The organism is uncultured Granulicatella sp., from assembly GCF_963545075.1.
Classification (GTDB): Bacteria; Bacillota; Bacilli; order Lactobacillales; family Aerococcaceae; genus Granulicatella.
This window is the reverse complement of record NZ_CAUUHX010000006.1, coordinates 1-50,002: the sequence shown is the minus strand read 5'-3', so window position 1 is coordinate 50,002 and position 50,002 is coordinate 1. Positions and strand designations below refer to the sequence as shown.

The following is a 50,002-nucleotide window of genomic DNA, read 5'->3' as shown; positions in this document are numbered from 1 at the left end:
TAGTTTTCAAAGGTCAACGTCGCTTATCGCGACAACTCCTATATATTATCATAGGCGTTTTTCTCTGTCAACAACTTTTTTAAAATTATTTTTAAAATTTACTTTTCGTAATCGCTTCAAACGCGAACGTTCGTTAACAGTGCTTATAATTTACCATAGCTTTTTATTCTTTGCAAGTCTTTTTTAAAACTTTTTTTATATTTTTTGAGTTTTTTCTATCCTTTCTATTAAAACCTTATTTCTACGCTGTTTTTCCAGTTTACTTCTTCTTTTAAGAGGAGTATACTATATTCATCAGCCGAAATAGCTCAGTTGGTAGAGCAACGCACTCGTAACGCGTAGGTCACAGGTTCGATCCCTGCTTTCGGCATATTTTATGTTTTTTGTTATTTTTAACATTTTAAAATGTTGTTAAATCAACGTTTTACTTTTCTTCTATTTTCCGAATTTTAGTTTTACGGAACAATTTAGGAACAAATGAATCATGTATTTATAAAGCCCTCAGACTTTCACATCTGAGGGCTATTTTTTATTTCACTACATTTTGAATAATGGTTAATACAACTTCTTTTGCTTTTTCCATACTTTCTAATGTGACAAATTCATATTGCCCATGTAAATTTTCTGCACCGGTAAACAAGTTTGGTGTTGGAATTCCTTTAAAGGTAATAATACAACCATCTGTTCCACCTCTAAACGGTTGGACATCTGGTTCAATCCCACATTGGCGATATGCTTCTTTTGCTACTTCTACTGAAGTCATATCTTCTTTTAACACTTCATGCATATTAAAGTATTCATCATAAATATGACATTCAATTCTTGGAACATCATAAGTTGCATTTTGTTCTTCTACGATTTTAGCGAAAGTTTCTTTACGCTCTTGGAATTTCTCCATCGAATGATCTCGAATAATATATTCTGCTTCTACCATTCCAATATTTCCAGATTGTTTAGCAAGCATATAGAAGCCTTCATAGCCACTTGTTCTTTCAGGCACTTCTTGTTCTGGTAATTTTGCGAATAGTTTAGCAGCTTCAGCTAGTGCATTTACCATGACGTCTTTTGCTTGTCCTGGGTGTACACTTGTCCCATTAATTTTTACAACAGCTCTTGCTGCATTAAAGGTTTCATATTCCAATTTACCGACTACACCACTATCTAATGTATAGGCAAATTTTGCTGGCATTCTTTCTGCTTTAAAGCGATGTGCACCTTTTCCAATTTCCTCATCTGGTCCAAAGGCTACCCATATATCTCCATGTGGGATTTCTGGATTTTCTAACAAATCAATGGCAGCTTCTAATATTGAAACTAATCCTGCTTTGTCATCTGCACCTAATAAAGTTGTCCCATCTGTTGTAATTAAAGTTTGTCCGATATAATTTTTCAAATTCGGGAACTCTTCTACTCGCATCATCAATCCTAATTCAGAATTCAGTAATACATCATTCCCATCATAGTCATAATGAACTTGTGGTTGAATATTTTCCGCATTAAAATCTGCAGTATCGACATGTGCTACAAATCCAATGGTTGGTGCTGCTTTACCTTCTGGCAAATTGCTTGGAATACAAGCTACTAAATAAGCATCTTCTAAATCTAAAGAAATATTTGAAAAGCCTAATTCTCTTAATTCACTTTCCAACATTTGTAGAAAATCTAACTGACTCTTCGTCGTTGGAACTGCTGAAGAGTTTAAATCACTTCTTGTATTAATCTTTGCATATCGTACAAAACGATCTAACATGCTTTCTCGCATTAGTAAGAGTCATCTTCTTTCACTTGGTAGAATTCTAATTCTGCAACAGTTTCACGACCAAACATTTCAATCGTTACTTTAACTTTTTGTTTTTCGTCATCGATTTCTGTCACTTTACCACTCATACCATCAAAGGCACCTTCAGTAATAATCACATAATCTCCAACTTTAGCATGTAAATCTACTGGTGCGTGAGTTGGCACTCCTAAGCGTCCTAATAATGTATCCACTTCTTCTGGTAATAATGGTGAAGGTTTAGAACCTGCTCCGTGAGAACCAACAAACCCTGTTACACCTGGAGTGTTACGTACAACATACCATGCTTGATCAGACATAATCATTTCAACCAATACATACCCTGGGAAAGTTTTATTAACGGTAACTTTTTCTTTTCCATCTTTTACTTCTACTTCTTCTTCCTCTGGAACAATTACTCTAAAAATATTTTCTTCCATCCCCATTGAACTAATACGTAATTCAATATTTGATTTTACTTTGTTTTCATATCCTGAATAAGTATGTAATACATACCATTCTTTTGCTGCATTACTCATTGTAATTCCTCCTATTATTTGTTCATACAAAAAAACCTTCTAACTTGAAGGTTTTTGCTTGCTTTTATTATACCACTATTTTATAACTCTTGCGAATTATTTAATAATTAATTTAAATGCACTTGCAATCGCAAAATCCACTACTGTGAAAAATCCTAACGCAAGTAATACTGCCATTACAACTGTTAATGTATATTTGTTTACTTCTTTACCAGTTGGCCATGTTACTCTTTTCATTTCTTTAACAACATTTACTAAAAAACGCATGCGAAACTGCTCCTCTCGATTATTTAGTTTCTCGATGTAGTGTTTGTTTATTGCAAAACTTACAGAATTTTTTTAACTCTAAACGTTCGACACGCTTATTTTGTCCTAAAGTCAGTGTATAGTTTCTTGAACCACATACACTACATGCCAACGCTGCTTTCTTTTGTGCCATATTTTCACTACTCTCTTTCTTCTACTGTATCATATCTATTCAATCATAAAATTCTCAGTGCCAATTGTCAAGCATTAGCGAAAAAATATCACACTAATGACTAATAATACCATTTGCACGACATGAATCATTAACATATTTTTAATCGCTAATGCAAATGTTGTACGTTTCTCTTGTTTTTGAATAAAGAGTTGAATATTTTTATATACTGGTACTCCAACAACTAAAGTTCCTAACATTAAAATCGGTGCAATTCTAAATACAACTGCTAACACCATCGCTACAAAACTAATAAGATAGAGTCCTTGATACAATTTTAACGCCATTTGTTTTCCAATATAGTACACCAAAGTATAACGATGATTCGTAATATCCGTTTCTAAGTCACACAAATTATTACTTAACATAATATTCGCAATCGTACATACTAACGGCAATGAGAGCAATGCTACTTTGATATGATCGAACAATGCTAATCGGACAATCAACATTCCTTGGTCTAATCCCATCCAAGCGAAACTGGCTTCTGGCGAATTCAGAAAAATCACTATCCAAAAAATTCCAAATCCCATGGTAACTCCAGATAACACTTCCCCTAAAGGCATTCTTGAAATTGGAATTGGACCAAATGTATAAAAAATTCCAATTACAAAACAAAGTGTACCAACAAATAATAAAATGATATTCGTTCTCACCACTAAAAGGATTCCAATAATGGTTGCAACACCAACTAAACTTCCGAAAATCATCGTAGCTTGTTTAACCGTTAAAGACGAAGTTCCAATAATATTTTCTTCTTGACGATACGTTTCATTTTTCGCTTTGACATAATCCATTAAATTATTCATAACGGTCGTAGCCATATCAAAACATACCATTCCAATAAAGAACAACACCATATTAACTGCATTAAAATTTCCAAACGACCAAAACGAATACAGTAATCCAACCACAAAAGGAATAACACTCGCAATTTTCGTTCTTAATTCCACTAATTCAATGATATCTTTCATACTAATGCGACCCTTCCCATGTATATTGATCATTCGTTAGTTTAAACGCATTTTTAATCGAATTAGAAACATAGATTTTTTTATCTCTTGTCATGAAAACTGCATCCACATCATCTTTTTGATTGACATACTTCAATCCTGCTTCTACACCAATTGAGAACATAGAAGTCGACAATGCATCTCCACGAGTAGAACTTGAAACAATAATCGAAACTCCTGCTATATCATTTTCATATGGATATCCTGTTTTCGGATTTAAAATATGATGATAGGTTTTACCGTCTACTTCTAAATATCGTTCATAAATTCCTGACGTTACGATTGTCTTTTCTTTTTCTAAAATCGTTCCTAAAGTTTTACCACGACTTTCTAATGGATCTTGCAACCCAACATTCCAAGCTACTCCGTCTCGTGCAGGAGAACCTCCCATCACAACAATATTTCCACCCAAATCAAGAACAGCTGTTGTCACTCCTTCTTTTTTAAAGAAATTCCATAATTGATCCGCAATGAATCCTTTCGCAATTCCGCCTAAATCTAATAACATTCCTTTTTGAGTTAGAAAGACACTTTTTTCTTCATCATTTAAAACGACATTTTTATAATTGACTAAAGGTAGTGCATCATCAATTTCTTTTTGGGATGGTTTTCTAGCATCCGGGAAACCAATTCTCCATAAACTCGTTAAAGGTCCTACCGTAATATCAAAACTACCATCAAATTCTCCACTATATGCTAAACCTTGTTTAATCAAGTCATACACTTCATCGCTGACTGCAACCGCATGATCTCCAGCCGCTTCATTAATGGCATCTACTTCAGAACCACTAGCATTTACTGTAATTCTAGCTTCTAAATCTTTCACCATTGCAAAAGCGCGTGTTAATAATTCTTCAGTGTTTGGATGATAGACAGATAATGCTACTGCAGTTCCTAATAAGAAATCTGTTTTCTTAACGGGAGACTTAATAATTTCTCTTGGTGTTTTCACGGAAACTGATGAAACAACTTCTGCATCTTGAACTTTCTTTTGTTGGCAACTCACTAATCCAATTGAACTTAAGGCAAGAGTTGTTACCAACAACCATTTATTGATTTTCATATATCTCTCCTTAAATGTATAAATTCCATTCAAATAGTCTACTAAATTTTTCACAATAACTCAAGTTAAACTCCTGTTTCAAAAGAAAAAACCGAGCTTAAGCCCGGTTCATCGTTAAATTTAAATTAGCCTTGAGGTGCTGCCACTTTAATTTCTTTAGTGTCACCTTTTTGAGCTGCTTCAATTAATTTGTTAGCATATTCTACAAATGAAGTATGAGCTTGAGTTGCTCCTGATACTACTTCAACATCTGATGGATTTTGTTTTTCTACTAATCCAATGTTGTATGCTTTGAAGTATTCTGCAGGACCTGTACCCATTTTATCTTTCATTTGTTTTTCATAAGCTTCATCTTCTGATTTACGTTTACCATCTTTATTTAAGTTGTCATAGTCAGAAGATTTGATTTTTCCGCCTTCAACTACGATTGTAAACTCTACATGCCAACCACGTTTGTCAGCTTCAGATACTAATTTGTAAGTACCATCTTTTAATTCTCCTGAAGCAGTAGATTTTGCTGCTTGAGTAGTTTTTGCTGAAGAAGTTGTTGAAGAAGTTGATTTAGAACCTCCACCACATGCAGTTAATACAACTACTGATGATAATAAAGCAGCTGCTGTTGCTAATGATTTTTTGAATGTCATTTTATTCATCCTTTTCTCTTTAATTTCAGAATTTTATTAAATTCTTTAGGTATTATTATATCATGTTCCTATAACTCATTGCAAATTCTAACAATATCGGTAAAACTATGTCAAGCACATGTAAAAACATCCTATCTTCATAAAAAAACTCCAACTAACAGTCTTAGTCTCTGTTAATTGGAGTTTATTTTTCGATTACATTGTACGCTCTAACAATTGTTTCGTTAATTGCGTTAACATTGCCTTCATATCACTTTCAGGCAAACGTTCAATTTGAGATAATGCTTGTTTTGTATATTGTTGTGCTAATTGTTGTGCTTTTTGCAAGCCACCAGAATCATGCACAAATTTTCTTAGTAATAATCTTTCTTGTTCAGAGATTGCTTGTTTTTTCTCCAATAATGGAATGATTTTCTGAGACTCTTTTTCCATTGCATAAATTAATGGCGCTGTATAAACCCCTTGCGCAACATCTTCTAGCACAGGTTTTCCGAACTCTTGAGGCGTTACTTGATAATCTAAAATATCATCTAAAATTTGAAACGCCATTCCAATTTGTTGCCCAATTTTCTTAGCTCTAAGAGCATCATCCATCTGTCCTAATTTTGCTCCCATATAACAGCTAACCATAAATAATTGAGCCGTCTTTCCTTCAATTCGTTTCAAATATTCTTGAAGTCCTAAATCATAGCGATAGCGATTTCTCATTTGAGCTAATTCGCCCTCAACTACTCGTGCCATTCCATTTGTTGGGAGTGAAATTCCGTCTAAATCAGACAAATACGCTGAAAGAAGTTGATAACAACTCGTTAAAACAAAATCTCCAGCATAAATCGCCACACGATTTCCATAACGAGCATTCAGCGTCTCTTGACCTCTTCTCATGTCCGCTTCATCAATCACATCATCATGAAGTAATGTTGCAACATGTAGTAATTCTAACGCCGCTGCAACAGCTCTCACTTCTTGCGGCTTCCCATTTTTACACCAGTTAGCAAACAATGTTAGATAAGCAGGACGAATCATTTTCCCACCTTGTTGTAACATCGTTACAATTGCTTGATGAATTTCTGCATCTTCAATTTCAATACTTTCTAACATCAATTGACGAATGGCTATTAATTCCTGTTTTAAAAACGGGTATTCATTCCACATTGAATGAATCATTTCCATAATTTTTTCTCCAATCACTATAGACAAAAAGCCGGCAAAGCCGACTTTTATCTTATTTAACGTTCTTGTTTATCTGAACCGAAACCATAAATATGTTTCGAAGTTCCATACCACCATTTACCAGCAGTTTTTTGGAACCATGGGATGAAGTAGTAATCCAAACCAAATGCACGTCCTGATCCGTTCATTAAAGCAATTGCTGCTGGGATAAACCACATATTTACCCAGTAGAACATACCTGACAATACAAATGTTGTTACTAATCCAACTGTTACTGCATTAACAATCCATGTTAAGAATCCAGCCATAATTGCTAAACCAATCGCTAATTCTACAAATGACATAATTGTTTGCATTACATGTGCTACTTCAACATTTGGAATCATGATTTGCATAATTGAAGCAAACCAGTCTGGCATTTTATCTAATACCATCATTGGTTGTTCACCATATGAATAGTTAAATCCAAATGAAGTTGCTACTTCTGCCACTGTTTGAGTTGCTGCTCCACTTGCTGCTGCAACTGTTTCAGCTGCTCCACTTGCTGCACTTGTTGGTTCTAATAACCAAGGGAATGGGAATGCTAAATGAGTTCCGTCAATCCAACTATGTGCACCCCAAAGACCAAAGATTTTCTTCAATCCTTCGATTGTCCACATTCCACCATAGAATAAACGTAATGGTAATGCCCAAAGAACATTTCCGTAACGTGATAAATGTCCACGGAAGATATTACGACGATCTTTAATGTGGAAGAATTCGTGGAATACGTATTGAATTGCATAATATAATGAGAAGATTTCTAAGAAGTATTTGATGTTTACTAAATGTTTCATCAACATTGCAAAGAATCCACTTAAGTGATATTTGCCCATTAAGAAAGCTACACCATAATGAGATCCAATTGAAACCATGAATCCATCATATTTTCCTTTATAAGCAACTTTTGCAGTGTTTTCCACATCTGCAATAATATTTTTCGCTGCTGTATGTCCAGTTTGCTCAGCTGCTTGAACGATTTGTGGAGTTGGACGATTTTCTTTATCAGGTTCTTCGTAGTATGCTAAGTCCCCAATTGCATAAATGTTTTCTTCTCCATCTACTTGCATGAATTCATTTACAACTAAACGGCCTGCACGAGCAGATTTGAATCCGAACACTTCAGACTCAGTATTTGCTTTAACACCAGCTGTCCAGAATAATGAGTAAGTTGGAATGACAGTACCGTCTACTAAACGAATGCTGTTTTCTTTTACTTCTTCAATTCCGTTTCCTTTAATGACTTTAATGCCACGACCAGTCATGAATTTTTCAGCTTTAGCAGCATCTTTTTCATCTAACATATTTAAAATAGTTGGAACTGCTTCAACGATGTATAATGAGAATTCACTCTCATCTAAGTTGTATTGTTTCGCTAATACTGGAATCCAATCCATGATTTCACCGACTAATTCTACCCCAGTAAATCCAGCACCACATACTGTAAATGTTAATAAAGCACGGCGTTTTGGAGTTACATGCTCTTTAGCTGCACGTTCTACACAACGAATAATGTGTTCGCGCATTTTAATCGCATCTTCCATTGACCATAATGTAAATCCGTGTTCTTTCACACCTTGTACACCAAAGTCATTTGCTTCTCCACCCATACCGATTACTAAATAATCATATTGGAAAGATTTGTAAGTTGTTGTAACAACTTTTTTAGTTTTATCTAAGCTAACTACTTTGTCCGTTACTAATTGAACATTTTTTGAACGAGCAAATAGTTTTTGCAAATCATATTGAATTGCTTCTGGTTCTACACGACCTCCAGCTACTTCATGTAACTCCGTCATGTATGTTAAATATGGATGTTTATCAATTAAAGTAATTGTAACATCTTTATCTTTTCTGAAATGACGTGATAATTTTTTCGTTGCTGCTACTCCTGCAAATCCTGCACCGATAACAACAATATTTGTTTTCGTCATTAGAAATCCCCTCTCGTTTTGTAATTTTTTCACTTAAGCATTATAGTATAAAATCAACGTTTTGTCTAATTCTTTTTTAGTTTTCATTTGCTTTCATAAATTTACATTTCTTGTTTTTCACGATACGTTTTTAATATTTTTACATGATTTAATGCATAGTTTGCAGAAATTCCAATAGCAATTCCTGCGAAAATCCCCACAATAGACATAGCTGGTAAATACAATAACACATTCCAAGATTTTGCAATAAAACTTGCAATCACTAATTGCCCAAAATTATGTAAAATACCACCCGTCGCACTGACCCCAATTAAACTAACACGTTTTGGACCTAATTGTTTAATCAGCAACATCCCTAACAAACTAAACGTCGCTCCTGCGCTACTGTACAATAAAGTTGAAAACGTCCCACCTAACAAAGCAGTCAACAATGTTCTCAATAACACGACTAACACCACTTCTTGTAAGGACAATGTATATAAACCAATCACTGTAATAATATTGGCAACTCCTAATTTAGCACCCGGTGCAAAGGCAAAAGGAAAAGGAATCGCTTGTTCTAGTAAACTCAAAATAATTCCTTGAGCTGTTAATAACGAAATAAATAACATTTTTTTCAACGTTAGATTTTGTTTCATTTATCTATCTCCTCTCTTCAAACTCGCCTTATAATTGTACCATAACTCTCAAAAATCTTAAAAAGATATCTGAAAATTGAGCATAAAAACACCTCAAAAGTAGCTTTTACCCTAACTTTTGAGGCAGTATATCATTTATGAACGACGCATTAATAATTTTCTCTTCCATTCCATTACTTTTGGTGCAACATCTTGGAACATTGTAAACCAGAAGCGATTAATCGGTAAATCAAATTCTCCAATATACTCCACTAATGTTGGATCAAAGGATTGTTTGAATTTTGTAATTCCTGTATGATCTTCTGCATTACTTGAAACACCAAACATATCATAGTGGCGAATACCTTTTTCATCATACAGCTGTTGCATAATCCATGTTTGTAAAGCTTTATTCGCATTTAACCCAGCATCATCTGTAATATTCGCTCCATATAAATAATAAGCAGTATCTTTATAGGTAGCTACAAATGCTCCACTTAACACTTTTCCATTCGGATATTCATTACATAGGGAATCTAATTCAATAATTTCTTGTTCATATTTTGCAATATTTTTCAACAAACTTTCTCGCTGATTCAGTAAATTTGTTTTCTTTTTCTCATTTTGAGTACTTTTAACTTGAGAAGCAATTTTTTCTACTTCTGCTTTAGCTTGATGAATTCTATTTTCTGTCGATTCTTTTGCAACATGATAATCAATTTTAGCAAAATATAAATCCATCATATCGTGGGCATGTAATGTTTCATAAATCGTTGTTAAATATTCTTTACTTCTTGCAATATATTGATCGCGTTCAGCAGTAATACGATTTAACACTTCATAATCGTCAATATCTTCAATCGTTCCTTTATAACAAACTACTCCACGTTTTTGTGCCATTGTAACTTTATATCTTTCTTTAGAAGAAAAAGTATCTAAAATTCCTTTTCCTTTATCTTCTAATTCAACAATCATCGTCATTCTTGGCTGAATTCCATCAAACCCTAAATCTAGTGGTTGACTCACAAATCCTGCTTCTAACAATAATTGGCGAATCGTTTCTTGATTGATACCATCTTCTACAATTGAAAAGTCATTTAATCGTTCTCTCCACATAATTTCTGGGTCAATTTTCAATCCAAATACTCGTTTTTGTTTTAAATATGCTTTCAAAGTTTTAATGACTTCTTTAAATTGTTCTGAGTTATGATAATCCGTAACAATCCCTCTTGGAGCATACGCTAAATATCTTTTCACAACAGGAAGAGCACGATATAAAATCATCGTAGCTGCAACTGGTTCATCTTGGTCATTCATTACAAAAAGAAGATCATTACTCCATTCTCCTCTTGTTTTCACTTCTCCCCATTCCGGAGTTTGAAAAAGAGTACAGTTTCCTTGAGTTTGTAAAAACTCATGATATTCTGCTATAGAATTTCTCATATCTTTAATATACATCTCTAACTTCCTCTCAAGTGTTTTCATTAAACAGTATGACACTTCTACAATAGATTGTCAAAAAATGTTAGAAATTGACATCATGAAATAAACTCCCATACAAAAAAGCCAAGCTTTCGCTCGGCTTCTCTTTCTTCTAAAATAATTTTAAATATTGATCTAATTCCCATTGTGTGACTTGCGAACGATACGCTGCCCATTCGAATTTCTTCGCTTCTACAAAGTTACTATAGATGTGTCCACCTAATGCATCTTTTACAACAGTATCAGATTTTAAGCAATCAATCGCTTCTGCTAAGCTACTTGGAAGATCATCAATGCCTACTTCTTTTCTTTCAGCAGTTGACATTGCATAAATATTACGGTCAACTGGAGCAGGAACTGGTAATTTTTCACGAATCCCTTCTAAACCAGCACGTAAAATAGCCGCCATTGCTAAATAAGGATTTGCCGCTGGATCCACACTTCTTAATTCGATTCGAGTAGAAAGACCTCTTGCTTCAGGAATACGAATTAATGGAGAACGGTTTTGAGCTGACCACGCAATATAAACAGGCGCTTCATAACCTGGAACTAAACGTTTATACGAGTTAACTGTTGGATTACAAATCGCTGTTAAAGCTTTTGCATGTTTCATGACACCAGCAATGAAATAACGACAAGTATCGCTTAATTGTTGTTCACCGTTTGGATCATAGAAGGCATTATTTCCTTCTTTATCAAATAATGATAAGTTAAAGTGCATCCCGCTACCTGCAATTCCAAATACTGGTTTCGGCATGAAGGTTGCATGCAATCCATGTTTGCGAGCAATCGTTTTAACCACTAATTTGAAAGTTTGAATATTATCACACGCTGCTACTGCAGAAGCATATTTCCAGTCAATTTCATGTTGCCCAGGTGCTACTTCATGGTGACTTGCCTCAATATCGAAGCCAATTTTTTCTAATTCTAGTACGATTTCACGACGACATTCTTCCCCTAAGTCAACTGGAGCTAAATCGAAATAACTTCCTTGGTCATTCCCTTCAAGAGTTGGTTCTCCATTTTCATCTAATTTGAATAAGAAGAACTCTGGTTCTGGTCCTAAATTAAAATGAGAAAATCCTAATTCTTCCATTTCTTGTAAAATACGTTTTAAGTTTGAACGTGGGTCGCCTGCAAATGGTGTTCCATCTGGTTTATATACATCACAAATTAAGCGCGCGATTGTTCCGTGTTTACTACTCCATGGGAATACAACCCATGTATCTAAGTCAGGGTATAAATACATATCACTTTCTTCGATACGAACAAAACCTTCAATGGATGAACCATCGAACATCATTTTATTCGATAATACTTTTTTTAATTGAGTAATTGGTACTTCCACATTTTTAATCGTTCCTAAAATATCTGTAAAAATCAAACGTAAATAACGAACGTCCATTTCCTCAACTTGTTTTAAAATTTCTTCTTGTGTGATTGTCATTTTTCTCCACCCCTATAGTAATTTCTCTTGTCCAGATAATCTTCCAATATGCATAATTTCGTTATACAAAATTCGTCGAACATCTTCATCCGTTAATCCATCATTTGTCGACGTTTTTTCTAACGGATTTTTCTTTTCATTCGAATAAATTTTTTGAATCGCAACAATGGTTAATCCATCTGATAAGTAGTCTTTGATTTCTAATAATCGATCGACATCATTTAGTGAATACATTCTGCGATTAGTGTCTGAACGTTCCGGTGTAATTAAACGTTGTTCTTCATAGTAGCGAATTTGCCTTGCCGTTAAATCAGTCAATTTCATCACTGTTCCTATTGGAAATACTGCTAAAGAACGTCGTAATTCTTTTTCTCCCATCCTCAAACACCTCTCTTATTCTCTATGATAGCTGTATTGTAAAAATAACTCACATAAAAGTCAAGGATTCTCTCACTTTTTATGTTACATTTTCTAACATAACTTTCTTTCCAATAAAAAAGCCAGGTTTCCCCAGCCTTTCACTTTTGTTATTAGTTTTCAGTTCCCCAAACTTCTTCGGCAACTTCTTTAATTAATGCTAATTTTGCCCATTGTTGTTCTTCTGTTAAGATATTTCCTTCTTCAGTTGAAGCAAATCCACATTGAGTACTTAATGATAATCTATCTAATGGAACATATTGACTCGCTTCTTTAATACGAGCAATCAACTCTTCTTTACTTTCTAGTTCTCCAAATTTAGAAGTGACTAAACCTAACACAACTTTTTTATCACCAGTAACTTTTGCTAATGGAGTAAAGTCTCCAGCACGATCTGTATCGAATTCTAAGTAGTAAGCATTCACTTCTTCTTCTCCAAATAATTCATCAGAAACAGATGCATAACCACCACTTGCAGCCCAAGTAGAATGGAAGTTACCACGGCATACGTGAGTATTTACCACTAATCCTTCTGGAACATTTTTATAAACGGCATTATTTAAACGTAAAAATGTTGCTGCTAATTCACGTCTCACTTCTTCTTTGTCACGACCTTGTCCCCAAAGCGTTAAGAAGTTATCATCCACTAAAATACCCCATGTACAATCATCAACTTGTAATGTACGTAATCCTTCATCAAATAATTGTTGAATCACTTCTAAATAAGCTTTTGAAATATCTTCAACTACATCATCAAAGTTTGAATAAACACTATTCAATTGTTCCACATGTTCTTCATCACGAATTAATTCAAAGTATAATTGAGATGGTGATGGAATTGTAATACGAGCTTCCACTTCATCATTATCCGCTACTAAATCTCTTAAAAATGTATAGTGAGCAATGAACGGATGGTTACGTCCATGAATCTTTGCTGATACAGTTGCAGAGTCTGGTTTAGTCACTTCATCATGGAATTGGTATCCTGTTTTAGCTTGAACTCGTTTAATTCCTCCTAATCCCCAGAAGAAATCTAAATGCCAATAAGCACGACGAAATTCCCCGTCTGTAATTCCTTTATATCCAGCTTCAATTTCTTTTTTTACTAAATCACGAATTGCGGCATCTTCAAAGTTTTTCAATTCTTGGTAACTAAAGTTTCCTTTTTCAAACTCTTGGCGAGCTTGTTTTAAATTTTCAGGTCTTAAGAAACTTCCTACTGTATCAAATCTAAATGGTGCATGTTTTGTCATATTGATTACCTCTCTTCTCTAACTAACGTAATTTCATTGTAACTGACTGATGCGTTATTGTAACATACTAATTTACTATAGTTATCTATAGCTTGAAACTATGTTTGAACGATAAAAAAACTCTTATAGAACATTCTATCCTACAAGAGTTTCTCTCAGTATCACTTATTTTTCTTTATAAATTTTTGGATATTTTAATAATAAAATCGCTACCGCAATCGTTACAATTAATGTTTGTAATCCAGCAATGCCATTCACTGTGAATGAATACCAATATGGAGATACTCCTTCTGGAGCATATTTTCCCCAAAATAAAAATCCAGCTACAAAATGCCAGAAATAGCGAATCCCTACACCAATGATTGAAGAAATAATAATGTAAAAAATTGCTAAAGTATGTTTTTCATTACGAATTGCTGTTTGAAATTGATGATGAAGTAATCCAGCAAATCCCATTACTCCAAACGCTACGATGTATTCTAAAAGCACTTGAGAGAATGATAAGTAAACAACTTTTCCAAGTACAAAATGTAAGATTCCCCACACTAGACCCGAAAATAGCGCTGGATACAATCCTCGACGCAACGCAAACACTACTAAAACAATCGCACCAAACGATGGAGAAAACCATCCCATAAAATGAGGAATAAATGATAACGCCATCGCTAAAGCTGCAACAATTGCTCCCTCCACCCATGCAATTCTTTTTACAGACATAAAAAAGCCTCCTTGTTTTTTTACAAAGAGACCCTGTTGCAGACAATTATTCATACAATCCCTACGCACGCATTAACGTAACAGGTTCTAAGAGTTTGTAAACACATCTCAGCCAACGGCACCTCTTTGTATCTTTTTTTATATGAATTTAGTATACGCCCTTATAAAGATAGTTTCAACACTTATTTCTTCATAAACTATCTATTTTCTTGAAATTTCCTTAATTTTTATTTGCGGTATTAATTCTTCAATCAACTCTCTAGTTGCAATCCCTACAGAAAAAGCAGTAGCACTCCCCGATGCTGCCCCTTGTTTAAGGCTCTCTTTAAAATCACTTGTTTCTATATATTTTGCCATAAAGCCTGCTAACATCGAATCTCCAGCACCTACAGAATTAATCAATTTACCTTTTGGAGTATTTGAAGTCAATACTTCTCCTGTTTCACTGACTAGAAATGCTCCTTCACCTCCACAAGAAACCAAAACATTACGTGCCCCTTTTTCTTGTAATTTAAACGCATAGGCTATCATTTCTTCTTGCATTTCAATGTTCACTCCAAATAATTCTTCTAATTCATGTTGGTTCGGCTTAATGATAAACGGCTGATAAGGTAAACAGGCTAATAATGAAGCTTTTGTTGTATCTAGTACTAATTTCACATCTCTAGAACGACAAAGCTTTGCAATTTCAACATAAGACGTCTCATCTAATCCTGGAGCAGCATTACCAGCTAAAAATACAACATCCTCTTCTTTCACCTTGTCTTCCAAATAATTCACTAATTCTTGGAACTTCTCTTTCCTCACATTAGGGCCAGCTGCATTGATTTCTGTTTCTACTTCTCCTTTAACTTTGACATTAATTCTTGTCGTACCTTCTACAGAAATAAATTGAGGTTTAATCCCTTCATTTTCTAGAAAGTCCTTAATATAATCCCCCGAAAATCCTCCAAGGAATCCTGTAGCGATATTATCGATTCCTAATCGTTTTAATAGAATCGACATATTAATCCCTTTACCACCTGCTACATATTCCTCACCTTTTGAACGATTTAATGCCCCTAATTGGCAATTGGGAACTTGGATCACTAAATCCACTGCTGGATTAAACGTAATGGTGTAAATCATATTCTCACCTACTTCCAATGTAAAAAATAGGGCTAGCAAAATGCTAGCCCTCTAAAAACATCCTAAAATGTAATTATTTTTTTAAGTTGTAGAATGCTGAAAGACCTTGGTAAACAGCTAAGTCACCTAATTGATCTTCAATACGTAATAATTGGTTGTATTTAGCAATACGGTCTGTACGGCTTAATGAACCAGTCTTGATTTGTCCAGCATTTGTAGCAACTGCGATGTCAGCAATTGTTGAATCTTCAGTTTCACCAGAACGGTGTGATACAACTGCAGTGTATCCAGCTTTTTGAGCCATTTCAATAGCGTTGAATGTTTCAGTTAAAGTACCGATTTGGTTAACTTTGATTAAGATTGAGTTTGCAACGCCTTGTGCAATACCACGAGATAAGATTTCAGTGTTAGTTACGAATAAATCGTCACCTACTAATTGAACTTTACCGCCTAAGCGTTCAGTTAATAATTTCCATCCATCCCAGTCATTTTCGTCACAGCCGTCTTCGATTGTGATAATTGGGTATTTCTCAACTAATTCAGCTAAGTATTCTACTTGTTCAGCAGGAGTACGTTTAGCACCTTTTTCGCCTTCGAAGATTGTGTAGTCATATACGCCATCTTTGAAGAATTCTGATGAAGCACAGTCAAATCCTAAGAATACATCTTTACCTGGTTCTAAACCAACTTTTTTAATAGCAGCTAAGATTGTTTCTACAGCATCTTCAGTACCTTCAAATGTTGGAGCGAAACCACCTTCGTCACCTACAGCAGTTACTAAACCGCGGTCGTGTAAAATAGCTTTTAATGCATGGAATACTTCAGCACCCCAACGTAAAGCTTCTTTAAATGTTGGCGCACCAACTGGTAAAATCATGAACTCTTGGAATGCGATTGGAGCATCTGAGTGAGATCCACCGTTAACGATGTTCATCATTGGTGTTGGTAATACTTTAGTGTTGAATCCACCTAAGTATTGGTATAATGGTTGATCTAAGTAATCAGCAGCAGCACGAGCAACAGCGATAGATACACCTAAAATTGCGTTAGCTCCTAATTTACCTTTGTTTGGAGTTCCATCTAATTCGATCATTAATTTGTCGATCGCCATTTGTTCGCGAACGTCAAAACCGATGATTGCTTCAGCAATAATGTTGTTTACATTATCAACAGCTTTTTGAACTCCTTTTCCTAAGTAACGAGATTTGTCGCCATCACGTAATTCAACTGCTTCGTATTCACCAGTAGAAGCTCCTGAAGGAACCATACCGCGTCCGAACGCTCCGCTTTCTGTGTAAACTTCAACTTCGATAGTTGGGTTACCACGTGAATCTAATACTTCTCTTGCTAATACATCTGTAATAAATGGCATGATTTATTAACTCCTTTATATTTATTTGTACGTTTCTATTTTAGTCGAAAAATGCTTTCTATGCAATCTTTTCCTTAAATTGAAAGCCTTTTTTTATGATTATTTTTGAATTAAGCTTTCGCCTGTCATTTCTTCAGGTTTTGCTACATTCAATAAATCTAACATTGTAGGTGCAACGTCAGCTAAACGACCACCTTCACGTAATGTAACACCTTTTTTCGTTACAATTACTGGTACTGGAACTGTTGTATGCGCAGTATGTGGAGTACCTTCTGGTGTAATCATTGTTTCTGAGTTACCGTGGTCAGCAAAGATAATTGCAGTACCACCTTTAGCTAAAATAGCATCAACTACTTTACCTAAGTTTTCATCTACCGCTTCAATTGCTTTAATGGTTGGTTCTAACATACCTGAGTGACCAACCATATCTGGATTTGCGAAGTTTAAGATAATTGCATCATTTTCATCGTTTTGGATAGAGTTATATAATGCATCTCCTACTTCATAACAACTCATTTCAGGTTTTAAGTCATATGTTGCAACTTTTGGAGAAGGAATTAAAATACGGTTTTCTCCTGTGAACTCTTCATTACGTCCACCATTCATAAAGAATGTAACGTGAGGATATTTCTCAGTTTCTGCAATACGTAATTGTGCTAATCCTGCTTTAGATAATACTTCTCCTAAAACATTTGTCATTGGAATTGGTGGGAATGCTACTTCTGCATCCACACTTGGATTGTATAATGTCATTGTCACAAATTTAACATTTGCAGCATGTTCACCACGATCAAAGTTTGTCCACTCTTTATCTGTAAATGTATTTGATAATTGAATCGCACGGTCAGGGCGGAAGTTAAAGAAAATAACTGCGTCATTTTCTTCAATTTTCGCTACTGGTTGTCCATCTTTAACAATTACTGATGGAATGACAAACTCATCCGTTACATTTTCAGCGTAGCTATGTTCAATAACTGCTTGAGCAGATTCAAATTGAGGTCCTTTTGCATGTGCAATTGCATCATAAGCTAATTGAACACGTTCCCAACGTTTATCACGGTCCATTGCATAGTAACGACCTGATACTGTTGCGATTTGACCTACTCCAACTTCAGCAATTTTTTCTTCTAAAGTCTTAATATAAGCTGGACCAGCTTTTGGATCCACGTCACGTCCATCCATAAATGCATGAACATAAACTTTAGAAATACCTTTTGCTTTTGCTGTTTCAATTAATGCTAATAAATGATTGATATGGCTGTGTACTCCACCATCAGATAATAATCCAAATAAGTGTAATGCAGAACCATTTTCTAATACATGATTAAACGCACCATTTAATGCTGGGTTTGTATCGAATTCACCATCTAAAATTGCTTTATCAATACGAGTTAAGCTTTGGTATACGATACGACCTGCACCGATATTTGTATGACCTACTTCTGAGTTCCCCATTTGTCCATCTGGTAGACCTACATCTAATCCAGAAGCTTTCAATGTTGTATGAGGAAATTCGTTATAATAACGGTCAAAATTTGGTTTATTTGCTTGTGCTACAGCGTTACCTTCTACTTCTGGTCTCCATCCGAAACCATCTAAGATAATAATCGCTACTGGTGATTTAGACATTATTTTACTGCCTCCAATAAAGCTAAGAATGATTCAGGTTGTAAGCTTGCTCCACCTACTAAAGCTCCATCCACATCTGGACAAGCCATATATTCTTTAATGTTTTCAGGTTTAACAGAACCACCGTATTGTACACGAACTTTATCTGCAACTTCTTGACCGAAGTCAGCTGCTACAACGTCACGTACTACTTTACACATTTTTTGAGCGTCATCTTGGGAAGCTGATTTACCAGTTCCGATAGCCCAAATTGGTTCATATGCAATGACTAATGATGAAACTTGTTCATTTGATAATCCAGCTAACGCAGCAGAAACTTGTGCTCCTACAAACTCAGCAGCTTTACCAGCTTCATAAGTTTCTAATGTCTCACCACAACAAATAATTGGTAACATACCGTTTGCAAAAATAGCTTTTGCTTTTTTATTAATATCAGCATCAGTTTCGTGGAAATATTCACGACGTTCTGAGTGTCCAATTACTACATAGTGAACGCCCATTTCTGATAATACTTTTGGAGAAGTTTCTCCTGTATAAGCACCTTCTTGTTCGAAGTAGCAGTTTTGAGCAGCTACTTTTAATTCTGAACCTTCAGCTGCAGCTAATAAAGAACTTAAATCAACTGCTGGAGCTGCAATAGCAGACTCAACAACTGCTGATGATGGTAATTTCCCTGCTAAAGCCTCAACGAATGCTTGAGTTTCTTTAGGATTTTTGTTCATTTTCCAGTTTCCTGCAATAATTGGTTTACGCATAATTTTTCCTCCTAAAATCGTTTATGAAGCAGACTCACAAAAATGAACGCGTCATTTCAGTGAGTCTTTTTCAAATTTATTTAATTATTTATCACTAATTGAAGCTACACCAGGTAATTCTTTACCTTCTAGGTATTCTAATGAAGCTCCACCACCAGTTGAGATATGAGTGAATTTATCAGCATATCCTAGTGAAATTGCTGCTGCTGCAGAATCTCCACCACCGATGATTGTTGTAGCATTTTCTAGAGATGCAATAGCTTCACATACGCCAATTGTTCCTTTAGCGAAGTTAGATAATTCAAATACACCCATAGGTCCATTCCATACAACTGTTTTAGCATCTTTTAAGTAGCTAGCAAATAATTCAACTGTCTTAGGACCAACGTCTAAACCTTCTTGGTCAGCTGGAATTTGGTCAGAAGGTACAATTGTAGCAACTGCATCGTTTGAGAATTCTTTTGCAACTACATTGTCAATTGGTAATACTAATTTGTCGCCAGCTTTTTCCATTAATTGTTTTGCTAATTCAACACGATCTACTTCTAATAATGATAGACCTACTTCACGACCCATAGCTTTGAAGAATGTATAAGCCATTCCTCCACCGATTAATACTTTATCAGCTTTATCTAATAAGCTTTCGATTACACCAATTTTATCTGAAACTTTTGCTCCACCTAAAATCGCAACGAATGGACGTTCTGGTGTATCTACTGCTCCACCGATAAATTTAATTTCTTTTTCCATTAAGAAACCAGCTGCAGTTTCTAATTGGCTAGCAATTCCTACGTTTGAAGCGTGAGAACGGTGAGCTGTACCAAATGCATCATTTACGAACAACTCTCCTAAAGATGCCCAATATTTGCCTAACTCAGGATCGTTTTTAGATTCTTTTTTGCCATCTAAATCTTCGAAACGAGTGTTTTCAAATAATAAAACATCTCCTTCAGCTAAACCATTGATAGCTGATTCTAATGCTTCTCCACGAGTTTCTGGAACGAATGTTACGTCTTTTTTCAATAATTCTGATAAACGTACAGCAACTGGACGTAAGCTTAAACGAGCTTTATCTTCTTCAGATTTTACTTTTCCTAAGTGAGAGAAAAGAATTACTTTTGCATGATTATCAATCAAGTATTGAATAGTTGGTAATGCTTGAACAATACGGTTGTCATCTGTAATAACGCCATCTTTTAATGGAACATTAAAGTCAACACGTACTAATACTTTTTTACCTTTAACAGATAAATCTGTCACAATTTTTTTAGCCATAGAATAGCCTCCTAGAAAAAATTTATTTGGAGCGAGTGTAATACCCACATTATGAAAACAGGGCGAGGAAGCGAATGCTTCCATCGCCCTGAAAAATTCGATACGATTAGCTATATCAAAACTTTATATTATAAGTTTGCGAAGTATTCTAAAGTACGAATTAATTGTGCAGTGTATGACATTTCGTTATCGTACCAAGAAACTGTTTTAACTAATTGTTTGTCGCCTACAGTCATTACTTTAGTTTGAGTAGCATCAAATAATGATCCATAAGTGATACCTACGATATCAGTAGATACTAATGGTTCTTCAGTATATCCGTAAGATTCAGTTGCAGCAGCTTTCATTGCAGCGTTAATTTCTTCAGCAGTAACTGGTTTTTCTAATACTGTTACTAATTCTGTTAATGAACCTGTTGGTACAGGAACACGTTGAGCAGCACCATCTAATTTACCGTTTAATTCTGGAATTACTAAACCGATAGCTTTAGCAGCACCAGTTGTGTTAGGAACGATGTTTACAGCTGCAGCACGAGCACGACGTAAGTCTCCTTTTGGATGTGGAGCGTCTAATGTGTTTTGGTCACCAGTGTAACCGTGGATTGTAGTCATTAAACCTTCAACAATTCCGAAGTTATCGTTTAAAGCTTTAGCCATAGGTGCTAAACAGTTTGTAGTACATGAAGCACCAGAAATAACTGTTTCTTTACCTGTTAAAATGTCGTGGTTTACGTTGTATACAACTGTTGGTACATCGTTACCACCAGGAGCAGAGATAACAACACGTTTAGCTCCACCTTTTAAGTGTAATTCAGCTTTTTCTTTAGAAGTGAAGAAACCAGTACATTCTAAAACGATATCAACGCCTAGTTCTCCCCATGGTAATTCTTCAGGATTACGGTTAGCTAATACTTTAACTTCTTTACCGTTTACGCGGAATGCGCCTTCTAATACTTCAACTTCACCGTTGAAACGTCCTTGTGTTGAATCGTATTTTAATAAGTGTGCTAATTGTTTAGCATCTGTTAAGTCGTTGATTGCAACAACTTCTAATCCTTCCACTTCTTGAATACGACGGAATGCTAAACGTCCAATACGTCCGAAACCGTTAATACCAACTTTAACTGTCATAATAGTTTTTCCTCCTAGGAATATATTTTTTTATTTTTAGCGGGTTACCCCGTTCAAAACCATATTTGCTAAACTCTCATCGATTACAAACCACGTTCGGTCGATAGGAGCTAATTTGGCATAAGCCATTAAAGCTTCTGCCTTTTGAGCACCTTCCACAATAGCAATTCCATGTGGGATGGACTCTAAATCACTAAGATGCAAACCTACTCGTGGAAGTTTAAAAACTACCTTTCCTTTTGCATCGAAGAAACAACCAAACGCTTCACCTACAGCACGCCTGTTCGCAATAAACTGACTTTCTTGAGGCAACAAGCCCCTTCTTTCAGCCATAACACTTGCATTTCCAACGCTATACAATAAGCAATTCGCTTGTTTCATCATTGTCAATGTTTGAGAAACCAATGGTTCTTGTAATAACGGAAGATACGTCTCTTTACTAACATGTTCTGGAACATATAATGAAAAATGTTCTCCGCCAGTTTTTATTGCCATCTTCTCACTCACACTATTTGCTTGGATTAAAGTGGAACCACCCACTCCTCCCCTAGCAGGGACAAATGAAATTTCACGTTGTTGTAAAATCTCTTTTGAAAAATATTCTGCTACCATCGCCATCGTTCTACCACCCGTCACTGTAACGATTGATTGATCAACTGGCAACATCCATTTCATCAATTCCTGTACTTGATTACTAATTTGCATTCCCTTATTTGGACCATTATCAGTAACCACTTTACAAAATCTAATTCCTAGCTTATCCGAAATTTCTTTTTCAAAATTAGTCATTTCGATACACTGTTGAATGATTGAAGTTAACCCAAGATAAGTATCTTTTCCTAACTCAGTAACAAACATTCCTTTTGCAGAATATGTAATTAAACCTTGTTCTTTTAGTATATCTGTTTCAGAACGAAGAATCCGTTCTGATATTTCCAACTGCTTCGCAAGCCCTCTTCGACCAATCGGTTGTGTTCGTTGTATCGCTCGCAAAATTTGGAAACGAATTTTTAACAATTGATTGCTTTCGGGGACTAGAAGTTGCATTAATGTCATACAATCCATAATTCCGATTCCCTTCGTTTCATTACTGGGCTAAAAACCGTCCCTAAAAATCAGCTATCTATACTTAGAAAACTTTCTTAATTACACAAATATTGTACCAACAATCTTTGTAAAATGCAACTTGAAAGTGTTTAATATTTTTTAAAAATAATTCTAACCGGGACTTTTTCAGTCCCTTTCTATTTCCTTTTTTCTCCTTTAAACTCGCCTTTTTCTACTTCTACTAAATCATTTCTTTTCTTTTTTTGTAAGGGTTTCTTCTTGTTTTTTCATATGAATTTGGATAAAATATTCTTACATTGTTTAGCTGCCTTAGTGTAATGGATATCACATAAGATTCCGGTTCTTATAATGGGGGTTCGATCCCCTCAGGCAGCGCTTGTATTACTCATTTCTGATTGAGTTAATCTTTGAATGAGTTTATAATTGAAGCGAGGGAAGTTATCCTTCCCCTCGGTTGAAGAAAAACGTTATTTACGGTGTTTCCGAGGCATAGGTTTATTACGTTTTTTTCTTGGCATCCTATTTAGGATGCCTTTTTCATATAATCATCAATTTTTTGGGTGCAAAAAAGCCAGGGGTTTCACCCCTGGCTTATTTGCAGTTTTATAGCTCACCATACTACTAGACTGCTTTATTATTTTTCTAAACCTTCAATGATTTTTGTTAAGTTCCATTTCATCATGCTTAAGTAGCTATCTCCATCTTTACCTTTTTCAGCAATTGAGTCAGTAAAGATTGTTGAATAAATTGGTTTACCTGATTCATTTGAAACTGTCTTCATTGGACGATCATCAACACTTGATTCAACGAATAATGAAGGAACTTTAGAGTTTTTAAGAATTTCTACTAAACGAGTAGTTTGTTCAGGAGTACCTTCTTCTTCCGTATTAATTTCCCAGATGTAAGCTGATGGAACTCCATAAGCTTTAGAGAAGTACTTGAAGCAACCTTCACTCGTAACAATTAATTTTTTCTCTTCTGGAATTTTAGCAAGACGTTCTTTAGCATCTTTATCTAATTTATCCAATTCAGCAACATATTTATCAAGATTCTTTTGGTAAGTATCTTTATGTTCTGGATCTTTTGCAATTAATTGTTTTGCAATATTTTTAGCATAAATCACACCATTTTCAATGTTTAACCATGCGTGAGGGTCTTCTTTACCTTTTTCTTTTGCACCTTCAAGGTAAATTACATCAACGCCATCACTTACTGCAAAGTAGTCTTTATCTGCTACTTTACCAGCATTTTTTACCATTTTAGTAAACCATGCATCGTCTGCATTTTCTAAGTTAATACCATTATAGAAAATGATATCTGCATCATGGATTTTTTGAACATCTTGTGGTAATGGTTCATATTCGTGTGGATCTTGTCCAACTGGAACAATACTGTGAATGTCCGCTAAATCCCCAGCAACGTTTTTTGTAATATCATAAATGATAGAGTTTGTTGCTACTACTTGTACTTTTTTAGGTTCATTACTTTTTGTTGTAGTTGTAGATGTAGATGTTGTGTTTGTTGAACATCCTGCAAAACCTACTAATGATAATAAACCGACTGTTAATAATTTCCCGATTTTCATACTTTTTTCCTACCTTCCCTTTGTTTTGGTGATACAATAAAACTAATCACAAAGAATGCTGCAGCAGTTAATACAATGGTTGAACCTACTGCAATATTAAACGTATAGCCGATTACTAAACCAACAATCGAAGAAAGTGAACCAAATATCGCTGATAAAGCTAACATGGTTTTCAAACTCTTCGAATATAAATAAGCTGTTGCTGCTGGTGTAATCAGTAACGCTACAATCATAACTGTTCCGACACTTTGCATTGCTGTAATCGAAACTAACGCTAGAAGAAACATTAATAAATAATGATAGAATGATACATTCAATCCAGCTGAACGAGCAAAGACTGGGTCAAAACTCGTTACTTGTAATTCTTTAAAGTAAGAAACAATCGTTACAAAAACAAATATTCCTACAATTGCCGTAATCAATAAATCAAAATCTTGTACCGCTAAAATATTCCCGAATAAAATATGGAATAAGTCAGTCGAACTTTTCGCAACACCGATTAAGATAATCCCCAATGCTAAAAACGAACTAAAGGTTATCCCAATGGCTGTATCACTTTTCACGACACTATTTCGATTAATAAATGCGATAATAAAGGATGCTAATAAGCCAAACGCTAAAGCTCCAAAAAAGAAATTAACGCCGACAATATAAGATAATGCCACCCCTGGTAACACCGCATGAGAAATCGCGTCTCCCATCAACGACATTCCACGAAGAATGATAAAACATCCAATCATTCCGGCAACTGCCCCAATTAAAACGGAAGAAATTAATGCATTTTGCACAAAATGATAATTCATTAATCCTTGTAAAAAATTATTCATGACTTTGTCCCCCTTGCGCAATGAAAACTTCGCCACCGTAAGTTTTTCTTATTTTTTCAGGAACAAATGTTTCCTCAGTTTTTCCACTATCTACAATTCCACGATTCACTAAAATCACTTGATCAAAATAATCACGTACTTTAGATAAATCATGATGCACCATTAAAATAGTCTTTCCTTCTTCTTTCCATTGACGAATTAAAGTCATAATCACTTTTTCACTCATCATATCAATTCCCACAAATGGTTCATCCAAGAAGATATAGTCTGCTTTTTGGACTAAACAACGTGCTAATAATACCCTTTGAAATTGTCCACCAGATAATGCACCAATTGGACGATTGGCTAATTCTGTCAAACCAACTTCTTCAATCGCTTCATCGACATCTTTCCAGTCTTGAGCGTTTAAACGCTGAAATGGTTTCATTTTCACAGTTTTTCCTAACGCTACACATTCACGAATTGTAATTGGAAATGTAAAATCCAAATTACTTTTTTGTTCTACATAAGCAATTCTTTCTAATGATTGACTTGCTTCTTCCCCATCGAATGTCACTTTTCCCGTATGTTGGATTAACCCTAGCATTGCTTTTAATAAAGTAGATTTCCCTGCCCCATTAGGACCAATAATTCCCAAAATCGTTGGGCCATTGACTTCTACATGACAATTCTTTAAAACATCTGGTTGCATTGCGTAAGATACTCCCAGATTTTCGACTTTAATCATGAATCTACCTCCTTCTTTCTATCATATTTCTTATGCCAATAATTAGGTTACCCTAAATAGATGCTCTCGTCAAGAGTTTTTTAGGTAAACCAAAACATTTTTGAAAAAATCCTATTTTTATATAAAAAAGATAAAGAATAGAGCGTTCTCATGTCCTTTACCTTCTTAAAATCCTATTCTTTTTTATCTTCTTTTGCTCCTAAAGCTGTTAATGTATTAGAGAATAAATGATGCTTATAGTCTTTATCAATCTCTTTATAATAACTATAAAAAATATCTACCATGACTAAAATTGGAAATTGTGGAGAAATTAGTCCCCCTTGATCCAAGGCATTTTTCATAGCAATTAATACTAATTCATCACAAACTTTTTCACTTTCTTCACTTCGTTTTGAAGTAATTAAAACGGTTTTTGCCCCTTGCTTTTTCGCTTGGCGTACTGCCTCTACGACACTTGCATTCGCAGAAACTGAAATTCCAATGACTAAACACTGCTCGTCAACAAGTACCCGATTCATCAGCATTGTATGCAAATCCGTAATTGCCTCACAAATCATCCCCAATCTCATAAATCGAAACTTCATCTCATGAGCCGCTAATCCCGAACTTCCTTGTCCATAAATATAAACTCGTTTCGCATTATTCAATAAACCACACACCTTAATGACTTGACTTTCATCAATTAAAGAAAAAGATTTTGATAGTAATTCTTCATAATCTGATAAAACAGTTTTCGTTAAATCATTATGAATCACTTGTCCCTCTTTTTTACTTTCTTGGAAATCATATATAAATTGTCGATACCCTTCATAACCACATTTTTGAGCAAAACGTGTCAATGACGGAATTGACACAAACAATCTCTCCGATACGGCTCTAGCTGACAAAGATTCTTCTGTAGAATTTTGCTTCAAAAAATATTGAGCAATCGTTTTTTCATTAGGCGTTAATGTATCATAAATCGATTCAATTAATGGTGTGACTTTTTTCTCAAAAGATATCATATCGTTACTCCCTTAACCTTTTCATTACTGCTAGTGTATCATATTTTTCTTCTTTCGTGTTTCAAAAAATAAAAAGCTAGGAGACTTTCATCCCCTAGCTTAAAAGAGTTTAGATAATGATTAATCATCTACTCCTAAAATTTCGTTAATATTGTTTTTATAAAGAATAGCTTTCGCACCGTAAATTGCTTGAACTCCACCATTCACTTCTAGTACATCTACTGCACCAATAGCTTTTAGAGTTGCTTTGTCTACTTTATCTACTGAACGAACAGCTACACGTAAACGAGTAATACATGCATCTACGTCTTCAATATTTTCTGATCCACCTAAAGCTTCGATAATACGAACGCTATCTTCTTTTAAAGAATCTTTTGTTTCTACAACAGGTTGTGCATCATCTGCTAACTCTTCATCTAAACGACCTGGAGTTGCAACATTGAATTGAACGATGAACCATCTGAATACAACATAGTATAGAACACTCCATACTAAGCCAAATGGAATTTGTAATAACCAATTTGTTTTTTCATTACCTTGTAATACCCCGAATAATGTGAAGTCGATAACACCACCTGAGAATGTATTACCAATAGAAATGTTTAAGATATCAGCAATAAAGAAGCTTACACCATCTAAGAATGCGTGAACAACATAAAGTACTGGACTTACGAATAAGAACATAAATTCAATTGGTTCTGTAATACCAGTAATGAATGAAGTTAAAGCTACCCCAAAGAATAAACCAGCATATTTTTTACGACGATCTTTTGGAACACAGTGATACATTGCTAAGCAGGCTGCTGGAAGACCGAACATCATTGTAGAGAAACGACCAGCGAAGAAACGAGTTCCTTCAGTAAATAGGCCAACATGTGTTGGATCTGCTAATTGAGCAAAGAAGATTTTTTGAGCTCCTGCTACAGTTTGACCTGCAACTACTTCAACACCACCTAATTCTGTATACCAGAATAATGGGTAAATCATGTGGTGTAAACCAACCGCTCCACATAGACGCATTAAGAATCCATATAAGAATGTTCCAAATGGTCCAGCTTGTGAAATATAACCACCAGTTGATACTAATAATTGTTGGAATGGAGGCCAAATTACAAAGAAAATACCCCCAACTACAATTGAAGCAAATGAAGTTACGATTGGAACAAAACGGCTACCTCCAAAGAATCCTAAGAATTGAGGTAATTGAATATTGCTATAACGATTATGTAAATAAACCGCTACAGAACCTACTACGATAGCACCAACTACACCTGTATCAATTGAAGCTCCTTCAGCCATATATAATTTAACAAGTGCTTTGATTGTTGCTGTCATAACAAAATAACCAGTAACCCCAGCAAGTGCTGCAGTACCTTTATCACGTTTTGCTAAACCAATACACAAGCCCACACAGAGTAGTAATGCTAAATTCGCAAAGACAACTTCCCCTGCTGAACTCATGACTGTGAAAATAGCTTGTAACAAACTATTATTTAACACTGGATAAGTAGCTACTGTCGTTGGATTTGACAACGCACCACCAATCCCTAATAACAAACCAGCTGCCGGTAAAATAGCAATCGGCAACATAAAGGCTTTACCAATTTTTTGTAATACTTTAAACATATGGTTTCCTCCTAAAAAATTTATTTTCCTTTTATGAATGAATCGCATCTACAAATTTCTTTGTAATTAATTGCGGTCTTGTAATTGCTGATCCAACAACTACACTATAAGCTCCTAACTCTAATACTCGTTTAACCTTTTCAGGTGTATCAATATTCCCCTCAGCAATCAATGGGTGTTTGATAACCTTTAAGACTTCACGAAGAATTTCAAAATCGTTTGCTTCGATTTTATCCCCTTTACTTTGGTGAGTATACCCTACTAATGTACTTCCGATATAATCGAATCCTAATTCATCTGCATGAATCATTTCTTCAACGGTCGAACAGTCTGCCATTAATTTTTGAGTTGGATATTTTTGACGAATTTCTTGATAAAATTCATCTAACGTTTGTCCATTTGGACGACTAGAAACCGTTGCATCTAATGCAATAATTTCTGGTTTTGCTTCCATTAACTCATCCACTTCTTTTATCGTGGCTGTAATATAGACATCTGCATCATCATAATCTCTTTTAATAATTCCAATTACAGGTAAATCTACTGCTTCTTTAATTGCTTTGATGTCTACGACAGAATTAGCACGAATCCCCTTTGCTCCTCCTTCCTTTGCTGCGACTGCCATACGAGCCATAATAAAATCGCTATGCAACGGTTCATGTGGCAACGCTTGGCAAGATACGATTAATTGCCCTTGAATACTCATATTCAGCCTCCTTTATAGTTTTATAAAAGCCTTTACATCCATTAGTATAATTGCTGCGGAAAGCATTTTCAATATTAGACACTATTTTAGAAAGTAATTTCAAATTTCTACAGTTTGCTTCCTAATTTTCTTCAAATTTAGAAATTACTTTCATGATCTTCCAGTTTACGAAAATTATTATATAAATAATGAAGGACTTACCGTTCAATCGATAAGTCCTAAGGGTATAACTATTCAGTTTCAAAGATTTAGAAAATTATTTTCCTAAATAATATTCTGAAACAACTTGTAAGTTTTCATCAAATTCAAACACTAAAGGTGGGAAATTCGGAATTTCCACTCCCATAATCTCGTCATCTGATAATCCTTTAATGTGTTTTACTAATGCACGTATAGAATTCCCATGTGCACCAATAAAAACATTTTTACCAGCTTTTAAATCTGGAGCAATTTTATCTTCCCAAAATGGAAGAACACGTTCCAGAGTTACTTTAAGATTTTCTGCATCTGGAATTACAGAATCATCCAATTTCGCATACCTACGATCGCCATGTGCTGAATATTCATCATCACGATCCATTTTTGGAGGTAACACATCATAAGAACGACGCCAAATATGAACTTGTTCATCTCCAAATTTTTCAGCAGCTTCTGCTTTATTTTTCCCCGTTAATCCACCATAATGACGTTCATTTAAACGCCAAGATTTTTCAACAGGAATCCATAATTGATCACAAGCTTCCAATGCCAAATCCGTTGTTTTAATCGCACGTTTTAGCACTGAAGTATAGGCTTGATCAAATTCAATCCCTGCTTCTTTGATTAATTTTCCGGCATCAATTGCTTGTTGAATCCCCTTTTCAGACAAATCAACATCCGCCCAACCAGTGAAGAGATTGGCCTTATTCCATTCTGACTGGCCATGGCGAGCAAAAACTAATTTTACCATCTTATCGCTCTCCTTTTTCTTCCAAACCTTTTCCCGAGTAAATGTATACCCTATTTCATTATCTAGTTAATAATGCGGCAGCAGCTTCATCAACGATAATAGTTACATTTGGATGTTTTTGTAAAATACTTGCAGGTACATCTGTTGTAACTTCCCCTTTTACCGTATCTAAAATTGCTTTTGCCTTCTTTTCCCCGAATGCAATTAATAGAATTTGTTTTGCATCCATAATTGATTGTAGTCCCATTGAATAAGCATATCTTGGTACATCTTCTTCACGTTCAAAGAAACGTTTATTAGCTTCAATTGTTGCTTGTGCTAAAGCTACTTTATGTGTTCTTTGGGTAAAAGGTGTTCCGGGTTCATTGAATCCAATATGGGCATTACTCCCTATACCCAACAATTGGAAATCAACTGGATTATTTTGTAAAATTTTTTCATAACGTTCGACTTCAGCATCAATATTTTCCGCTAAACCATCCGGTAAATAGCTCTTTAAAAATGGTTTTGCTTCAAACAATTGTTCATTCATAAAATAATGATAACTATGTTCATCTTCACTAGATAGACCAGCGTATTCATCTAAATTTACAGATACTCTATCCGAAAAATCTAATGAACTTTGACGAATTTTTTCATACAAACCAAGAGGACTTGAACCTGTTGCTAACCCAAAAACTTTTGCTCCATTTTCATAAGCTTCTTTAAAAACTTCAAACGCAACTAAAGCCCCTTCTTCTTTATTTTTCACAATTTTAATCTCCATAATGATTCCTCCCTCAACTTGTCATTACCAGTATTGTAACAGATTTTTTAAAGAATGAATATAGCTATTTAACGATTTTCCATTTTGCATATAAAAAAATTAGGCAACACGAAGTCGCCTAATTCTATCATCCTTTTTATTCTATACTTTCTTATACCCATTCACCATTTTCATTAACAGTATAGCCATCAATTGTTGTGTTAACAGCTAATGCTCCTGAAGTATAAGAATAATACCATTTGCCATTCACTTCGTACCAACCCGTTTTCATTGCTCCTGATGAATCAAGATAATACCATGTACCATTGTCTTGAATCCAACCTGTCGCCATTGCTCCTGATGGTTGTAAGTAATACCATTTGCCATTCACTTGAGCCCAACCAGTTACCATTACTCCATTAGTGCCTAAATAATACCAATTTCCACCATCTTCAATCCATCCTTCAGCACCAATACCTCCATTACCATACCAAATTACATAGTGCCAACCTTGTTCAGTTTGTTTCCATACACCTTTTTTCCCAACCAAACCTTTAAGCTTTTTAATAGCATTATTTCTAACTTTTACCAATTGTTCTCCTTTAAAACTAAAAGACTTTTCATATTTCGAAAGAGGTATTTCCTTTAATCGTTCAGGAACCGTAACTTTTCTATTTCCAAAATCAATAATCGCTTCTGGATTTGTTTGATTTTCATAAACAAAGGCATACTCTAAGAAACGGAGAGTTGGTTCATGCCCGTTTACAGATTCCAAAATGACATGAGAATTAAAAACTTCCTCTTTGGCAGAAACACTCGACATGTTTGACACTGCCAACATTCCTGTTGTAGCTAAAGCCACTCCTAACATTGCTAATTTCTTTTGTAATTTCATAAGAAATCATCTCCTTTTATTTTGATAGCTGAAGTATACCGTATTCATTCAAAAAAAATAAAAAAACGTAACTATGTTTACCTTGTTAAAGATTGTTTTCACATTTTTATCCCTAAAAAGAAACTATACATACGTTTTCTTTAAAAACACTTTTATAATTGTTATAATCAAGAAAACAACGCATACACTTAGGAGGAACAAGTATGAACGATGAAAGTATTTATGGACTAGTTTTTAAAAAAATTCGTGAAGATAGAGGTATTACTCAAAAAGAAGCTGCAGGAACGACTGTTACTCCACACTTTTTGAGACAATTTGAGCAAGGAAAATCTCGTATTACAATTCAAAAATTTGAAGAAATCATTGATAATGTTGGAATTGATAAAGAGACTTTTGATAAAATTAGAGCTCAAATGTTTCCTTCAGAATTTCATAAACGTCAAGTTGAAGTAGCTAATTTAGTTTCCAAACGAGAATATAAAAAGGCCCTAGATCTTCTAAACCAACCTTTAGAAAATTCCGATATTGCAGAACACTTCATTATTGCCAATCGTGTTGTTAGTAAATTTGGAATTGCCTCTATTGTTGGAGACTCTCTTTTAACACCAAAAGACTATGAAGAATTGGAATATATCAAAGCTTATCTTACTAAAGTTGAATACTGGAACTATGTTGAGGTGAATGTATTTTCTGCTATCATTTCCCATTTTTCGATTGATTTTTTAGATTACCGGCTTTATCATTTACTAGATGTTTTAAAAAACCAAACGGAATACCATTACACTCGTGCTTCTGAATACTATCTCTCCGCTCTACGAGCAGGAGTTAAAAACTACTCTATTCAAGGTCATTATGATAAAGCAGAAAAATTAGCACAAAAAACGCTCGAAGTGATGAATGCTTTTCCAGAACTAAGCATGAAATTGACGCAATTTATTGCTCTTTCTATGGAACGTTCCTGTAATTTCCTTCGTCAAAATGATGTCTATGGTTTAGAACTTGCTAAACATATCTTCGCAACTCTAGATCATCTAGAAAAGACGTTCCAAAATCAATTATTAATCCGTTTAAGAGAAGATTTCTTTTCAAAGGTTACTCAACTGAATAAAACAGGACAACCTTTAGAACAATAATGCAACATACAAAAAACTCTATTAGATTGGGAATCAGCCTATCTAATAGAGTTTTATTTTTAAATTATTTCCAAAAATCATCGTAAATCGTAATTGGTAAACGACGTTTATGTTCTGATTTGATATACCAATCTTCGATGGTTTGAGCATCTTTTTCCGAAACTTCTTTTCCTTCAAGATAGTCATCGATTGCTTCATAAGTCACGCCTAAAGCTACTTCATCAGGAAGCGATGGACGTTCTTCTTCTAAATCTGCTGTTGGTTGTTTTAAATATAAATGTTCTGGAGCTCCTAAATATTCTAACAACTGACGTCCTTGTCGTTTATTCAAACGCCATAATGGTAAAATATCTGCTCCACCATCTCCAAATTTTGTATAAAATCCTGTCACGGATTCCGCTGCATGATCCGTACCAATTACCGCACAACCTGTTTGACCTGCAATTGCATATTGGGCAATCATACGTTCTCTTGCTTTAATATTCCCTTTATTAAAATCACTAATCGGCAAGCCCAAACTTGTAATACTATTTGCAGCTGCATCCACTGCTGGTTTAATATCCACTCTTAATATATCTGATGCTTGCATAAATTCAATGGCATCCATTGCATCTTGTTCGTCCGCTTGAATTCCATAAGGCAGGCGAACAGCATAAAAGCAATAATCTTTTTCTGGATACTCTTGTTTCAACTCATCAATGGCTAACTGAGTTAATTTCCCAGCTAAAGTAGAATCTTGTCCACCACTAATGCCTAATACATAACCTTTTAAAAAAGGATGTTTGACTAAATACTCTTTCAAAAATTGAATCGTTCTTTTAACTTCTTCTTGAACATCAATTTTCGGCTGTACTTTTAACGTTTCAATAATTTGTTTTTGTAATGGTCTCATGATTTCTTCCTTTTCTATCGAATTAGCTTAAACGGTTCATTTTGTCTTTTACTTCTGCACGAATTGCTTCAATACTTGCGAGTTTTTGTTGATAAGTTTCTGTAGATAAATCAACTGGATATTGTTCAGGATTTAAGATACGTTTGTATTCATCCCATAGCGCTTCTACTCGTTCATCTTTATAGGCTTTAATCTCTTTCAATGAAGGTAATGTATAAACCAATTTACCTTGTTCAAAAATTGATTGTAAAATTGGACGAGCATCAAAATCTGTCACTGTTTTATTAATATATGTGTAAACTGGATGGAACATATATAATTCTTCTAGTTCATCTGGACGTTCATGCCATAATGCAATATAATCCCCTTCGGATTTTCCATCGCTCTTACGTGTAATACGCCATACTTGTTTTTTGCCTGGTGTTGAAACTTTTTCAGCATTATTAGAAATTTTCACGGTTGGAACCATTTCACCATTTTCATCTTCAATCGCTACTAATTTATAAACACATCCTAAAGCAGGTTGATCATAAGCTGTAATTAAACGTGTTCCAATTCCCCAAACATCAATTTTAGCACCTTGCATTTTTAAGTTCAGAACGGTTTTTTCATCTAAATCACTTGAGGCATAAATTTTAGCTTCTGTAAAGCCTGCATCATCTAATTGTTGACGAACTTTTTTCGACATATAAGCCATGTCCCCACTATCAATACGAACGCCTAAGAAATTGATTTTATCTCCGAATTCTTTCGCTACACGAATCGCATTTGGAACACCTGAACGTAAAATATCATACGTATCTACTAAAAATACACAGTCACGATGAGTAGAGGCATAAGCTTTAAAGGCTTCATAATCATCACGATACGCTTGTACTAAAGAATGCGCATGAGTCCCTAAAACAGGAATTCCAAACATTTTTCCTGCTCGAACATTACTTGTTGCATTACATCCTCCAATATAAGCTGCTCTTGTTCCCCAAAGTGCTGCATCTAACTCTTGAGCACGTCTTGTTCCAAATTCTAAAACAGGATCATCTCCTGCTACTGTACGAATACGAGAAGCTTTTGTCGCAATGAGTGTTTGGAAATTAATAATATTTAATAGAGCTGTTTCAATTAATTGGCATTCTGCAAGCGTTCCTTCTACTTGAACTAATGGTTCATTTGCAAATACTAATTCTCCTTCAACAGCAGAGTGAATATTGCCTTTAAATTTAAAGTTTTTCAAATAGTCTAAAAATTCTTCTGGATAAATGTCTAAACTTCTTAAGTAATCTAAATCTGTTTGGCTAAATGTTAAATCTTCAATATAGTGAACTAAACGTTCTAAACCTGCAAAGATTGCATATCCATTTTCAAAAGGTAATTTTCTAAAATACGCTTCAAAAATTGCTTTTTTCTCATGAAGACCTGTTTCCCAATAAGTCTTCATCATATTAATTTGATATAAATCAGTATGTAGCGTTAAGCTATCATCATGATAACGGAATTTCATGGTTCCATAACCCTCTTTTCATTATAATTACATTTATTGTACACCAGTTTTCATAGTTTGTACAAACTTTCCAAACTCTTTTTTTACGGCAAAAGGGACTAGTTTCCTAGCCCCTCTTTTAACCATCATTTCCACACTTAAATACCTTCAAAATGAATAAACTATTTTATCTAGTCTCTTTATTTATCAATGTATTCTTCCTACTTTTAGTCTACTCCTCTTTTCACAAAGTAGCAAGAGTTTTTTTGAGAAAAAATCCTAAAAATTCCGTTTCTATGAAATGTAGGCGTCGAACATAAAAAGACTTCTCACAGTAGCTTTACGAATAACCGTAGAAACACCTGTATCCTTCGCTACTTCTGAGAAGTCTCATTTTATTTTTTCACTTTAAATGTAAGCATCCAAGTCTTTTTGGAATTTTGCTAATTTTTCTTGCGCTTCTTCTTGAGTTGCAGCTTTCACACCCATGTAGAACTTAATTTTAGGTTCTGTTCCACTTGGTCTAACTGCAATCCATGAGCCATCTTCTAAAATATATTTCAATACATTTGAAGTTGGTAAGCCAATTTCAGAAACAACACCTTCTGCATCTACTTGTTGGTTTACTGCGAAATCTTGTGCTACTGATACTTTAATCCCACCAAAGTTAGAAGGAACTTCTTTACGTAATCCATCTAATAAAACTTTAATCTTAGCAGGGCCTTCTAAGCCTTGAACGGTTACAGAAATTGTTTTTTCTAAGAAATAACCATATTTTTCATATAATGCTTGAAGACCATCATATAAAGTTTTCCCTTCACTCTTGAAGTGAGCTGCTACTTCTGTTAATAACAATACTGCTTGAATCGCATCTTTATCACGAACAAATGGTTGAACTAAATAACCATAACTTTCTTCAAAGCCAAACATAAATGTATGAGCATTTGTTTCTTCATAGTTTTTAATTTGTTCTGCAATAAATTTGAAACCAGTTAATACATTTACCATTTTCGCACCATAATGTTCTGCAATGACAGTTGGTAATTCACTAGATACAATTGATTTTACAGCAGCAGCATTAGCTGGTAATGTTCCTGCTTTTCGATGGGCAAATAATAAGTAATCTAATAAGATTGCTGCAATTTGGTTTCCAGTAATGACTTGGTAAGATCCATCTGGTTGACGAACAGCTGCACCCATTCTATCTGCATCTGGGTCTGTAGCTAATAACACATCCGCTTTTGTTTCTTCCCCTAAACGAATCGCATATTCAAATGCACCTGCTTCTTCAGGATTAGGAGATTTTACAGTTGTAAAGTCTCCATCTGGCACAGCTTGTTCTGATACAATTTGTAATCCTGTAAATCCTGCTTGATCTAATGCACGTTTTGTTAACATTAATCCTGTTCCGTGTAATGGAGTATACACAACTGATAAATCTTTTGTGTTTGATAATAAGGCTGGATTTACAGAAACAGATTTAATTTCTTCTAAATATGCTGCATCTACTGCTTCTCCAATCCATTCAAATAATGCTGATTGTTCTAATTCTTCTTTTGCCACTACTTCTACTACTAATGGATTTTCAACTTGACGAACATATTCTGTTAAAGCATCCGCATCTTTTGGAGGCATTTGCCCTCCATCTTCACCGTATACTTTATATCCATTATAAGCGGCTGGATTATGACTAGCTGTAATCATAATTCCTGCAAATGTATGCAAATGACGAACTGCATAAGATAATTCAGGTGTTGGTCTTAAGTCTTCAAATACATAAGCTTTAATGCCATGTTTCACTAAAACTTTTGCAGATTCTAATGCAAATTCAGGAGAAAAATGACGTGAATCATGAGCAATTGCTACCCCACGTTTTTTCGCTTCTTCTCCATATGTTTCGATTAAGCGTGCTAACCCTTCTGTCGCTTGACGAACTGTATAAATATTCATACGGTTAATCCCTGGGCCAACGATTCCACGCATTCCTGCTGTTCCAAACTCTAATGGAGCATAGAACGCTTCTTCTTTTTCTTTTTCAGAAAAGTTTGTTAATTGTGTTTTTAAATAATCTTCTAATCCTTCAAACTTTTCCCATTTTTCTACTACATTTTGCCAACTCATATGATCAATCTCCTTTAACCATTTTTATATTTACTCTAATACAGTTGCTACTTCAAATCCATATCCACGAATGTGAGTAATTAATAATTCTAAAAAAATATGTGCAACAGGTGATAATTCCATTTGATGATGTTTTAAATAGCCAATTTCTAATTCATCTTCAACGGCTAATGGAATTGCCACAATTTTATCATCATTTAGTTCACTACTAATAATTCCTGAACTAATCGTATAACCATTTAACCCGACCATTAAATTAAAAATCGTCGCACGGTCACTTACCTTAATACTCTTCTTATGTTCCATTGTACTTAAAATTTCTTCAGCAAAATAGAAAGAATTCTCTTCCCCTTGTTCATAAGATAAATATGGATAATCTTCTAACTCTTCTAGAGTAATACTAGTTTGAGATGCCAATGGATTTTCTCTACTAATAAACACGTGAGGTTTTGCTGTGAATAATGGTGTAAATTCTAAATTTTTCTCTTTAAATAATTTTTTCATGACTTGACGGTTAAAATTATTTAAATATAAAATTCCTAACTCACTTTTGAATTTCATTAAGTCTTCTAAAATATTTTGAGTTTCTGTTTCTCTTAACGTAAATTGATATTCATCACCAGCTTCTTGACGGATTAATTCAACGAAAGCATGAACGACAAACGCATAGTGCTGAGCCGAAACTGAGAAATCACGTTTCCGTTTTGTCTTACGTTTATATTTTTCTTCCATCAAGTTTACTTGGTCCAATATTTGTCTAGCATATACTAAAAACTCTCGACCTTCTTCCGTTAAAGAAACTCCATTTTTATGCCGAACCAATAATTGAATATTCATTTCTTGCTCTAAATCTTTCATGGCATTTGATAGACTTGGTTGAGTTAAAAATAAATCTTTTGCGGCTTCATTAATGGATCCTTTTTCTGCAATTTTTTCTAAATAAATTAATTGTTGAATACGCATATTTTTTCTCCTTTTGCCATCTTACCTTTATTATAAATGAGATTTTAATTTCATGCTACCCTATAGTTTCCACAAATAAAAAAAACTGAGCTTGACGCCCAGTTCTTTTCAACGATTCATTTTATTGTTGGAATTTAAATACCACATTAGAATCGTATAATTTTAATACATTTTCATATACAAATTTAGTTGCTAATGCTGCAATAACTGGTACAACTAACCATGCAACAACTGCTAAAGCAACACTTAATCCTGCATCGATAGAAGCTAGAGGTCCTACTAAACCTACTAAACCAAATCCAGCAGATTGAGGAGTACCACTCACACTAAATAATGCTACTGGAATTGCAGAAATTACAGCTGTTGTTAATGTTGGTACTAAAATAATAGGATACTTGAATAAGTTTGGCATCATTAATTTCATAGCTCCTAAAGCGATTGCTAAAGTAACTCCTGAATTATTTACTTTCCATGAATGAACCACTAATACTACCGCTGTAACAGCTACACCCATTGCAGCAGCCCCTGCAGATACACCATTTAATTGAATCGCTAAACCAATTGCAACAGTTGAAATTGGTGAAATAATTAAAAATGCAAATGAACATACAATTAAAATAGACATTAAAATTGGTTGTAAATGAGTAAATTCATTAATGATTGCTCCGATTCCTGCTGTTAATTTCGCAACGAATGGTAATAATTGTAATCCGATAAATGAAGCACCTACACCGACTACGATTGGCATCGCAACTACAGCTGTAGAACCGAATTTATCTTTAATCCACATTAATGCTAAAACAGCAATTGCTGCTGTTAACATTGTATTAATTAAGTCCCCAGTACCAGCTCCAACATATTTTCCTAGTTCTGGATTGAATTTTACAACACCTGATGCAACAAAACTTGCTCCTGCTGTAACCATCATCGGCATTGGTTTGAAACCAAATTGTAAAGCAATTAATGCACCGATAATTAATGGTGTTGCCAATTGGAAAATCACAGCGATTTGTGTGATTTGAACTGCTAGTGGATATTGACTAAAATATTTTAAAATTGCAGATAATACAGCGTTTGGAATTAAACCGATAATTACCCCTAATGCAGTTCCTTGTAAAATTTTATTGATAAAGACTTTTGCAGTCATTTTTTCTTGAGCTTCCATATAACCCCTTCTTTCTTTTTGTTTACCCCTTTATAAAAGCTATTGAAACTTTTTAGAAACATTTCACAAATTATTTTCTATATGTTTGCTATCTTTTATGAATGAGCTTTTAATACTTGCTCTTTTTAATGAATCAACAATGATAAAAAGGCACAATAAGACGTTGGATTTCCTTATAGCTTACTTCTTTTATCATCACTATTTCACCCTGTAATCAGCCTCAATCAAAACATCATTTATATATTTTTTTATTCCAAATAAGATTGATAAGACCAACTGTGAAACGATTATAACAATTCATTTCAATCTAATCAACAATTTCTTTCATATTTCATTCGATATTTTCAATTTTTGTAACTGATGAAAATATTATGGAGATAAATTCAATGTTTTCATAACGATAATTGCTCTACCAAAATCATCTTTTCTTAAAAATAAGGAGACGTTCTAAAAAACGTCCTCCTTATTGATTATTTTTCTTTCAATTCTTGTTTGACTACTTCTAACGCTGCTGCAATTACTTGGTGCATATCATAATAACGATATTGACCTAAACGTCCTCCAAAAATTACTTGAGGTACTGTTTGAGCTAGTTTTTTATATTTAGCATATAAATCATTATTTTGTTGATTATTAACTGGATAATAAGGCTCTTGACCTTTTTCCCAATCTGATGGATATTCTTTTGTAATGACTGTCTTCTCTTGTGTTCCAAATTCAAAATGTTTATGTTCAATAATACGAGTATATGGAGTTTCACGATCCGTATAATTCATAACTGCATTTCCTTGGAAGTTTTCTGTGTCTAACACTTCTGTTTCAAAGCGTAAACTACGATATTCTAAAGTTCCCAATTCATAATTGAAGAACTCATCAATCATTCCTGTGAAAATGATTTTAGCGCCACTTTGTAAATACTCTTCTTTTTTCTCAAAGAAATCGACATTTAATTCTACTTCAATATTTTCATGATTGAACATATTTTCAACCATTTGAGTATATCCACCAATTGGAATTCCTTGATACGTATCATTGAAATAATTATTGTCATACGTATAACGAACTGGTAATCGACGAATAATAAAAGCTGGTAATTCTGTTGCAGAACGTCCCCATTGTTTTTCAGTATAACCTTTAATTAACTTGTAATAGACATCTTCCCCTACTAAAGAGATTGCTTGTTCTTCCAAGTTCTCAGGAGTTTTTCCTTTTAATACTGCTCGTTGTTCTTCAATTTTAGCTGCTGCTTCTTGCGGAGTTACAACTCCCCATAATTTATTAAAAGTATTCATATTAAATGGTAAGTTATAAAGCTCTCCATTAAAGTTCGCAACAGGTGTATTTGTATAACGATTAAATGTCGCAAATTGATGTACATAATCCCAAATTCTTTTATCACTCGTATGGAAAATATGCGCACCATATTCATGAACTTGAATTCCTTCAACTTCTTTTGTATAAATATTTCCTGCAATATGCGAACGTTTTTCAATTACTTTTACTTTAAATCCTCGATTAGCAGCTTCACGTGCAAAAGTTGCTCCAAACAATCCTGCACCGACTACTAAATAATCATATGTCATCTATTTGTTCTCCTTAACATTCATTAATCTCATTCTAACATAGTTCACTAAAGATAGCATTCTCAACATTTTTAGACATAGACAAAAAGACTTCTCCATCATGCGTTAGCAACTTTTGGAAAAGTCATTTATCCTAATTTTAATTAAAACCAAATATTTTTTGAGTCACTGTATAAATCATATTCGACATTTGTCTAGCAGGTTCATTGTTGTTCATGGCAATTTTACTAATCACATTTTTACGAATTTCTTTATAAACAGTAAGATTGGTTTCTTTTAATTTATCTAATAAATCTTTCTTTTTCACTTGATGTTCTGGTGTGCCTGCTTTATTGAGTAAAGCACAAGAAATCAATGTTGTAATTTCTAAATGATTCAATAAATAATCCTTTAATACTTTTGGAAATTCCCAATCACTATGATAAGCTTCCATCAATAATTGATTCACCTTAATTTGTTGATCAATTCTACGAATCATCACTTGTTCATTAACGGATTGATCTTCTCGACCGATAAAGTAACGGTAAAAATCGACATTGATATAATACAATTTCTTACAATACTGTAGTGGAATAAACACAAATAAATTATCCACATAAAAAGTATGTTCAGGTAATTGCAGTTTTGATTGTTTTAAAATTTCTAGTCGATAGATTAAGGAATGCATCATCATATACTTTCCTTTACGAAGTGGCTTTGCATCATCCCAAGTGAACACTTTGTTTTCTGGGAACGAAGATTGATATCTCATAATTTTCTTTCTTCGAGCTTGTTCTTTTTCATAAACAAAGTTTGTAATAACTACATCAACTTCTTCTTGCTCTTCTTCTAATTGTTGTAGATGCTCTAAAATTTTTAAATAAGCACGAACATCAACCCAATCATCACTATCTACTACTTTAAAATATTTCCCAGTTGCGTGTTGCATGCCTGTATTCACAGCACCACCATGTCCTTTATTTTCTTGAGAAATTGCACGGACAATCCCTGGATATTGTTGTTCAAACTTTTCTGCTATTGTTTGTGTATTGTCACTTGATCCATCATTAATAATTAAGACTTCTACTTGGTCTCCACCTGTTACTAATGATTGGATACAGTAATGCATATATTCTTGTGAATTATAGCATGGAACTGCTATTGTTAGTAATTTCATTTCTTAGTCCTTTCGGGTTCTATTTCTTTTATCTATTCTACCATTTTTTATATCCTTTTTGTCAATAAAATATACATTTTATTTCTAAGTTGCACTTTTCTCCTTATAAAACATAAAAACTCCTTCTTTCCTACTTTCATAGAAAAGAAAGAGTCTTAACTTTATAGTAAAGCTTCAACAATTGGAAGATAATCTTTTTCTTCTAACTTTTGAATCATAATAATGCCATCTCCTAATGGAACAAGAGTGGACTTCAACGCTTCATCTTTTTGAACAAAGTCTAAAAATAAGTTTAGACGACGATGAATTTTTCGAACTTTTCTTGGAATTTCACTTTCATCTTGTAAAATTGTTCCCCCTTGGAAAATATCATCGACTACAAGTACTCCACCTGTTTTTAACACGCGCATACAATGTGGGAAAAATTCAATATATTTTGCTTTTGCACTATCCATAAAAATAAAGTCATATTGTTGCTCTAATGTTGGCAACACATGTGCTGCATCTCCTTCAATTTGAGTGACAATATCATCAATGCCTAATTTTTTAAAATTCTCTTTTGCTCGAGAATACATTAATTCATATCGGTCAATCGTTGTCACAGAACCGCCTTTGGGTACATATTGCGCCATTAAGCTAGCAGAAAAACCTATAGCAGTTCCAATTTCTAAAATGTGAGTTGGACGATATAGTCCTAATAAGAAATCTAAATATACCGCTGTTTCATGAGGTATAATTGGAATTCCTAAATCATTTGCCATTTGTTCTAGCTCTCCTAATTTACCCGGAAAGAAACGTTGACTTTTTCTCATATATTCGACCACTTCTGGTTTTACCACTGGTCGAAACATCATTTCATTTAACATATTTACTCCTTTTATCTATTTATCATGAGGAAATTAGAAACCTCCACCGCCAGATCCTCCACCAGATCCAAACGAACTTCCGCCACTAAATCCTCCACCAAATCCACCGCTATTCGATGAATCTGAACTTGAAGAAATTTCATCCACTGCTGAAAGATAACTATCAGTGAATGTATCTTGTAGAATGTCATTATAGACAGCCATTTGCCAACCATAAGTTGGTGAATAGAATATACTTTCTTGAATCCAATCAGGGAATTTTTCTTCTAATACTTCAATGACTTGTTCAGCAACTCCTAAAGAAATCGCATAAACTAATAAATGATCCCAAATTTGAATACTTGGTAAATCAGCTCTATCTAAACTAGAAATATCCATTAACATTTGACGGAATGCTTCCCAACGACGATATTCATATTCACCTTTTAAACTTCTTTGTTGAGAATTTGATTTACTAAAACGAACTGTTACAAGATAAATAATAAAACTAATAATCCCTGCAATAATTGTCAGGAACAGATTCTTAGTAGCCCAAAATACACTACCAACAAACAGAAGAAATCCTGCTATCCCTAAAAGATTTGCACCAACAGCTTTTGGAGCAGTTTCTCCCTCCTCGAAGCGATAAACACTATATTCATCACCTGCATCATCTACTTCTTGATACCAATTATCTAGCATATCCGTATATTTTTCTGGGCAATTCTCTGCGAATTCAGAAACTAAATCTAAGTCTAATGTATTTCCTTTAGCAATTTTTTTAAATAAAATATCTAAAGCTAATTGTTCATGAGGTAGTAAATGATACGAATGTTGTTTTAATTCTAAAATATAAGGTTCTTCAGTCGTCATCGTTAGAACTTTCTTACGGACTAAATCCATAATTGTTGCACTAAAATCATCAATCGTTACACCATCATAGATAGCTGCAGACATAATGGCTGGTGTCATGTCTTCTGGTAATTCATACAAATGTTCTGGGACAAAAGGTACTTTTTCAAGACGTTTTTTATCGGCTAAAAATCCTTTCACCCATGCCCAAACTAAAGCGACTAAACTAAGTAATCCTCCAAAGCCTGCTACACCCCATTTTACTGAACGTTCATCTTGATCTCTTTTCACTAATTGTTCTTCTCGGTCTACAATTCCATCAAAAGCATTAAAATCATTCGTCACAGGATTATCTTTTGTTAATTCTACAGGAAATACCATATGAGTTTCTACAAAACTCTTTGGTTCATTTCTCTTAACGGTAAATGTTACCCCTTTGTAATCCGGATCAATTTCTACCTTACCACCAATTCCGCCATGTCCCCAAGCTCTTAATGTTTCTTTTGTTGCAGCACCTGGTAAGCTCACATGAACATGAATATCTTTTTGCGTAACTTCCCACTCTTGTCCAACTACTCGTCGGTTTAATTCTGCTGTATCTTTATAATTTTTAACCAACTGTGGAATGGTATAGTTAAAAACAACGGTTCTTGAGCTGTCTGCGAACGGTAAGAATACCTTAAACTTCAATAACGATCCAAGATTTTCTTTTAAATAAGTGCTATTATGCCCTGTATCACTATTTAATAATGTAACAACTTCTCCATCATTGTTTTTAAAATCAACGGTTACATCCTTTGGTTCTTTTTCTCCAAAATAATCTAAATTATAAAAAATACCATTGTAACTTCCATTAGCAGTAAAAGTCATTTCTTCTTTAAAGCGAACATCCCCATTTGGTCTTACATCAACATCGATATTATATTTTGTTACTTCTAAACTTTTACCTTTAGCTTCAACTTTCGAAGTGAAAAAGAATAGAGATACCATCAAAAACATAAACCAATATATAATTTTTCGCAATGATTTCATCTTATTCCCCCTTATATAGTAAATGTGGGCAAGAAAATTTTCTTTTCTCTGCCCACAACAACATCCTTTATAAAATACCGCCTCGAATATCCAATGTTTTTTTCAAATACCATTTTAAAACAAGGGAACCTGAACCGATAAATAAATACACGATGGCTGGGAAGACATAGTTAATGCTCGTTGGAATTAATAATTGTGTTCCCATTACAATCACTAACCATGCTAACATGACTAATGAGCTCACCACTAAATAGCGAATATAGCCACGTTTTCCTTTTGGTTGATTAATATCTGGAGTTACTTTAGAAAGAGCTAATAATGCTAATCCACCTGCAATAAAATTCATGATTAAGGAAATAACGCCCATTGCTTCTGATTGTTCTGGATTTAAGAATAAAGTAATTCCAGCAATTAATGCGAAGAATCCACCAACCATTAATCCTCCATCTACTGCAATTTGCCAATCTGGTGATTTAACTGTTGGATCTTTTTTTGGTCCTTCCAATACAGATTGAGTTTGTTGTGTTACCGTACCAAATAATTGACGAGCTGTTAAGCCTTTTTTCTGTTTTTCTACTAAAACGGGAAGCATTTCTTCTAAAGTTGAAGTGATTTTCGCTTTTGAAACTTGAGCTTCTTTTAGTGAACGTTCTAATTGTAATACATATTGTTCATTTTTTTTCGTTAATTGACTACGTAATGTAGCAACGTCTACTGTTTTTACTTCAGTTTGATTTTCTGTCATCATTAAACCCTCCACAAGATAAGATCTTATACATTAAATCTGAAAAGCATAACATCGCCATCTTGTACGACATACTCTTTTCCTTCTTGACGAACTTTTCCATTTTCTTTTGCAGCGCCCATACTACCAAATTCTAACAAGTCTGCATAAGCTACTGTTTCCGCACGGATAAATCCTCTTTCAAAATCAGAGTGAATAATTCCCGCACATTGTGGAGCTTTCATTCCTCTACGGAAAGTCCAAGCACGAACTTCTTGTTCTCCTGCAGTAAAGTAAGTTGCTAATCCTAATAAATGGTAAGCTTTTTGGATTAATACATCTAAACCTGAAGTTTCAATTCCCATTTCTTCTAAGAATACTTGTTTTTCTTCTTCTTCTAACTCTGCAACTTCTTCTTCTACACGTGCACAGATGACTACTACTTCTGCATCTTCTTTTGCAGCATATTCTTCTACTAATTGAACATATTGATTATGTCCACCTTCTGCTACATCATCTTCTGAAATATTTGCGATATATAACATTGGTTTTGTTGTTAATAAGAATAACCCTTTCACGATTGGTAATTCTTCATCTGTAAATTCAATTGTACGTGCTAATTGACCATCTTCTAGTACTGGTTTAATTTTTTCTAATACTGCTAATTCTGCTACTGCATCTTTATCTTTTGTTTTAGCAATTTTAGCAACACGAGCAATTCGTTTATCTACTGATTCTAAGTCTGCTAATACTAATTCTAAATTAATTGTTTCAATATCTGCAATTGGATCTACTTTACCAGCAACGTGTGTAATATTTTCATCTTCAAAGCAACGAACGACTTGGCAAATCGCATCTACTTGACGAATGTGGCTTAAAAATTTATTTCCTAAACCTTCCCCACGGCTAGCTCCTTTTACAATCCCTGCAATATCTGTAAATTCAAATGTTGTTGGAACTGTCTTTTTAGGTTTTACTAATTCTGTTAATTTTTGAAGTCTTTCATCTGGAACTTCTACGACACCAACGTTTGGGTCAATGGTCGCAAACGGATAGTTTGCTGCTTCTACTCCTGCTTTTGTAATTGCATTAAATAATGTTGATTTCCCAACGTTTGGTAATCCAACGATTCCTGCTGTTAACGCCATGTATTTTTCACACTCTTTCTATTCATTATTTTCTTTTTTCAAAGTTACTTTTTTCATTTTGCGTTCAAATTCTCGTCTTGGCATTAAGACCATTTGCCCACAATGATTACATTTGATACGAATATCCATTCCCATTCGAATGATCGTCCATGAATTGGTTTGACATGCATGGGGCTTTTTCATCTCAACGCAATCCCCAAGTGCATATTCTATTACAGCCATTCTATTCACTCCTAATCATCTAATTCAATTTCTAATACATCTAAAATACGAGTTAAATCTTTTTGAGAAAGGTATTCAATCTCGATTTTTCCACGTTCTCCTTTCGGAGTAATTTGGACAGATGTTCCAAATTTATCCATTAATCTTTCTTCTGATTCCACAATATAAGCTGGTTTTTCTTGAATCTTTTTGATTTTTTTTACTTTTTCAACAGGCTCGTTCATTGTTTGAATTAATTCTTCTAATGCTCGAACGGTCATTTCTTCTTCAATTACTTTTTTAGAAAGGGGAACGATTTTATCCGCTTGTTTTAATCCTAATAAAGCACGAGCATGCCCCACTGATAATTGACCTTCTTGTAATTGTGTCTGAACTTCTAATGGTAATGATAATAATCGAAGGAAGTTTGCAATATAAGGACGACTTTTCCCAATTTTCTTTGCTACTTCTTCTTGATTTAATTTCAAAGCATCCATTAAAGATTTATACGCTAATGCTTCATCAATTGGTCGTAAATCTTCTCTTTGTAAATTTTCTACAACGGCTACTTGAATCATAATTTCTTCGCTATATTCACGAATAATCGCTGGAATGGTTTCTTTCCCCGCAAGTTTAGAAGCTCGTAATCTTCTTTCACCTGCTACTAGTTCATAGCCTTTAATACTCGATTTACGAACGATAATTGGTTGGAAAACTCCTTGTTCACGAATGGAATCTGCTAATTCTTGTAAAGCTTCTTCATTAAAATCTTTTCGAGGTTGATACGGATTTGGACGAATTTCACTAATGGAAATTTCTTCAACTGTTTCATTTATTGTATCTACTTTTTCCAAATTTTCGATACTATCAAAATTTCCACCAAAAAGTGCATCAATTCCTCGACCTAAGCCTTTTGCTTTTTGATTTTTAACCATTTGATAACACTTCCTTTGCTAATTCAAGATACACTTCTGCCCCTCTTGAACGAGGATCATAGTCTACAATAGCTTGTCCATAACTTGGAGCTTCTGACAAACGAACATTTCTAGGAATAATCGTACGATATACTTTTTCTCTGAAGTATTTGATTACATCATCTTTCACTTCATTTCCTAAATTAGTACGTGCATCAAACATTGTTAGTAAAACACCTTCAATTTTCAACTGTGGATTGAAGTGTTTACGAACCATTGTAATTGTATTCATCAATTGAGATAATCCTTCTAGTGCATAATATTCGCATTGTACTGGAATCAGAACTGTATCACTAGCCGTAAATGCATTCATAGTTAAATGTCCTAATGAAGGTGGGCAATCAATAAAAATATAATCATATTCATCACGAATCGTTGTTAATGCTTGTTTCAATCGTTGCTCACGATGTGTTTGGTTTGTTAATTCAATTTCAGCTCCTGCTAGCTGAATGGTTGAAGGTACTATCATTAAATTTTCACGTGTTGTAGGTACAATCACTTCATGAACATTCACTTTATTGACAATAACATCATAAACATCATACGTTAAATCAGCTTTTTGTACCCCTAATCCACTTGTTGCATTTCCTTGAGGGTCACTATCAATAAGTAAAACTTTCTGACCCAATTTTGCTAGGGAAGCTGCTAAACTTACAGTAGTCGTTGTCTTACCAACACCACCTTTTTGGTTTGCAACTGAAATAATTCTTCCCATTCTCTTACCTCCAATCTTCATAAAAAAAGGAGAATGCAAGCATTCTCCCTCTCGCATGTCTACAAAATGTTTTCCATTTCTCGCAATTCTTAAAATTTATCCATTCCTATTGTAACAAAAAAACAAGAATATGAGTAGTCTTTTCCTTGGAAATCCATTGAAACATGAAGCTTTTAAATTCATTATAATGTAACTTAAAGCGTATCAAAGTGGTAATTCTTTTTTATGTTGTTGATTCATTCCATTAAAAATCACTTCATAAGTTTTTTGAATCGTTTCGTCTTCTTCATTTAAAATTAATGAGAAACTTTCAATTAAATTTGTCTTAACATCAGCTTTCATCTTTACAGTAATTTTTGTATTCTCATGCACTTGAATATTCATAGAAGCTAATGCTAAACGTACTGCTGCATCACTACCTTGGTATTCAAAACTACCATCTGACTGCCAAGTTGCAATATTTGACAAATCTTGAGCTAGTTGTAAAACACTGTGATACGAAAATCCTATAACATTTTGTAAGCTCGATTGAGCAGAAATAGTTGGTTCCCATCGATCTTGATAATAACGAATAGCTCCTTTACTACCTTCACTAATCACTTCAATTTGATTCGTAGCTTTGCCATCTGTTTTATCAATTCGAGTTCCAAAGCCTGTACCATCACTCCAAACAGATGCATTGGCAATGACTTGAGTCGAACTTGTTACGTCTTTTTTCTTTACTTCATTTTGTTTTAATGTTAAATGATAATTTTTAACTTGTGTTTCTTGTTGAACTAATTTATCTTGTAAAGCTTTATCCTCAACTACTTCACTACAACCTACTAGAAAAACTCCTAGTAAACAAATCATCCAAAAATTTACTTTTTTCATGTCATATTCTCCAATATCGTTTATAAAAATAGTATACAAAAAAAGAGAATTTCCTTCCAGAAATTCTCCTTCTAATCAGAAGCGTGGCAACGTCCTACCCTCACAGGGGGAAACCCCCAACTACTATCGGCGCT

46 protein-coding genes, 2 tRNA genes, 1 pseudogene and 1 riboswitch are annotated in these 50,002 nt (G+C 34.3%); of the genes and pseudogenes, 3 read left to right on the top strand and 46 right to left on the bottom strand.

All coding sequences use genetic code 11. The annotated features are described in order from the left end of the window. The first annotated feature begins 297 nt into the window (after window positions 1–297). A tRNA-Thr gene (locus RWZ86_RS01745) sits at window positions 298–370 on the top strand. A 159-nt stretch (window positions 371–529) separates the two neighbouring features. On the opposite strand, the gene pepT is transcribed toward RWZ86_RS01745, so the two are convergent. The 22 genes from pepT to RWZ86_RS01635 all read right to left on the bottom strand — a co-directional run bounded on the left by pepT (window position 530) and on the right by RWZ86_RS01635 (window position 22,947). Continuing rightward, the gene (gene pepT / locus RWZ86_RS01740) at window positions 530–1,762 is read right to left on the bottom strand and encodes a peptidase T (RefSeq protein ID WP_314679483.1); all 1,233 of its coding nucleotides are present in this window, start codon (window positions 1,760–1,762) and stop codon (window positions 530–532) included. Beyond that, complete coding sequence (gene nusG, locus RWZ86_RS01735) at window positions 1,762–2,316, bottom strand: transcription termination/antitermination protein NusG (protein ID WP_314679480.1); 555 nt, start codon at window positions 2,314–2,316, stop codon at window positions 1,762–1,764. The genes pepT and nusG overlap by 1 nt, the downstream gene beginning before the upstream one ends. Window positions 2,317–2,412: 96 nt before the next feature. Further along, window positions 2,413–2,583 (bottom strand): preprotein translocase subunit SecE, encoded by a 171-nt coding sequence (gene secE, locus RWZ86_RS01730; RefSeq protein ID WP_006703973.1) that lies wholly within the window; start codon window positions 2,581–2,583, stop codon window positions 2,413–2,415. A gap of 19 nt (window positions 2,584–2,602) precedes the next feature. After that, complete coding sequence (gene rpmG, locus RWZ86_RS01725; protein ID WP_006703972.1) at window positions 2,603–2,755, bottom strand: 50S ribosomal protein L33; 153 nt, start codon at window positions 2,753–2,755, stop codon at window positions 2,603–2,605. 74 nt (window positions 2,756–2,829) lie between these two features. Next, window positions 2,830–3,768, bottom strand: coding sequence for a 1,4-dihydroxy-2-naphthoate polyprenyltransferase (locus RWZ86_RS01720; RefSeq protein ID WP_314679478.1), 939 nt, complete (start codon window positions 3,766–3,768; stop codon window positions 2,830–2,832). A gap of 1 nt (window position 3,769) precedes the next feature. Further along, a complete protein-coding gene (locus RWZ86_RS01715) occupies window positions 3,770–4,870 on the bottom strand; it encodes an FAD:protein FMN transferase (RefSeq protein ID WP_399544678.1) in 1,101 nt (366 codons plus the stop codon). Window positions 4,871–4,995: 125 nt separating this feature from the next. Continuing rightward, the gene (locus RWZ86_RS01710) at window positions 4,996–5,514 is read right to left on the bottom strand and encodes an FMN-binding protein (protein WP_314679475.1); all 519 of its coding nucleotides are present in this window, start codon (window positions 5,512–5,514) and stop codon (window positions 4,996–4,998) included. A gap of 195 nt (window positions 5,515–5,709) precedes the next feature. Next, window positions 5,710–6,687: a polyprenyl synthetase family protein gene (locus RWZ86_RS01705; protein ID WP_314679474.1), complete on the bottom strand. Its 978-nt coding sequence runs from the start codon at window positions 6,685–6,687 to the stop codon at window positions 5,710–5,712. Between the two features lie 56 nt (window positions 6,688–6,743). Beyond that, window positions 6,744–8,660 (bottom strand): NAD(P)/FAD-dependent oxidoreductase, encoded by a 1,917-nt coding sequence (locus RWZ86_RS01700; protein ID WP_314679473.1) that lies wholly within the window; start codon window positions 8,658–8,660, stop codon window positions 6,744–6,746. 101 nt (window positions 8,661–8,761) lie between these two features. After that, window positions 8,762–9,298, bottom strand: a complete 537-nt coding sequence (locus RWZ86_RS01695) for a Gx transporter family protein (RefSeq protein WP_314679471.1) — start codon at window positions 9,296–9,298, stop codon at window positions 8,762–8,764. Between the two features lie 135 nt (window positions 9,299–9,433). Then, the gene (locus RWZ86_RS01690) at window positions 9,434–10,735 is read right to left on the bottom strand and encodes a peptidoglycan bridge formation glycyltransferase FemA/FemB family protein (RefSeq protein ID WP_314679469.1); all 1,302 of its coding nucleotides are present in this window, start codon (window positions 10,733–10,735) and stop codon (window positions 9,434–9,436) included. A 136-nt stretch (window positions 10,736–10,871) separates the two neighbouring features. Next, window positions 10,872–12,206: a type I glutamate--ammonia ligase gene (gene glnA / locus RWZ86_RS01685; protein ID WP_314679467.1), complete on the bottom strand. Its 1,335-nt coding sequence runs from the start codon at window positions 12,204–12,206 to the stop codon at window positions 10,872–10,874. 12 nt (window positions 12,207–12,218) lie between these two features. Then, window positions 12,219–12,584: a MerR family transcriptional regulator gene (locus RWZ86_RS01680; RefSeq protein WP_314679465.1), complete on the bottom strand. Its 366-nt coding sequence runs from the start codon at window positions 12,582–12,584 to the stop codon at window positions 12,219–12,221. A gap of 152 nt (window positions 12,585–12,736) precedes the next feature. After that, complete coding sequence (locus tag RWZ86_RS01675; RefSeq protein WP_314679462.1) at window positions 12,737–13,876, bottom strand: 5-methyltetrahydropteroyltriglutamate--homocysteine S-methyltransferase; 1,140 nt, start codon at window positions 13,874–13,876, stop codon at window positions 12,737–12,739. A gap of 165 nt (window positions 13,877–14,041) precedes the next feature. After that, window positions 14,042–14,593, bottom strand: a complete 552-nt coding sequence (gene thiT, locus RWZ86_RS01670; RefSeq protein ID WP_314679460.1) for an energy-coupled thiamine transporter ThiT — start codon at window positions 14,591–14,593, stop codon at window positions 14,042–14,044. A 41-nt stretch (window positions 14,594–14,634) separates the two neighbouring features. Beyond that, window positions 14,635–14,729, bottom strand: a riboswitch (TPP riboswitch). A gap of 65 nt (window positions 14,730–14,794) precedes the next feature. Continuing rightward, complete coding sequence (gene pfkB / locus RWZ86_RS01665) at window positions 14,795–15,721, bottom strand: 1-phosphofructokinase (protein WP_314679458.1); 927 nt, start codon at window positions 15,719–15,721, stop codon at window positions 14,795–14,797. Window positions 15,722–15,794: 73 nt separating this feature from the next. Further along, complete coding sequence (gene eno / locus RWZ86_RS01660; protein ID WP_006703959.1) at window positions 15,795–17,093, bottom strand: phosphopyruvate hydratase; 1,299 nt, start codon at window positions 17,091–17,093, stop codon at window positions 15,795–15,797. Window positions 17,094–17,192: 99 nt separating this feature from the next. Next, a complete protein-coding gene (gpmI, locus tag RWZ86_RS01655; RefSeq protein ID WP_314679456.1) occupies window positions 17,193–18,722 on the bottom strand; it encodes a 2,3-bisphosphoglycerate-independent phosphoglycerate mutase in 1,530 nt (509 codons plus the stop codon). Then, window positions 18,722–19,480, bottom strand: coding sequence for a triose-phosphate isomerase (gene tpiA / locus RWZ86_RS01650; RefSeq protein WP_314679485.1), 759 nt, complete (start codon window positions 19,478–19,480; stop codon window positions 18,722–18,724). Before tpiA ends, gpmI begins: the two co-directional genes overlap by 1 nt. Before the next feature lie 81 nt (window positions 19,481–19,561). Beyond that, window positions 19,562–20,752 carry a phosphoglycerate kinase gene (locus RWZ86_RS01645; protein ID WP_314679454.1) on the bottom strand — a complete coding sequence of 397 codons (1,191 nt, stop codon included), beginning with the start codon at window positions 20,750–20,752 and terminating at the stop codon, window positions 19,562–19,564. 128 nt (window positions 20,753–20,880) lie between these two features. Then, window positions 20,881–21,882, bottom strand: a complete 1,002-nt coding sequence (gene gap, locus RWZ86_RS01640) for a type I glyceraldehyde-3-phosphate dehydrogenase (protein ID WP_314112519.1) — start codon at window positions 21,880–21,882, stop codon at window positions 20,881–20,883. A 36-nt stretch (window positions 21,883–21,918) separates the two neighbouring features. Continuing rightward, the gene (locus RWZ86_RS01635) at window positions 21,919–22,947 is read right to left on the bottom strand and encodes a sugar-binding domain-containing protein (RefSeq protein WP_314679452.1); all 1,029 of its coding nucleotides are present in this window, start codon (window positions 22,945–22,947) and stop codon (window positions 21,919–21,921) included. Between the two features lie 306 nt (window positions 22,948–23,253). On the opposite strand from RWZ86_RS01635, the gene RWZ86_RS01630 reads away from it, so the two are divergent. Continuing rightward, window positions 23,254–23,325, top strand: a tRNA-Arg gene (locus RWZ86_RS01630). A 259-nt stretch (window positions 23,326–23,584) separates the two neighbouring features. On the opposite strand, the gene RWZ86_RS01625 is transcribed toward RWZ86_RS01630, so the two are convergent. The 9 genes and pseudogenes from RWZ86_RS01625 to RWZ86_RS01585 all read right to left on the bottom strand — a co-directional run. Beyond that, window positions 23,585–24,535: a metal ABC transporter substrate-binding protein gene (locus RWZ86_RS01625; protein WP_314679450.1), complete on the bottom strand. Its 951-nt coding sequence runs from the start codon at window positions 24,533–24,535 to the stop codon at window positions 23,585–23,587. Further along, window positions 24,532–25,362 (bottom strand): metal ABC transporter permease, encoded by an 831-nt coding sequence (locus RWZ86_RS01620; RefSeq protein WP_314679448.1) that lies wholly within the window; start codon window positions 25,360–25,362, stop codon window positions 24,532–24,534. Before RWZ86_RS01620 ends, RWZ86_RS01625 begins: the two co-directional genes overlap by 4 nt. Next, on the bottom strand, window positions 25,355–26,089 hold the full coding sequence (locus tag RWZ86_RS01615) for a metal ABC transporter ATP-binding protein (RefSeq protein ID WP_314679446.1): 735 nt from the start codon (window positions 26,087–26,089) through the stop codon (window positions 25,355–25,357). Before RWZ86_RS01615 ends, RWZ86_RS01620 begins: the two co-directional genes overlap by 8 nt. Window positions 26,090–26,262: 173 nt before the next feature. Continuing rightward, on the bottom strand, window positions 26,263–27,093 hold the full coding sequence (locus RWZ86_RS01610) for a MurR/RpiR family transcriptional regulator (protein ID WP_314679444.1): 831 nt from the start codon (window positions 27,091–27,093) through the stop codon (window positions 26,263–26,265). A 120-nt stretch (window positions 27,094–27,213) separates the two neighbouring features. Continuing rightward, a complete protein-coding gene (locus RWZ86_RS01605) occupies window positions 27,214–28,719 on the bottom strand; it encodes a PTS transporter subunit EIIC (protein ID WP_314679442.1) in 1,506 nt (501 codons plus the stop codon). Between the two features lie 31 nt (window positions 28,720–28,750). Next, window positions 28,751–29,425, bottom strand: a complete 675-nt coding sequence (locus tag RWZ86_RS01600; protein WP_314679440.1) for an N-acetylmannosamine-6-phosphate 2-epimerase — start codon at window positions 29,423–29,425, stop codon at window positions 28,751–28,753. 256 nt (window positions 29,426–29,681) lie between these two features. Next, window positions 29,682–30,374, bottom strand: coding sequence for a phosphoglycerate mutase (locus RWZ86_RS01595; protein ID WP_314679438.1), 693 nt, complete (start codon window positions 30,372–30,374; stop codon window positions 29,682–29,684). A gap of 58 nt (window positions 30,375–30,432) precedes the next feature. Continuing rightward, complete coding sequence (locus tag RWZ86_RS01590; protein WP_314679436.1) at window positions 30,433–31,140, bottom strand: glucosamine-6-phosphate deaminase; 708 nt, start codon at window positions 31,138–31,140, stop codon at window positions 30,433–30,435. Between the two features lie 151 nt (window positions 31,141–31,291). Then, window positions 31,292–31,591: pseudogene (locus RWZ86_RS01585) on the bottom strand (PspC family transcriptional regulator); the annotation flags it as partial. A 626-nt stretch (window positions 31,592–32,217) separates the two neighbouring features. On the opposite strand from RWZ86_RS01585, the gene RWZ86_RS01580 reads away from it, so the two are divergent. Then, window positions 32,218–33,147 (top strand): XRE family transcriptional regulator, encoded by a 930-nt coding sequence (locus RWZ86_RS01580; RefSeq protein ID WP_314679435.1) that lies wholly within the window; start codon window positions 32,218–32,220, stop codon window positions 33,145–33,147. 64 nt (window positions 33,148–33,211) lie between these two features. Here the strand turns inward: RWZ86_RS01580 and nadE are convergent, their stop codons facing one another. From nadE to RWZ86_RS01505, 15 genes are all read right to left on the bottom strand, one after another. Next, the gene (nadE, locus tag RWZ86_RS01575) at window positions 33,212–34,039 is read right to left on the bottom strand and encodes an ammonia-dependent NAD(+) synthetase (RefSeq protein ID WP_314679434.1); all 828 of its coding nucleotides are present in this window, start codon (window positions 34,037–34,039) and stop codon (window positions 33,212–33,214) included. Between the two features lie 22 nt (window positions 34,040–34,061). Beyond that, window positions 34,062–35,537: a nicotinate phosphoribosyltransferase gene (locus RWZ86_RS01570; RefSeq protein WP_314679432.1), complete on the bottom strand. Its 1,476-nt coding sequence runs from the start codon at window positions 35,535–35,537 to the stop codon at window positions 34,062–34,064. Window positions 35,538–35,924: 387 nt separating this feature from the next. After that, window positions 35,925–37,637, bottom strand: a complete 1,713-nt coding sequence (locus tag RWZ86_RS01565; RefSeq protein WP_314679430.1) for a phospho-sugar mutase — start codon at window positions 37,635–37,637, stop codon at window positions 35,925–35,927. A 30-nt stretch (window positions 37,638–37,667) separates the two neighbouring features. Further along, window positions 37,668–38,600, bottom strand: a complete 933-nt coding sequence (locus tag RWZ86_RS01560) for a LysR family transcriptional regulator (protein ID WP_314679428.1) — start codon at window positions 38,598–38,600, stop codon at window positions 37,668–37,670. A gap of 121 nt (window positions 38,601–38,721) precedes the next feature. Then, window positions 38,722–39,765 carry a PTS sugar transporter subunit IIC gene (locus RWZ86_RS01555; RefSeq protein WP_314679427.1) on the bottom strand — a complete coding sequence of 348 codons (1,044 nt, stop codon included), beginning with the start codon at window positions 39,763–39,765 and terminating at the stop codon, window positions 38,722–38,724. Window positions 39,766–40,235: 470 nt separating this feature from the next. Then, window positions 40,236–41,348, bottom strand: coding sequence for a UDP-galactopyranose mutase (gene glf, locus RWZ86_RS01550; protein WP_314679425.1), 1,113 nt, complete (start codon window positions 41,346–41,348; stop codon window positions 40,236–40,238). A 139-nt stretch (window positions 41,349–41,487) separates the two neighbouring features. Next, window positions 41,488–42,504: a glycosyltransferase family 2 protein gene (locus RWZ86_RS01545; RefSeq protein WP_314679423.1), complete on the bottom strand. Its 1,017-nt coding sequence runs from the start codon at window positions 42,502–42,504 to the stop codon at window positions 41,488–41,490. A 161-nt stretch (window positions 42,505–42,665) separates the two neighbouring features. Continuing rightward, window positions 42,666–43,370, bottom strand: a complete 705-nt coding sequence (locus RWZ86_RS01540) for an O-methyltransferase (RefSeq protein ID WP_314112485.1) — start codon at window positions 43,368–43,370, stop codon at window positions 42,666–42,668. A 33-nt stretch (window positions 43,371–43,403) separates the two neighbouring features. Further along, window positions 43,404–45,233 carry a DUF2207 domain-containing protein gene (locus tag RWZ86_RS01535; RefSeq protein WP_314679421.1) on the bottom strand — a complete coding sequence of 610 codons (1,830 nt, stop codon included), beginning with the start codon at window positions 45,231–45,233 and terminating at the stop codon, window positions 43,404–43,406. A gap of 67 nt (window positions 45,234–45,300) precedes the next feature. Further along, window positions 45,301–45,978, bottom strand: coding sequence for a DUF1129 family protein (locus RWZ86_RS01530; RefSeq protein WP_314679419.1), 678 nt, complete (start codon window positions 45,976–45,978; stop codon window positions 45,301–45,303). A gap of 26 nt (window positions 45,979–46,004) precedes the next feature. After that, a complete protein-coding gene (ychF, locus tag RWZ86_RS01525) occupies window positions 46,005–47,105 on the bottom strand; it encodes a redox-regulated ATPase YchF (protein ID WP_314679417.1) in 1,101 nt (366 codons plus the stop codon). Window positions 47,106–47,123: 18 nt separating this feature from the next. After that, window positions 47,124–47,327, bottom strand: a complete 204-nt coding sequence (locus tag RWZ86_RS01520) for a DUF951 domain-containing protein (protein ID WP_314077264.1) — start codon at window positions 47,325–47,327, stop codon at window positions 47,124–47,126. Window positions 47,328–47,338: 11 nt separating this feature from the next. Next, the gene (locus RWZ86_RS01515) at window positions 47,339–48,241 is read right to left on the bottom strand and encodes a ParB/RepB/Spo0J family partition protein (RefSeq protein WP_314679416.1); all 903 of its coding nucleotides are present in this window, start codon (window positions 48,239–48,241) and stop codon (window positions 47,339–47,341) included. Continuing rightward, a complete protein-coding gene (locus tag RWZ86_RS01510) occupies window positions 48,234–48,995 on the bottom strand; it encodes an AAA family ATPase (RefSeq protein ID WP_314679414.1) in 762 nt (253 codons plus the stop codon). The genes RWZ86_RS01515 and RWZ86_RS01510 overlap by 8 nt, the downstream gene beginning before the upstream one ends. A gap of 204 nt (window positions 48,996–49,199) precedes the next feature. Further along, window positions 49,200–49,868, bottom strand: a complete 669-nt coding sequence (locus RWZ86_RS01505) for a hypothetical protein (protein ID WP_314679412.1) — start codon at window positions 49,866–49,868, stop codon at window positions 49,200–49,202. Window positions 49,869–50,002 lie beyond the last annotated feature (134 nt).

What these genes read in the sequence shown, in the direction of transcription:
- pepT (WP_314679483.1), bottom strand. Translation starts at nt 1,762, where the DNA reads ATGCGAGAAAGCATGTTAGATCGTTTTGTACGATATGCAAAGATTAAT.
- nusG (WP_314679480.1), bottom strand. Translation starts at nt 2,316, where the DNA reads ATGAGTAATGCAGCAAAAGAATGGTATGTATTACATACTTATTCAGGA.
- secE (WP_006703973.1), bottom strand. Translation starts at nt 2,583, where the DNA reads ATGCGTTTTTTAGTAAATGTTGTTAAAGAAATGAAAAGAGTAACATGG.
- rpmG (WP_006703972.1), bottom strand. Translation starts at nt 2,755, where the DNA reads ATGGCACAAAAGAAAGCAGCGTTGGCATGTAGTGTATGTGGTTCAAGA.
- RWZ86_RS01720 (WP_314679478.1), bottom strand. Translation starts at nt 3,768, where the DNA reads ATGAAAGATATCATTGAATTAGTGGAATTAAGAACGAAAATTGCGAGT.
- RWZ86_RS01715 (WP_399544678.1), bottom strand. Translation starts at nt 4,870, where the DNA reads ATGAAAATCAATAAATGGTTGTTGGTAACAACTCTTGCCTTAAGTTCA.
- RWZ86_RS01710 (WP_314679475.1), bottom strand. Translation starts at nt 5,514, where the DNA reads ATGACATTCAAAAAATCATTAGCAACAGCAGCTGCTTTATTATCATCA.
- RWZ86_RS01705 (WP_314679474.1), bottom strand. Translation starts at nt 6,687, where the DNA reads ATGGAAATGATTCATTCAATGTGGAATGAATACCCGTTTTTAAAACAG.
- RWZ86_RS01700 (WP_314679473.1), bottom strand. Translation starts at nt 8,660, where the DNA reads ATGACGAAAACAAATATTGTTGTTATCGGTGCAGGATTTGCAGGAGTA.
- RWZ86_RS01695 (WP_314679471.1), bottom strand. Translation starts at nt 9,298, where the DNA reads ATGAAACAAAATCTAACGTTGAAAAAAATGTTATTTATTTCGTTATTA.
- RWZ86_RS01690 (WP_314679469.1), bottom strand. Translation starts at nt 10,735, where the DNA reads ATGTATATTAAAGATATGAGAAATTCTATAGCAGAATATCATGAGTTT.
- glnA (WP_314679467.1), bottom strand. Translation starts at nt 12,206, where the DNA reads ATGACAATCACACAAGAAGAAATTTTAAAACAAGTTGAGGAAATGGAC.
- RWZ86_RS01680 (WP_314679465.1), bottom strand. Translation starts at nt 12,584, where the DNA reads ATGGGAGAAAAAGAATTACGACGTTCTTTAGCAGTATTTCCAATAGGA.
- RWZ86_RS01675 (WP_314679462.1), bottom strand. Translation starts at nt 13,876, where the DNA reads ATGACAAAACATGCACCATTTAGATTTGATACAGTAGGAAGTTTCTTA.
- thiT (WP_314679460.1), bottom strand. Translation starts at nt 14,593, where the DNA reads ATGTCTGTAAAAAGAATTGCATGGGTGGAGGGAGCAATTGTTGCAGCT.
- pfkB (WP_314679458.1), bottom strand. Translation starts at nt 15,721, where the DNA reads ATGATTTACACCATTACGTTTAATCCAGCAGTGGATTTAGTGATCCAA.
- eno (WP_006703959.1), bottom strand. Translation starts at nt 17,093, where the DNA reads ATGCCATTTATTACAGATGTATTAGCAAGAGAAGTATTAGATTCACGT.
- gpmI (WP_314679456.1), bottom strand. Translation starts at nt 18,722, where the DNA reads ATGTCTAAATCACCAGTAGCGATTATTATCTTAGATGGTTTCGGATGG.
- RWZ86_RS01645 (WP_314679454.1), bottom strand. Translation starts at nt 20,752, where the DNA reads ATGGCTAAAAAAATTGTGACAGATTTATCTGTTAAAGGTAAAAAAGTA.
- gap (WP_314112519.1), bottom strand. Translation starts at nt 21,882, where the DNA reads ATGACAGTTAAAGTTGGTATTAACGGTTTCGGACGTATTGGACGTTTA.
- RWZ86_RS01635 (WP_314679452.1), bottom strand. Translation starts at nt 22,947, where the DNA reads ATGGATTGTATGACATTAATGCAACTTCTAGTCCCCGAAAGCAATCAA.
- RWZ86_RS01625 (WP_314679450.1), bottom strand. Translation starts at nt 24,535, where the DNA reads ATGAAAATCGGGAAATTATTAACAGTCGGTTTATTATCATTAGTAGGT.
- RWZ86_RS01620 (WP_314679448.1), bottom strand. Translation starts at nt 25,362, where the DNA reads ATGAATAATTTTTTACAAGGATTAATGAATTATCATTTTGTGCAAAAT.
- RWZ86_RS01615 (WP_314679446.1), bottom strand. Translation starts at nt 26,089, where the DNA reads ATGATTAAAGTCGAAAATCTGGGAGTATCTTACGCAATGCAACCAGAT.
- RWZ86_RS01610 (WP_314679444.1), bottom strand. Translation starts at nt 27,093, where the DNA reads ATGATATCTTTTGAGAAAAAAGTCACACCATTAATTGAATCGATTTAT.
- RWZ86_RS01605 (WP_314679442.1), bottom strand. Translation starts at nt 28,719, where the DNA reads ATGTTTAAAGTATTACAAAAAATTGGTAAAGCCTTTATGTTGCCGATT.
- RWZ86_RS01600 (WP_314679440.1), bottom strand. Translation starts at nt 29,425, where the DNA reads ATGAGTATTCAAGGGCAATTAATCGTATCTTGCCAAGCGTTGCCACAT.
- RWZ86_RS01595 (WP_314679438.1), bottom strand. Translation starts at nt 30,374, where the DNA reads ATGGTAAAATTAGTTTTTGCTCGCCATGGCCAGTCAGAATGGAATAAG.
- RWZ86_RS01590 (WP_314679436.1), bottom strand. Translation starts at nt 31,140, where the DNA reads ATGGAGATTAAAATTGTGAAAAATAAAGAAGAAGGGGCTTTAGTTGCG.
- RWZ86_RS01580 (WP_314679435.1), top strand. Translation starts at nt 32,218, where the DNA reads ATGAACGATGAAAGTATTTATGGACTAGTTTTTAAAAAAATTCGTGAA.
- nadE (WP_314679434.1), bottom strand. Translation starts at nt 34,039, where the DNA reads ATGAGACCATTACAAAAACAAATTATTGAAACGTTAAAAGTACAGCCG.
- RWZ86_RS01570 (WP_314679432.1), bottom strand. Translation starts at nt 35,537, where the DNA reads ATGAAATTCCGTTATCATGATGATAGCTTAACGCTACATACTGATTTA.
- RWZ86_RS01565 (WP_314679430.1), bottom strand. Translation starts at nt 37,637, where the DNA reads ATGAGTTGGCAAAATGTAGTAGAAAAATGGGAAAAGTTTGAAGGATTA.
- RWZ86_RS01560 (WP_314679428.1), bottom strand. Translation starts at nt 38,600, where the DNA reads ATGCGTATTCAACAATTAATTTATTTAGAAAAAATTGCAGAAAAAGGA.
- RWZ86_RS01555 (WP_314679427.1), bottom strand. Translation starts at nt 39,765, where the DNA reads ATGGAAGCTCAAGAAAAAATGACTGCAAAAGTCTTTATCAATAAAATT.
- glf (WP_314679425.1), bottom strand. Translation starts at nt 41,348, where the DNA reads ATGACATATGATTATTTAGTAGTCGGTGCAGGATTGTTTGGAGCAACT.
- RWZ86_RS01545 (WP_314679423.1), bottom strand. Translation starts at nt 42,504, where the DNA reads ATGAAATTACTAACAATAGCAGTTCCATGCTATAATTCACAAGAATAT.
- RWZ86_RS01540 (WP_314112485.1), bottom strand. Translation starts at nt 43,370, where the DNA reads ATGTTAAATGAAATGATGTTTCGACCAGTGGTAAAACCAGAAGTGGTC.
- RWZ86_RS01535 (WP_314679421.1), bottom strand. Translation starts at nt 45,233, where the DNA reads ATGAAATCATTGCGAAAAATTATATATTGGTTTATGTTTTTGATGGTA.
- RWZ86_RS01530 (WP_314679419.1), bottom strand. Translation starts at nt 45,978, where the DNA reads ATGACAGAAAATCAAACTGAAGTAAAAACAGTAGACGTTGCTACATTA.
- ychF (WP_314679417.1), bottom strand. Translation starts at nt 47,105, where the DNA reads ATGGCGTTAACAGCAGGAATCGTTGGATTACCAAACGTTGGGAAATCA.
- RWZ86_RS01520 (WP_314077264.1), bottom strand. Translation starts at nt 47,327, where the DNA reads ATGGCTGTAATAGAATATGCACTTGGGGATTGCGTTGAGATGAAAAAG.
- RWZ86_RS01515 (WP_314679416.1), bottom strand. Translation starts at nt 48,241, where the DNA reads ATGGTTAAAAATCAAAAAGCAAAAGGCTTAGGTCGAGGAATTGATGCA.
- RWZ86_RS01510 (WP_314679414.1), bottom strand. Translation starts at nt 48,995, where the DNA reads ATGGGAAGAATTATTTCAGTTGCAAACCAAAAAGGTGGTGTTGGTAAG.
- RWZ86_RS01505 (WP_314679412.1), bottom strand. Translation starts at nt 49,868, where the DNA reads ATGAAAAAAGTAAATTTTTGGATGATTTGTTTACTAGGAGTTTTTCTA.